The 57,671-nt window shown below is 42.5% G+C and carries 43 protein-coding genes and 2 tRNA genes (1 of these 45 running past the window's edge); 7 read left to right on the top strand and 38 right to left on the bottom strand.

Annotated elements, in window-relative coordinates; genetic code table 11:
- From DW862_RS15770 to DW862_RS15740, 7 genes are all read right to left on the bottom strand, one after another.
- A protein-coding gene (locus DW862_RS15770) for a hypothetical protein (RefSeq protein WP_004312597.1) crosses the window boundary here: on the bottom strand, positions 1-164 show its 5' portion. It extends 154 nt beyond the left edge of the window; the window shows 164 of its 318 coding nt (coding positions 1-164); it begins with the start codon at positions 162-164; its stop codon lies off the left edge, out of view.
- 80 nt (positions 165-244) lie between these two features.
- Complete coding sequence (locus tag DW862_RS15765; protein WP_120069207.1) at positions 245-3,154, bottom strand: xanthan lyase; 2,910 nt, start codon at positions 3,152-3,154, stop codon at positions 245-247.
- Between the two features lie 218 nt (positions 3,155-3,372).
- A complete protein-coding gene (locus DW862_RS15760) occupies positions 3,373-5,364 on the bottom strand; it encodes a glucosamine-6-phosphate deaminase (protein WP_008643310.1) in 1,992 nt (663 codons plus the stop codon).
- A gap of 148 nt (positions 5,365-5,512) precedes the next feature.
- Positions 5,513-6,289 carry an amidohydrolase gene (locus DW862_RS15755; RefSeq protein WP_120069203.1) on the bottom strand — a complete coding sequence of 259 codons (777 nt, stop codon included), beginning with the start codon at positions 6,287-6,289 and terminating at the stop codon, positions 5,513-5,515.
- 37 nt (positions 6,290-6,326) lie between these two features.
- Positions 6,327-6,881 (bottom strand): 1-acyl-sn-glycerol-3-phosphate acyltransferase, encoded by a 555-nt coding sequence (locus DW862_RS15750; RefSeq protein WP_004312588.1) that lies wholly within the window; start codon positions 6,879-6,881, stop codon positions 6,327-6,329.
- A gap of 7 nt (positions 6,882-6,888) precedes the next feature.
- Entirely contained in the window at positions 6,889-7,158 is a 270-nt protein-coding gene (locus tag DW862_RS15745; RefSeq protein ID WP_004306027.1) for a hypothetical protein, read from the bottom strand.
- Positions 7,159-7,282: 124 nt separating this feature from the next.
- Positions 7,283-8,470, bottom strand: coding sequence for an ATP-binding protein (locus DW862_RS15740; RefSeq protein ID WP_004312586.1), 1,188 nt, complete (start codon positions 8,468-8,470; stop codon positions 7,283-7,285).
- A 351-nt stretch (positions 8,471-8,821) separates the two neighbouring features.
- Between DW862_RS15740 and DW862_RS15735 the strand changes: the two genes are divergently transcribed.
- Complete coding sequence (locus DW862_RS15735; protein WP_087321590.1) at positions 8,822-10,489, top strand: ISL3 family transposase; 1,668 nt, start codon at positions 8,822-8,824, stop codon at positions 10,487-10,489.
- Between the two features lie 147 nt (positions 10,490-10,636).
- Here DW862_RS15735 and DW862_RS15730 read toward each other — a convergent pair whose 3' ends face one another.
- From DW862_RS15730 to carB, 11 genes are all read right to left on the bottom strand, one after another.
- Complete coding sequence (locus DW862_RS15730; RefSeq protein WP_120069198.1) at positions 10,637-14,734, bottom strand: hybrid sensor histidine kinase/response regulator transcription factor; 4,098 nt, start codon at positions 14,732-14,734, stop codon at positions 10,637-10,639.
- 195 nt (positions 14,735-14,929) lie between these two features.
- Entirely contained in the window at positions 14,930-16,138 is a 1,209-nt protein-coding gene (locus DW862_RS15725; RefSeq protein ID WP_120069194.1) for a glycoside hydrolase family 88 protein, read from the bottom strand.
- Positions 16,139-16,395: 257 nt separating this feature from the next.
- Positions 16,396-16,887: a DUF4488 domain-containing protein gene (locus DW862_RS15720; protein WP_004305582.1), complete on the bottom strand. Its 492-nt coding sequence runs from the start codon at positions 16,885-16,887 to the stop codon at positions 16,396-16,398.
- A 139-nt stretch (positions 16,888-17,026) separates the two neighbouring features.
- Positions 17,027-18,430: an asparagine--tRNA ligase gene (gene asnS / locus DW862_RS15715; RefSeq protein ID WP_120069191.1), complete on the bottom strand. Its 1,404-nt coding sequence runs from the start codon at positions 18,428-18,430 to the stop codon at positions 17,027-17,029.
- A 105-nt stretch (positions 18,431-18,535) separates the two neighbouring features.
- Positions 18,536-20,023: a pseudouridine synthase gene (locus DW862_RS15710; protein WP_008641865.1), complete on the bottom strand. Its 1,488-nt coding sequence runs from the start codon at positions 20,021-20,023 to the stop codon at positions 18,536-18,538.
- Positions 20,024-20,097: 74 nt separating this feature from the next.
- The gene (purB, locus tag DW862_RS15705; protein WP_008020410.1) at positions 20,098-21,444 is read right to left on the bottom strand and encodes an adenylosuccinate lyase; all 1,347 of its coding nucleotides are present in this window, start codon (positions 21,442-21,444) and stop codon (positions 20,098-20,100) included.
- A gap of 142 nt (positions 21,445-21,586) precedes the next feature.
- Positions 21,587-21,661: transfer RNA gene (locus DW862_RS15700), tRNA-Val, on the bottom strand.
- A 35-nt stretch (positions 21,662-21,696) separates the two neighbouring features.
- Positions 21,697-21,771: transfer RNA gene (locus DW862_RS15695), tRNA-Val, on the bottom strand.
- A 312-nt stretch (positions 21,772-22,083) separates the two neighbouring features.
- Positions 22,084-22,638, bottom strand: coding sequence for a sugar O-acetyltransferase (locus tag DW862_RS15690; RefSeq protein ID WP_120069188.1), 555 nt, complete (start codon positions 22,636-22,638; stop codon positions 22,084-22,086).
- 3 nt (positions 22,639-22,641) lie between these two features.
- Entirely contained in the window at positions 22,642-23,415 is a 774-nt protein-coding gene (gene yaaA / locus DW862_RS15685; protein WP_120069184.1) for a peroxide stress protein YaaA, read from the bottom strand.
- A 243-nt stretch (positions 23,416-23,658) separates the two neighbouring features.
- Entirely contained in the window at positions 23,659-26,880 is a 3,222-nt protein-coding gene (gene carB, locus DW862_RS15680) for a carbamoyl-phosphate synthase (glutamine-hydrolyzing) large subunit (RefSeq protein ID WP_120069181.1), read from the bottom strand.
- Positions 26,881-27,306: 426 nt separating this feature from the next.
- Here carB and trpS point away from each other — a divergent pair, with 426 nt between their 5' ends.
- Positions 27,307-28,401: a tryptophan--tRNA ligase gene (trpS, locus tag DW862_RS15670; protein WP_004314379.1), complete on the top strand. Its 1,095-nt coding sequence runs from the start codon at positions 27,307-27,309 to the stop codon at positions 28,399-28,401.
- 94 nt (positions 28,402-28,495) lie between these two features.
- Here trpS and DW862_RS15665 read toward each other — a convergent pair whose 3' ends face one another.
- Entirely contained in the window at positions 28,496-30,910 is a 2,415-nt protein-coding gene (locus DW862_RS15665; RefSeq protein ID WP_120069178.1) for a DUF2339 domain-containing protein, read from the bottom strand.
- A gap of 281 nt (positions 30,911-31,191) precedes the next feature.
- Between DW862_RS15665 and DW862_RS15660 the strand changes: the two genes are divergently transcribed.
- The 3 genes from DW862_RS15660 (at position 31,192) to DW862_RS15650 (ending at position 32,975) form a co-directional block, all read left to right on the top strand.
- Positions 31,192-31,650 carry a hypothetical protein gene (locus tag DW862_RS15660; protein ID WP_015533043.1) on the top strand — a complete coding sequence of 153 codons (459 nt, stop codon included), beginning with the start codon at positions 31,192-31,194 and terminating at the stop codon, positions 31,648-31,650.
- Between the two features lie 37 nt (positions 31,651-31,687).
- Positions 31,688-32,389: a hypothetical protein gene (locus tag DW862_RS15655; RefSeq protein ID WP_120069175.1), complete on the top strand. Its 702-nt coding sequence runs from the start codon at positions 31,688-31,690 to the stop codon at positions 32,387-32,389.
- 325 nt (positions 32,390-32,714) lie between these two features.
- Positions 32,715-32,975 (top strand): hypothetical protein, encoded by a 261-nt coding sequence (locus DW862_RS15650; protein WP_008020400.1) that lies wholly within the window; start codon positions 32,715-32,717, stop codon positions 32,973-32,975.
- A gap of 162 nt (positions 32,976-33,137) precedes the next feature.
- On the opposite strand, the gene DW862_RS15645 is transcribed toward DW862_RS15650, so the two are convergent.
- The 12 genes from DW862_RS15645 to tig form a co-directional block, all read right to left on the bottom strand.
- The gene (locus DW862_RS15645) at positions 33,138-34,325 is read right to left on the bottom strand and encodes an OmpA family protein (RefSeq protein ID WP_004314384.1); all 1,188 of its coding nucleotides are present in this window, start codon (positions 34,323-34,325) and stop codon (positions 33,138-33,140) included.
- Between the two features lie 103 nt (positions 34,326-34,428).
- Positions 34,429-36,330, bottom strand: coding sequence for a DNA mismatch repair endonuclease MutL (gene mutL / locus DW862_RS15640; protein ID WP_120069172.1), 1,902 nt, complete (start codon positions 36,328-36,330; stop codon positions 34,429-34,431).
- Positions 36,331-36,347: 17 nt separating this feature from the next.
- Positions 36,348-36,647, bottom strand: coding sequence for a hypothetical protein (locus DW862_RS15635; RefSeq protein ID WP_004314386.1), 300 nt, complete (start codon positions 36,645-36,647; stop codon positions 36,348-36,350).
- A gap of 1 nt (position 36,648) precedes the next feature.
- Complete coding sequence (locus DW862_RS15630; RefSeq protein WP_120069169.1) at positions 36,649-38,415, bottom strand: OstA-like protein; 1,767 nt, start codon at positions 38,413-38,415, stop codon at positions 36,649-36,651.
- 22 nt (positions 38,416-38,437) lie between these two features.
- Positions 38,438-39,820, bottom strand: a complete 1,383-nt coding sequence (locus DW862_RS15625; RefSeq protein ID WP_008641845.1) for a peptidylprolyl isomerase — start codon at positions 39,818-39,820, stop codon at positions 38,438-38,440.
- Positions 39,821-39,829: 9 nt separating this feature from the next.
- Positions 39,830-40,675, bottom strand: coding sequence for a hypothetical protein (locus tag DW862_RS15620; RefSeq protein ID WP_009038960.1), 846 nt, complete (start codon positions 40,673-40,675; stop codon positions 39,830-39,832).
- Between the two features lie 54 nt (positions 40,676-40,729).
- Positions 40,730-42,274, bottom strand: a complete 1,545-nt coding sequence (locus DW862_RS15615) for a peptidylprolyl isomerase (protein ID WP_120069267.1) — start codon at positions 42,272-42,274, stop codon at positions 40,730-40,732.
- A 142-nt stretch (positions 42,275-42,416) separates the two neighbouring features.
- On the bottom strand, positions 42,417-43,895 hold the full coding sequence (gene guaB, locus DW862_RS15610) for an IMP dehydrogenase (protein ID WP_009038958.1): 1,479 nt from the start codon (positions 43,893-43,895) through the stop codon (positions 42,417-42,419).
- An 86-nt stretch (positions 43,896-43,981) separates the two neighbouring features.
- Entirely contained in the window at positions 43,982-46,162 is a 2,181-nt protein-coding gene (gene recQ, locus DW862_RS15605) for a DNA helicase RecQ (RefSeq protein WP_008020386.1), read from the bottom strand.
- 167 nt (positions 46,163-46,329) lie between these two features.
- Positions 46,330-47,574, bottom strand: a complete 1,245-nt coding sequence (gene clpX / locus DW862_RS15600) for an ATP-dependent Clp protease ATP-binding subunit ClpX (RefSeq protein WP_008641838.1) — start codon at positions 47,572-47,574, stop codon at positions 46,330-46,332.
- A 2-nt stretch (positions 47,575-47,576) separates the two neighbouring features.
- Entirely contained in the window at positions 47,577-48,239 is a 663-nt protein-coding gene (gene clpP, locus DW862_RS15595; RefSeq protein WP_004297164.1) for an ATP-dependent Clp endopeptidase proteolytic subunit ClpP, read from the bottom strand.
- 143 nt (positions 48,240-48,382) lie between these two features.
- The gene (gene tig, locus DW862_RS15590) at positions 48,383-49,738 is read right to left on the bottom strand and encodes a trigger factor (RefSeq protein WP_074708781.1); all 1,356 of its coding nucleotides are present in this window, start codon (positions 49,736-49,738) and stop codon (positions 48,383-48,385) included.
- Between the two features lie 676 nt (positions 49,739-50,414).
- On the opposite strand from tig, the gene DW862_RS15585 reads away from it, so the two are divergent.
- Complete coding sequence (locus tag DW862_RS15585) at positions 50,415-50,660, top strand: RNA-binding protein (RefSeq protein WP_004297160.1); 246 nt, start codon at positions 50,415-50,417, stop codon at positions 50,658-50,660.
- Positions 50,661-50,726: 66 nt separating this feature from the next.
- Here DW862_RS15585 and DW862_RS15580 read toward each other — a convergent pair whose 3' ends face one another.
- The gene (locus DW862_RS15580; protein ID WP_004308628.1) at positions 50,727-51,497 is read right to left on the bottom strand and encodes an ABC transporter ATP-binding protein; all 771 of its coding nucleotides are present in this window, start codon (positions 51,495-51,497) and stop codon (positions 50,727-50,729) included.
- Entirely contained in the window at positions 51,494-52,237 is a 744-nt protein-coding gene (locus DW862_RS15575) for an ABC transporter permease (protein WP_004308627.1), read from the bottom strand. The genes DW862_RS15580 and DW862_RS15575 overlap by 4 nt, the downstream gene beginning before the upstream one ends.
- Before the next feature lie 75 nt (positions 52,238-52,312).
- Between DW862_RS15575 and lptB the strand changes: the two genes are divergently transcribed.
- The gene (gene lptB, locus DW862_RS15570; RefSeq protein ID WP_004308626.1) at positions 52,313-53,074 is read left to right on the top strand and encodes an LPS export ABC transporter ATP-binding protein; all 762 of its coding nucleotides are present in this window, start codon (positions 52,313-52,315) and stop codon (positions 53,072-53,074) included.
- Positions 53,075-53,212: 138 nt separating this feature from the next.
- Here the strand turns inward: lptB and der are convergent, their stop codons facing one another.
- The 5 genes from der to DW862_RS15545 form a co-directional block, all read right to left on the bottom strand.
- Positions 53,213-54,526, bottom strand: coding sequence for a ribosome biogenesis GTPase Der (gene der / locus DW862_RS15565; RefSeq protein WP_004308625.1), 1,314 nt, complete (start codon positions 54,524-54,526; stop codon positions 53,213-53,215).
- A gap of 48 nt (positions 54,527-54,574) precedes the next feature.
- Entirely contained in the window at positions 54,575-55,456 is an 882-nt protein-coding gene (gene era, locus DW862_RS15560) for a GTPase Era (protein ID WP_004308624.1), read from the bottom strand.
- 86 nt (positions 55,457-55,542) lie between these two features.
- On the bottom strand, positions 55,543-56,550 hold the full coding sequence (locus DW862_RS15555) for a beta-ketoacyl-ACP synthase III (RefSeq protein ID WP_004308623.1): 1,008 nt from the start codon (positions 56,548-56,550) through the stop codon (positions 55,543-55,545).
- 87 nt (positions 56,551-56,637) lie between these two features.
- A complete protein-coding gene (gene rpmF / locus DW862_RS15550; RefSeq protein ID WP_004296852.1) occupies positions 56,638-56,823 on the bottom strand; it encodes a 50S ribosomal protein L32 in 186 nt (61 codons plus the stop codon).
- Between the two features lie 12 nt (positions 56,824-56,835).
- Positions 56,836-57,414: a DUF177 domain-containing protein gene (locus DW862_RS15545; protein ID WP_004313594.1), complete on the bottom strand. Its 579-nt coding sequence runs from the start codon at positions 57,412-57,414 to the stop codon at positions 56,836-56,838.
- Positions 57,415-57,671: the final 257 nt, after the last annotated feature.

Genomic DNA, 57,671 nt, shown 5'->3' with positions numbered 1-57,671 from the left:
AGGGAGCGGATATTAAGTTTCAACTTATCCAGAACTGCTTCATCTACAATACCGGTACTGTCGATAAGATGACGGAACAGAGCATATTTCTCAATCGTTCTCAAGTTTTCATTAGATACTTCTATGCTGCGTGTACCGCTAGGATTTGCTTGTATAGTATACATTGTTTTTTAGTTTTAAAGGTTATTATAGTAGCAAAGATAGAATTTAAAATGAGAAACGGATTAAAAAAAAAGGATATTTTTTATTTTTGAGTAAAGAATCCCAAGATGCCTGCCATGATGGTTGCCCGATCCGCTTCCGACTGGATGCTTTCGAAAGGAAAGCCCAATACAAAAGTGCGGTAGTTTCCTTTGTAAGCGATACCTGCGCTCTGATTGCCGGGTACATACGTAAATACAGGGAAAGCAGTATCTACGGGAACGATGCAATCTGCTGCAGGAACCGCATAACTGTTCTCATTGGGCAGACGCGGGATCGTGATTGTGCGCCCCAATCCTTTAATCTGATTCGAACTCTTATCCGTCAGGCTACTTTGATAACCATATTTCAGTATTTTCTCTGTAAACTCCCGGTTTCCTTGTGTGCCGCTCATATCGCTTCCTATATAAGCACCGCTGACAAATAGATTACCTCCCGACTGACAATAACTGGTCATAATTCGTTGCATAGCCGAGGAGAATGTCTTGTAGTATGCTTTATTTGCGGGGTCTTCTTTTTCCAGTCCCAGGATATAATCTACCACCGGATAATCTTCTAACGTAACCAATCCGTTTTCTACCGCTTCGTCACTGCATGACACAAAACTATATTTGCCGGTTGCCTGAATCGCTTTTCCATGAATGAAAGGATAATCGAATGTGTTCCCCGCTATTTTCATTCCTTCTAACTCGTTTCCGCTATGTCCCAGACTGCCTTTTCCTTCTTTTCCGGCTTGTGTACGGTCGAAGCCTGTTTGTGCTCCGCAAAACGAAATGTTTGATATATACGGGACTCCGGGATCTTGTGATAAATCGAATCCTGCTCTATCAGAAGTATTAATGATCGCCGGACCGCTGATTCTGTCAAAGCCATTGATGATAATTACCTTTTCCTGTTCGCGTTTGGCTTTATAAGCGGAAAGGATTTCGGAGGGAAAGCTTTCCCCGCCGCGGTTTACGGCAGTCACTTTGAATGAATAAACGAGCCCCGGTTCTATTTTAACAGTGTGGGACGTTTTGCTGACTAAGGTTCCATTGTCAAAGCCTCCATAACCGATGCGTGTATATACGATGTATTCCCGTGGGCGTGCAGTCGGTTCTTGCGGATCATCTTCACCTTTCCATGAAAGTTCCAGCGTATTCTTTTTCTTTCCGAATTGAATGGCGAAATTGCTGACTGGCAGGGGCTGAACTATATATTCTTTATCATGCTGGCTGGTAATGAACTGCAAAATACCTTTGTAAATGGCTCGTCCCACTGTAAACTTGAAGTTCGGATCATGCCCTAACTGCATATCTGCGAAATTCTGATGGGAGAGCAGTTCGATAATCGTAGAAGGTGTAGCCGGGAGACGTGTTTCACTGTAATTCCGGTTCCACATACTGCGGCGTGTCCAGGGGATGCTGTAACTGGAATAAATATCTTTCTGAATCTGTGTGAGCAGAATATCGGCTAAGTCACGTGATGCATACCGGTCTGTTCCTGTATTCAGTTTTCCATTATTGAAATCGGTGGTATAGATACCGAGCGATCCGATAAGCTCATCAGTCTTGCTGCATCCGGCATCACTGTGCAACGCCATAGTCATTTCCAAAGGTACGCCTAAACCCGATTGTTGCGGGTTGTAGACAGAACTGCCCGACAAATAGTTGATAGCGTTGGAACGTGTGTTGATGTCGTCTGTATAGTCGTTTTCACCTTTACGTCCTGCATATACTTCGTATGGCATTCCCGCCCATTGCGCAGAGTAGCGTGCTCCTTCCAAATAACGGGGTAGCCCGCTGGTTCTTCCTCCACGGGCAATGTTTCCCATTCCACCTCCAAAACGTACTGCATCGGCGCATACAACTCCATGTTCGCTGCTCTCGTTGCTAAGTACCACCATGCCGTAGTCGTTGTTCCCTTTATCAAATTCAAACGTTCCGAGGTAAACCCATGTGCCTCCACCTATTTTCTGATTAACTTTAAATTCGGTTACTCCTCCGTTATGGAATACCAGATATTTGGCGTCGCTTACACTATTTGGGAGTGTCTGATAAGAAACATAAACGGCATACTTGCCTGTTGCCGGTAGAGTAGGTACCCATTCGGCAAATACCTGGTCTTTATTCTTCTTTTTCTTTCTTTCGGTTGGTATGAAACGGCAGGTTCCGTCAGTGAAAGGATTCTCTCCCTCTTTATAGATCGTCTTCTTTTGAGCAAATCCTCTTACCGGGGCATTTGTCCAATTAGCTTTTTTGCTACCCACTTCCAGATAAAGGGAAGCATTGGGAGTGTCATTATCTACAATGATCTCATTCTTCTGCGTATCCCGTTCACGGGGAGTATAAACAATCGCTCCAGCATTTTCCAACATGGGAATCACGTATGGAAGAACGAAAGATTGAGTGAACATATCTTCCGTGGTGCAGAATAATCGAGGGCGTTGCCATCCCCATTCGTTTTTATCATTTTTGAAGTAGTTGCCGTGGCTTTGCCAGATTGCGATATGACGGTTTTGCAGTCCGCGTGAAATTTCATTGGGACGTGAAATGTTTTTCACCCAGGGAGCTCCTTTATAATCTATATTCAAAGATAACCGCTCCTTATCCTTTTTCTTATTCCGGTAGAAATTAGGTACCAAATCCTCAATAGGTTTTCCATCCGCATAAATGGTGAGCTGGTAATAATGAACAGGCCCCGGAAGCAGTTCTTTAACTTGATTATAAATGTTTTCTACAGTTTCCGGACGGAAAGGCTGATAGGCGAAACTCTCCGATGCATAGATTGCAATTGTCTTGCGATCATAATTTATCTCGAAACTGTTCAGTTTAGGAGTGCTGATTTTGGCTGTTGCGGTATATTTGTTGAAGTAATCCGTCAGCCGTTCTTTTACATTTCTTTCAATATCTTGAGCGAAAAGAAAATTAGCACTTACAGTAAGGCATAGAAGAAACACTATTATCTTTTTCATTATTCAATGCTTTTGTTCTCATTTTCACCACAGAGGAAAGGAGGACACAGAGTTATTATGAATAACCATTTTATATCGCTTCATAGATTTAACCTCCGTGTCCTCCTTTCCTCTGTGGTGAATTATCCCCGCAAAAATAACAAAAAAAGAGCGAGAAGTATCGAAACTTCCCACTCTTCTTTCATTGTTTTATATTCTCTTAATTAAGAATATTATTCTTATAAAGGAACGTATTCTACAAATGCTTCCATTGCTTCGTAAGAAGCCAGTCCTAACTTATCATACAAAGTAGCTGTGCCACGGTTGCGGTCTTCGCTACGTTGCCAGAACAAACGTTCGTCATTACCCAGGAACGGAGCGCTTTCCATCTGCGACTGATGTTTCAGGATAGAGTTACGTTTTGCACGAAGTTCTTCCGGACTGATCGGCACTGCCATTTCAATATTTTCGATTTCCCATTCAGCCCACGCACCACGGTACATCCAGATACGGCAGTCTTTCAGCCATTTGGCACCTTCTTCTTTTTCAAGATCAACGGCTGCGAATACGGCGTCCGTACATACACGGTGTGTTCCGTGCGGGTCGGCCAAGTCACCTGCAACGAAAATCTGATGAGGTTTCACTTCACGAAGCAAGTTACGTACGATTTCCACGTCTGCTTCACTGATCGGGTTTTTCTGAATCTTACCTGTTTCATAGAACGGCAAGTCTAGGAAGTGGCATCGTTCCAATGGTATATTGTTATAAGTACAGGCCGTACGGGCTTCACCACGACGAATCAGACCTTTGATAGTCAGAATGTCACGACTGTCCATATCACCATCTTTCTTCTCTTTCAAGAAATTACGTATTTCTGCATATTTCTCATTGATAACCTGATCTGCACTGTTATTGAAGAGTTGGTTGAATCCGTTGATGAAATGCATGAAACGAACTACTTCTTCGTCGCCAACGGCGATATTACCGGAAGTTTCGTAAGCTACGTGTACTTCATGTTTTTGCTCTACCAAACGACGAAGCGTACCACCCATCGAAATAACGTCATCATCCGGATGCGGAGAGAAAATGATTACACGTTTCGGATACGGTTTTGCACGTTCCGGACGGTAGGTGTCATCAGCATTAGGTTTGCCACCCGGCCATCCGGTAATGGTGTGCTGTAAATCATTGAAGATTTTGATGTTTACATTGTACGCAGAACCGTAAAGTGCCAGAAGTTCACTCAAACCGTTTTCGTTATAGTCTTTATTTGTCAACTTCAGAATCGGTTTGCCAGTCAACTGACACAACCAAACGATGGCACTACGGATTAGTTTATCATTCCATTCGCAAGAAGTTACCAGCCACGGACGTTGGATACGTGTTAAGTTCATAGCAGCTGAAAGATCAAGAGCTACATGCGCGTTGTTGTGAGTTTGCAGATAAGAAGCCGGAATAGTGTCAGTGATCGCACCTTCCACACATTCTTTAATCATAGCTGCTTTGTTTTCCCCCCATGCAAGCAGATAAACCTTCTTTGCGCCAAGGATAGTAGATACACCCATTGTAATAGAACTGATCGGCGTATTATCCAGCGTTCCGAAAATCTTGGATGCTTCGTTGCGTGATGCATTATCCAACAAGATCAGACGAGTGGTAGAATTCAGCCGGGAACCCGGTTCGTTGAACGCGATGTTACCTACACGGCCAATGCCCAACAAGGCAATATCAATACCTCCGAAGCTTTCAATGCGTTGTTCGTACAGACGGCAATATTCGAAGATGGTATCTTTGGGAATGCTTCCGTCGGGAGTGAATATATTCTGTTTGTCAATATCGATGTGATCCAATAACATACTCTTCAAAGCGTTGAAGTTGCTGTTGATTGCATCGGGAGCCAACGGATAATATTCATACATGTTAAATACGATCACATTGCGGAAGCTAAGACCTTCTTCCTTATGCATGCGGATGAGTTCGGTATATACGTGGCTGGGCGAATCACCTCCGGGGAGTGCCAATACGCAGAAGCGTCCTGCTTTTTGTTTTTCGCGGATGGTTTGTGCTATTTCGCGAGCAATATAGTTAGCACCTTCTTCTACGGATTCGTAGATGTCCGTAGGGATTTTCTCGAGTCTTGTCAAGACTGATTTTTCAAATGCATTCTCCGGTCTGTAGTATCTGGGGGAGACCCGGTGGAGACTGATTTGAGAACTAAGATTTGTTTTCATAAAGTTGTTAATTAAGTTATGTAAGATTAGCGTCCTTACGACTGTATTTTCACGACAAAGATACAAAAGAAGTCTATATAATTAACTACCGAGTTCTAGGTATTGTTGCTACATGAATCTGTTTTTAACATTTGTTATTTGGCAAATGTTATAGATGGAATTCGTCTGCATCTTTCCATACCGGGAACTTCTCTCTGAATTGGTGGAGAGCAGTGAGATTTACACTGACCGTCGTTATGCCCTCCTTTTCATCTGGAATTGAGCCGATTTCTTCTCCGAAAGCGGAATAGACTTTACTTCCTCCATTATATGAAAGTTGGTATCCGTCTGTACCTACTCTGTTGACACCGCATACATAGCATTGATTTTCTAAAGCGCGTGCCCGGAGTAGAGTATCCCAAACCAGACGGCGGGGGATAGGCCAGTTGGCTACATATATTAAAAGGTCGTACTCGTTGCCTACGTTTCGGCTCCATACAGGGAAACGAAGGTCATAGCAAACCAGCAGGCAGATATTCCATCCATGATAGGGGATGATGAGTCGTTTATCACCGGCCGAAAAATGTTCGGCTTCCCGTCCCATACGAAACAGATGTCGTTTGTCATAATAGAACTCTTCTCCTTCCGGTGTCAGAAAGAACGCACGGTTATAAAACAGTTCGTTCTCTGTTGCTATATAGCTTCCGCAAATGGCTAGCTGGAATTTGGCGGCCCATTGTTTGAGTGTTGTAATGGTTTCCCCGGAATTTGGCTCTGCCAGTATTTTACTCTGCATACTGAATCCGGTAGAAAACATCTCCGGTAAAACAACAATCTCCGTTATTCCACGAAGACTTTGCAGCTTTTCGTAGAGCAAACGGAGATTTTCTTGTTTATTTTCCCAAACAATATCGGTTTGTATGATAGAAATACGGATAGACTCCATGATAACTAAGTATTATACTTAATACCTAATACTTAAATCATATTTCTCCAAGAGCGAAATTCTCCGGATGTTTTCCTTTGAAATCCTTGAAGTAAAGTTTGATTTCTCTCATGTCCTTATTAATATCTCCTGACGGCATGATAGCTTTCGTTGCCGAAATCGTTTTTTTGCTGTAATCAATACCAATCAGAACGATAGGAACCTGTGCTTTCAAGGCTATAAAATAAAAGCCTTTTTTCCAGTTTGGATTCGCTTTACGGGTTCCTTCGGGAGTGATAGCCAAATTAAACTTTTTATATTCGGCAAATTTATGAACCATCTGATCTACTAGCGAAGTTTTTCGACTGCGGTCGACGGGAATTCCGCCAACTGCTTTGAAAAAGATTCCAAGCGGAAAGAAAAACCATTCCTTTTTCATCATGAAACTTGTCTTACGGCCTATAGCACCATAAAATAGTTTTCCAATAAATAAATCAAGGTTTGTTGTGTGTGGAGCGGCACATATCACGCATTTGTCATAATTAGGCACCGTAACGTTTGTCTTCCACCCTAACAGGCGGTAATAGATAAAGCTATAAATTGCTTTTTTCATTCTGTTGTTAGTTCAATTTCCCTATAGCTTCAATAATCTCGTTTACCTTTGCATTAAAATCAGCACGGAATTTCTTATAAAAACCTTTCACGTTGCCCGGTTCTGTGTGGCTGATGCGAGTAACAAATTCATCCTGCATCTTCAGTACCTCTGCCATCAGTTCATCTGCTTTCACTTTGTCTGTGCCAGGGATGAACATGCTGTTGATTAAACACTCGGTGAATAATTCTCCTGCGATATAGTTTACGTTCTTTTTGAGTTCTCTTCTACTTGCCATAATCTTTACATTTAATGGTGAATAATAAAAAATACTTGCGGTAAAGATAGGCACTTTCTTTGATTCTAGCGAATAAATAGTGGAAAAAACATTATTCAGGTCTTCATCTTCTTGCTGTATTTCTTTATTCAAATAACTTCGCAGGATTGATACTTAAGAATTGTTCGGCTTTCATGCCCCCTTCTCCGACTACGAAACTAGCATACGGTTGATACATTTTGCGTATTTCTTCTAGTCCTGCATTATACATTTCACTGTTGCTTTTTACTTCTATGGCTACAATCCGGTTTTTCTTTTTCAATATATAATCTACTTCCTTATCTTTTTCTCTCCAGTAAAATACTTCATAGTTACCAGTAAATGCGTTGGAAACAATATGTGCACCAATTGCAGATTCAAAAATACGTCCCCATTCTTTTCTGTTGAGAATAGCCTCCTTAAAAGTCAAATCATTATATACGGTTTTTAAAGCATTGTTGAATACCTGAAATTTAGGAGCGCTTGCTCTTTGGCGCGACTTGTCCATTGCAAACTTTTGTAAACCGGTCAGTAAGCCGCTATCTCCCAGTAAGTTTAAATATCCTGCTAGCGTTGTTGTATTTCCAGCGTCTTGTAATGCTCCTACCATTTTGGTCAGCGATACGATTTCACCGGAATAAGAAGTTCCCAGTTCAAAAGTTTGCCGTAATAATGCCGGTTTGCTAATTGGGGAATCGTATAAAATATCTTTATTGATAGTGGCATCTATGATTGCTCCATTGATATATTGTCCCCAGCGTTCTTCATCTTCTATCAAAAAAGCTGCTCCCGGGTATCCACCGAAATAAAGATACTGTTCCAGACTCATATTAAATGCATCCCGCATTTCCGGATACGACCAGTGTGTCATTCTTATCTCTTCAAAGCGACCCATCATCGAGTCTGATAATCCCTTTTCTAACAATACACGTGAAGAGCCGAGAAGAACGACTTTCATATTAATATCATTGAATGTATCTGCATCCCATTCTTTTTTGACTACTTCACTCCAATTTTTTATTTTTTGAATTTCATCGATTATCAGAATAAATTCAGATAATTTTTCTACTCGCATCTGTACTCTTGCCGTATTCCAACAGTCTGAAATCCAAGATGTCTGTGTAGCAGGAATACTATCTGCCGAATAGATTTGATAAGGTAGATTCAGATCATTGACTACTTGTTTGATGACTGTAGTCTTTCCAACTTGGCGTGGTCCTAACACTACTTGCAGGAAATGTCGAGGCTCTTTTAGTCTTTTTGTAATCGTTTGATATTGAACTCTTTTATACATGTTTTCTGTTGTTTATTCAATAGAATGAGTACTTTTACTCAATATATTGATTAGTTTTACTCAATAAATAACGCAAATATACACAATAAGTTGCTTTGTATCATTTTAAATCTACAATTCTTTATCTTTTCTTTAATCATGGAATTAAAGAGTATAAAAAAGAATGAAACGGTGCAGAAATGAATGAAAGTTTGGTCTACTATAAAGTTGAAAAAGGTTCTTCGTCAAATTTGGTGGTAATCTCTTTTTTATTTCGATGGTTTTCCTCTTCTTCTTTCTTAATCCTATAAAAAGTTGTAGATATGTTTGCTTTTTAGTAACTTTAAAGACACCACATCATTAAGAGTTACAATGCAACAAGCCATATCTACAACGTACAAATATACATCAAAAAAAGAAAATCCTCCTACAAATAGGGGATTATTCCATGATTTCAGATTCAGTCCTGGCTACGATAATCTGCAACAAGATGGTATCTCTGAAGCTGTTGGTTCATTGACGGTCTTTTTACATACGGCTGGCAAGGGGGCTTCCTGTCCTTATTGCGGACATTTCAGTCACCGATTACACAGTTATTACTCCCGTCATATTCAGGATCTTGAAGTTTACGGTCATACTTTGGAGTTAGTCATAAAGGTTGGCAAATATTATTGCGAAAATGTTTCTTGTCCGCGAAAAATATTCTGCGAACCGTTGTCTTTTCTGGCTCGTCGGTATGGTAGACGGAGCTATCTTGTTGAGGAACGCATCAGATCGATAAGCTTGGAACTTACTTCCCGAAAGGCCTCTTCTCTTTTGCAGCTGTTCCATATAACGGCCAGTAGCTCTTCCTGCTTACGCATCCTACAACAGTGCGGGCAACATAATCCTATGCATAATAAAAGTATTTATGTAGGTATTGATGATTTTGCCTATAAAAAAGGTAAGGATTATATGAGTGTGGTCGTAGACCAGATGACACACATGCCTATTGCTTTGTTAGAGGATAGAAACGGAGAAGCGCTTGATAACTGGCTCACCCGGAATCCTCAAATACAATATATAACGAGAGACCGTGGAAGATGTTTCACAGAGGCTATAAACAGAATAATCCCTGGTGTTACACAAATCTGCGACCGGTTCCATCTAACCAAGAATATGACGGACACGATGATACCGGAAATAGAGAAAATGATTCGTCAGACCAAGCAAAAGCTCAAATACGAATATCCTGACAGAGACACGGCTTCTTCGTTAATTCTTCAGGACATATTTAACATGGGAGATGTCCGACACAGAGAAAAATTGAAGATATACAGGGAAAGCCTGAACTTAAAAATGCAGGGGATGACCATTGAGCAGACAGCCGCGCATTTGGGCAAGAAAAGTCGCTACATTTATAAGCTCATTCACAACAGGAGAATAGGGGCATACTTGAATGAGCAACAGAAGACAGCTCTTAAATATGTATCCGAACTGGCTACAATCATTAGTGCGGGCTGTATTACCCGAAAAATATTGGCACAAAAAATGGGGAGTAAAATCAGTGGCGCACTTATTGGAAGGATAACATCCAGCTTGCGAAAAATGTATCAACAAAAGAGGAAGGAAGTCAAGGAGCATAATGAGAGCATTGAAAACGGAAGTAAAACACAGAGAGTTTCACAGAATCAGATACGCAAATACATTCTAAAGGGAGAATCGGATAATCCTAAACTAGCGGAACTATATAAGTCCTCACCACAGATTAAAGAACTCTTAAGCGTGTGTCAGAATTTCAGAGATATGATTAATGGGAACACTTATGATAAGGATATTAGAAAGTGGATTGAAAAAGCGAAGGCAACACGGAATATGGCACTGACGAACTTTGCATATGGTATTGAAAAAGACTGGGAGGCAGTACAGGCAGCTATTGATATCCCCTTCAGTAATGGATTACTGGAGGGGACAGTGAATAAAATTAAAGCGGTAAAAAGGCAGATGTACAATAGGGCAGGAAGCAAACTACTGAGAGCCAAGATTCTTTATTCACAATAGAAGAAGTACCACCAAATTTGACGAAGAACCTTTTTCAACTTTATAGTAGACAAAAAACTCTCATTCATTTCTGTACCGGCATGAACAAGATTCACCTCTGTGTCCTCCGCGTCCTCTGTGGTGAACAAATGCATAACCGCAAAACAATTACTTAGTATGCTGCTTCACATACTCCGATGGCAGACAACCGACATACTTCTTGAAACTGGTAGAGAAATAAGAAGAAGATCCGAACCCTACCATTCCGCTAATCTCCGAAATGGAGTAACGCCCTTCAAGCAACAATTTACACGCTTTATTAAAACGGATGCGCCGGATAAAGTTGGCAGGCGGTTCACCGGATATGGAATTCATCTTGAGATACAGTGATGAACGGCTCATACAAAGCTGGCTTGCCAACTCATCAGAGGTGAAGTCTTCATTACTGATATTTTCTTCTACTACCTGAATAGCTTTGCTCATGAATTCCTCATCCAGATTATTCGAAGTCATTTTAGCAGTATCTATATCAATCGTATTCGAATAATAGTGTTTCAGCCGTTGGCGTGCTTTCAGTTGATTAGCTATTTTTCCTTTCAATAAATGAATCGAGAACGGTTTGGCAATGTAATCATCCGCCCCAGCCTGAATGCCTTCCGTCTGTGCATCGACACTTCCTTTGGCAGACAACAGCAGGACGGGAATATGGCAGGTTTGCAGATTTCGTTTAATAAGCTGGCAAAGTTTGATACCGTCAATACCCGGCATCATCACGTCGGAAAGGACAATGTCCACACGATGCTCTTTCATAATAGCCAATGCTTCTTCGCCGTTTCCGGCGGTCAGCGTCACATAGTTCTGCCGGAAATTATCTTTCAGGTAATCCACCATCTCTTTATTGTCATCTACCAACAAGATAGTAGGACGCTCTTCCTCACTGCCGGCTTCTATCTGATCACCGTCCGATAGTTCTTCTGCAACTATAACCGACGCATCACCAGAGAAATATTCATCAGCCACCGGAAGCTCCCGGAGAGAAGCAGATGTTTCGACTTCATGTGTCGGCAATTCACGTTCTTTCTCCGTGAAGGCAGCCATATCAGCAGGTAGCGTGACTTTAAATTCGGTATATTGAGCAGGTTCGCTTGCTACCATAATAGTGCCGTGATGCTTTTCTACAAGCATCTTCACCAATGACAGCCCGATACCCGTCCCCTTTCGCTGACCGTCTACCTGATAGAAACGTTCGAAAATGCGGGTTAGCTGTTCCGGAGACATACCGATTCCGCTATCTCTTACCGTGAAACCATAGGTATCTCCCTCTGTCCATAAGGAAAGCGAAATACTTCCGCCGTCCGGTGTAAACTTAAAGGCGTTAGACAACAGGTTCATCAAGATAGTCTCTACATACGTCCGGTCCGCCGGAAACAATCGTCCTTCCAGATCGGATTTTATATGAAAGCTGATAGCACGCTTCTGCGCATTTTCTTTAAACAGAGCAAAAGCATCTTGCAACAGTCCTTCTACATTCACCTGCGCAACATGAATGGGCATTGCACCTGCTTCGGCTTTACGGAAATCCAGCAACTGGTTGACAATGTGCAACAACTTACGACCGTTCTTATAAACGTAATCCAGTTTCTGCTGTACCGGAGTACCTTTCAGATTGCTCTGCCCCAAGAGTTCCTCCAACGGAGCCAGTATCAGACTCAACGGAGTACGCAACTCATGAGACATATTCATGTAAAAACGTACTTTCTCCTGACTGATTTCTTCTATCTTGTTTCGTTCTATCTGTTCGATCCGGACTTGCATCTTCATTTTGGCACGGGCAATAAAGAAATAGATCACAAAGACGAGAAGCCCTACAGAAAAGAAGATGAAAAGTGTCTTTGCCCACCAGGTCTGATACCACATCGGAATGATATGCACAAAAAATTCAGTGGTCGCCTCGCTCCACTTTCCATTGTTGTTACATGCCTTCACCTTAAACACATACTCACCGGGCGGGAGATTGGAATAACTTGCCCGTGCAAAGGAAACATGACGGGAGTAGTTCCACTCGGTTTCAAAGCCTTCCAATTTGTAAACGAACTGGTTCCGTTTGCCAGCCAAATAGTTGATAACGGCAAACCGGATATTAAAAAGTTTCTGATCGGAAGGGAACGACATACCCAGCATCCGCCCTTGCTCGTCCTGATAATAACGTACCCGTTCACTTTTCATATCCGTAATCACCTGATTTAAGACAACGGCTCCTGTTACCACCGCATCCGGGGAATATGGATTATCACCCAATTCGTATGGTTTGAAATAGGCAACACCCCCAAGAGATCCCAGGAAGAATGTACCATCGTGCGCTTTGCAAGCTCCGAAATAGTTAAACTGATCGTGAGGCAATCCGTCCTGCTTCGTATAGTTGAGGAAAGTACCCTCCTCCGTATTGAAGCAAGCCAGTCCCTTGTTAGTTGTCAACCATAAACGCCCCCGTTCATCTTCCAGTATATTATAAATAAAGTCGTTCGGCAAACCGTCTTTCATCGTATAGTGTTTCCAGGCAGTCGGTGCTCCTTCCTTATAGCAATATAATCCTGTGGAAGAACCGATCCAGATTTCATGACGGCTATCCTCCTGTACACAGAAAGCCTGTATCAACCCATGCAGATAAGCCGAAGAGGAAAGATGCAGTTCTTCCAGTTTCCCGCCGGCATACAAAAACAGGCTCTCTTCCGTACCAATCCAGATTCTTCCTTTTGAATCGCGAAACAAGGTATATATCAATACATTCTCCAACTTTTTATGCTTTTTAGCTAATGGATGCTGTGAAAGTTCGCCGGTCTGTTTATTGAAAAGGTAAAGCCCGCTCATGCCGCCTACCCAAAGCGTTCCATCCGTTCCGTCTAATAAGGAGTAACAACTATTAGTCAGGGAAGTAGAATGGGGAAAGGAATATGTTTCTACCCTGCCACTCCGGTGATGCAGACGACTCATTCCCCCTCCATGAGTGCCGATATAGACACTTCCATCCTTGTCCGTCCATATACATTTTATATTGTCCGACTTTAAAGCATTGGCGGAAGTACCCATCCGGTAATATGAAAAGACTCCGGTTTTCCGGTTATAATAATTTAATCCGCCGTCGTTCGTGCCAATCCAGAGATTGCCATTATCCGGGTCTTCGGCAATACAACTCACTGTGTTATCACTTAACGAATTCCTCCAGGCGGAATGTTGCAAGCGTCCGAATGCCGGAGCAAGGGGATGATAATAATTAAGCCCGCCATAAAATGTACCGATCCACATTCCCCCTTGATTATCTTTCAAGATAGAGCGGATGGAATTATGCCCCAAGGTAGTCGGATCTTCAGGAGAAAAACGGCAGATACGGAAAGTTCCCGTCTCCGGTTCAAGGATAAGCAAACCTTCCATGGTTCCTATCCAAACCCTTCCTTTATCATCTCCGGACAATGTCCTGACCGAGTTCGTAAAGAAATAAGCAGGAGTATTTTGCTTGTTATAATGATGTTTTATTTGAAAGTTGTTATCCACACAATACACCCCATTTGTCAATGAAGCCAGCCAACAGTTGCCGGTTTTGTCGTCATAGAGCATATCGGAGATGGTTTCTCCTTTCAATTGGAGAAGAAGCCGGGTCACGTTTTCGTTGCGTACATAATAGAAATAGACACCTTCCGAAGTTCCCAACAGGAAACCGTCATTCATCCGGCAAACAGAATAGATCGTTTTTCCGGCAAGTTCCGGCTGCACTTTCATCCGCCCGGTCTTTTTATCAAAAATCACCAGACCGATATTGGTAGCAAGCAAAAGCCGGTCGCCTTCCTCCGGTTCTCCGATAGCCAATACTTGCATCGGCTGATTGTCCGGTGAAGAATAATTGGTGAAATTATTCCCTACTATATTATAACGGGATAAACCGACCTGTGTGCCTACCCATACCGTACCTTTCGAATCGGTATGAAGTGAATAGACATGATTGTTTGCCAGACTGGTCGTATCATCCGGCGCTTTATAATACGAAACGAAGCGGGAACCTTCATACCAGTTCAGTCCGTCTATGGTGCCTACCCAAAGCTTATTATTATGATCTTGTGTCAGAGCGAGCACAGTATTTTGCGACAACCCGTCATCCACGGATAATCGCTTAAAATGAATGAAGCTGTCGGCGGCCGATACAGCCAAAGGAAAAAATAAAATGCAAACGGTTAATCCGAATAGGTACTTAAATAGCAAATGCCGGTCTTTCATGAGCTAATATTGAAGAATTTATCGTAAAGATAAGTATTTTCAATTCAATCTGATAAATGAATCCCGTTTTTTAACTCATATAAAGGACCGGTATCGGCTCAAAACAGGGCAACCGCGCCAAAGTCCAACAGTTATGAATTCATATTTTAGACACGGTTGCCCTGAACTTTAATTTTTTTACGGTTTCTCTTCAAGTTAGTAAGACGGATTTTCTGATTTTTCTTTCAGATCTTTATAACGCTTCAAGGCTTCCAGATAATAATAATCGGCATAATTGAGCGGAGTATCAATTTCACTGTCGTGCGGGAAACTGCCAACCGAATGTAACAGGATGAAGCCATGATTTTCTCCTTCCTTGGCCAAATAATCATCAGAGGATAACTGTTTCAGGATATGCTCCGCATAACGGAAATATTCTTCCCCTTGTTTCTTGTCGCCATAACCACTCAACTCCAGCAATGCAGAAGCTGTTACGGCAGCCGCAGAAGCATCCCGCGGTTCATTCGGAATATTGGGAGCATCATAATCCCAATAAGGTACATAGTCATTTTCGGACGGACGGTGATCGATAATGAACCGCGCTATTTTATGAGCGGCATCCAGATAGTTCTGCTGCTTAGTGAAGCGATAACACATGGTATAACCATACACTCCCCAAGCCTGTCCACGCGCCCAAGCAGAAGAATCGGCATATCCCTGAAAGGTTCCTTTCGACTCTACCTCACCGCTATCTGCCAGATAGCTCACCACATGGTAGGAGGTCATGTCCTCCCGAAAGTGATTCTTCAACGTTTTGTCGGCATGAGAGATGGCTATTTCACGATATTTCGGATTATTGGTTTGCTCCGAAGCCCAGAACAGCATTTCAAGGTTCATCATATTATCAATAATCACCGGATAACTCCAATCGCCGAAATCCCACGAACGAATCAGTCCGACTTCCGGACGAAAACGGGAGCACAAGCTTTCTGAAGAATGAATCAGAATCAAACTGTCCGTTGGCTCCGGTTTCAAACGGATGCCCTGCCCATAACTGCAAAACATCATAAAACCCAAATCGTGATTACCCGTATAATATTGCATATCCTGCAGACGGTCCGTATATTTACGCGCCTCTTTTGCGAGAGCCTCATCACCGGTCAACTCGTATGCCAGCCACATGGAACCGGGATAGAAACCACTCGTCCAATCTGTGGGGTGCTCCAGTCTGTACTTTCCTTCTTTAATAGAACGGGGAAAACAGGCGGTATCCGGTTCATTCTTCAATTGTTCTGCCATATAGAGCAACTGATGTCCCGATGTTTTCACTGCATGATCAAACCATGCCATCTCATTTCCTTTTGAAGCATCGCAAGCAGTCAGGAGCGCCATACTCCCTACCGCCAGTAAAAGTTTGTTTTTCATTGTTCCACTTTATTTTGTTACTGTATTCTATTACTGGCAACAAAGTTAGAGCAAGTCGCAGACAAACCCTTTGCAAATCTATTTTTTCATTTTTGTTTCTATTTCTACGGACTTTGATTTTGTCCAAAAGTGCTTTGTTTTTATCTTTTATAGAAAAACAGGCACGGATTTTACCAAATAAGCTGTTGTCAGGCATAACCAAACAACTATGCAGCCTTTTGCAAAATCCGTGCCTCCACCCAAAAGTACGCGCTCTTCTATCTCACAATATCTTCCGGAAATTTAGCCGGCATTTCCACCCTCTTCCAGGTTTCATAATACCAGGTGTTCAACTCATTTCCATTCAAATCATTCTTGATAAAATATTTCAGATGGAGATAATCATTGTCTTTAATCTCAAATTCCAAAATATTGTCCTGATTGTCCAGCATCGGGAGATGAATGTTCTTCTCGATGCTTTCCTTATAAGAATCGTCCGTGAGTTGTTTATAAGTACCATATCCAGTAATAATTGCATCCGCACCGGGAATAATGGTAAAGTTAACGATTTGTCCGTCATCACTCAATACTTTAAATGTATTACTGGGTTTCAACGCTCCCGGAACATCGGGAGACTCGGATACATAATGGCAGAGCTGCCAAATACCTTTCAAATCGGCCGCTTTGAATTTGGTTTTCTTCTGGGCCGTCGCACCTGTTACCGCTAACAACATTATTGAAAGCATGGTAAAGAAATAGAGCTTTTTCATTGTTGTATTATTTTAGTTAACACTCTCGAATGCGTATTTCCAAATATAAAGATTTATTTTGAGAATACAGCAATTCAGAGCATAAAAAAACTCGCATAACCTGAAGATTATGCGAGTTTTACATAAATATACCGAAATATTAGAAATCAGCATTTCTTGGTGTACGCGGGAATGGTATCACGTCACGGATATTCGCCATACCTGTTACAAACAATAACAGACGTTCGAACCCTAATCCGAAACCGGAGTGAGGACAAGTACCGAACTTACGGGTATCCAGATACCACCACATATCCTTCATCGGGATATGCATTTCTTCAATACGGGTCATCAGCTTGTTATAGTCGGCTTCACGTTCGGAACCACCGATTATTTCACCAATTTTCGGGAAAAGAACGTCCATGGCACGTACAGTCTTACCGTCTTCGTTCTGCTTCATATAGAAGGCCTTGATTTCCTTCGGATAGTCAATCAGAATCACCGGACGTTTGAAGTGTTCTTCCACTAAGAAACGTTCGTGTTCGGAAGCCAGGTCCACGCCCCAGTAAACCGGGAATTCGAACTTATGTCCTTTCGCAACAGCTTCTTCAAGAATCTTGATACCATCTGTATAAGGCAAACGTACGAAATCATCTTTCAATACACCTTGCAGACGTTCAATCAAGCCTTTGTCGAACATATCGTTCAGGAACTTCACATCATCCGCACAGTTATCCAACGCCCATTTCACACAATATTTGATGAACTCTTCTGCCAAGTCCATGTTGTCTGTAATGTCGTTGAAAGCCACTTCCGGCTCAATCATCCAGAACTCTGCCAAGTGGCGGGGAGTGTTGGAGTTTTCGGCACGGAACGTAGGACCGAATGTGTAGATAGCGCCCAAAGCAGTAGCTGCCAACTCACCTTCCAGCTGACCGGAAACAGTCAGACTTGCCTGCTTACCGAAGAAATCATCTTCGTATGAGATAGAACCTCTCTCGTCTTTCTTCAAGTCATACAGGTTCATGGTAGTCACCTGGAACATCTGTCCGGCACCTTCACAATCGGAAGCCGTAATGATCGGCGTATGGAAATAGAAGAAGCCCTTTTCATGGAAGAACTTGTGAATAGCAATCGCCATGTTGTGACGGATGCGGAACACTGCACCGAATGTATTGGTACGCGGACGCAAGTGAGCAATCTCGCGCAAGAATTCCATAGAGTGGCCTTTCTTCTGTAATGGATATGTATTATCGCAAGTACCCAGCACTTCGATTTCACGAGCCTGCACTTCCACTTTCTGTCCGGAACCCACTGATTCTACCATTTCTCCGTTCACGCTGATACAAGCGCCGGTAGTAATCTGTTTCAGCATCTCTTCATCGAAACCAGCCAAATCTACTACGATCTGCAAATTATTTATTGTAGAACCGTCATTCAGTGCGATAAAGTTTACTTGTTTGCTACCTCTACGGGTGCGAACCCATCCTTTCACATTGACCATAGCGCCAATATCTGTGCGCTTCAACAGGTCAACAATTTTTGTTCTACCAATCTTTTCCATTTAACTTTTTCTTTTTAGATACAAGAAGACGAGGTTTCAAATGCAGGATGAATTCTTTCCTGCTTTCTTTCCCCGTCCTCTGTCAAGTTGTTATTTATTGACTTATTACTCAAACGAACCCATGCGGAGGTAGTTTACTTCTGCTTCCGACAGGTAACGCCAGTCTCCGCGACGCAGACCTTTTTTGGTCAATCCGGCGAAGAACACACGGTCGAGTTTTACTACTTTATAACCCAGTGATTCGAAAATACGGCGAACGATACGGTTCTTACCGGAGTGAATTTCGATACCTACCTGGTCTTTCTTGAAATCATCTGTATAGCTGATCGCATCTGCATGGATTTCGCCATCTTCCAACTGGATACCAGCTGCAATCTGCTCCATATCTGCTTTAGTCAGGTTCTTGTCCAGATGAACATGATAAATTTTCTTCTTCAGGAATTTCGGGTGTGTCAGCTTGGAAGCCAGATCACCGTCATTCGTCAGTAACAGTACACCAGTCGTGTTACGGTCCAGACGTCCTACCGGATAAATACGTTCGTTGCAAGCGCCTTTCACCAAATCCATTACTGTACGGCGTTCCTGCGGATCATCCGATGTAGTAACGGTATCTTTCGGTTTATTCAGCAATACGTATACCTTGCGTTCGATGCTTACCGGTTCGTCGTGGAACTTAACCACATCCGAACGTTTGATCTTCGTACCCAATTCCGTTACCACTTCACCATTTACAGAAACCACACCTGCTGTGATAAATTCATCAGCCTCACGACGGGAGCAAACACCTGCGTTAGCCAGGAACTTATTCAGACGAATCGGTTCATTCGGATCAACGAACTGTTCCTTGTACTCGATCTGTTTCTTTACGCTATACTTAGCGTTCGGATCATAATCGCCGGTACGCGGACGAGGACGATATCCTCCTTGACGGTCGTTATTATATCTCGGACGATAACCTCCACCGCCGTTATTGCTGCGATAGCCGCCACCTTCGCCGTTATTGAAACGGGGACGATACGGACGGTCACCACCTTCACGGTTGTAAGAAGGACGTTGAGGACGGTCGCCACCTTCGCCGTTATTAAAGCGGGGACGGTAAGGACGGTCACCACCTTCACGGTTGTAGGAAGGACGTTGAGGACGGTCGCCATAAGACGGACGCTCACCACCTTCGCCGCTATTGAAGCGGGGACGATAAGGACGGTCACCACCTTCACGGTTGTAAGAAGGACGTTGAGGACGGTCATAAGAACCACCTTCGCGGTTGTAAGGACGTTGCGGACGTTCACCTCCTTCATTATTGTTATTGAAGCGAGGACGATACGGACGATCTCCACCTTCACGATTGTAAGAAGGACGTTGGGGACGGTCGCCATAAGAGCGGTCACCGTACGAACGCTGCGGGCGTTCGCCTCCTTCATTGTTGGCATTAAATCGCGGGCGATACGGACGATCCCCGCCTTCACGGTTGTAAGAAGGGCGATACGGACGTTCTCCACCTTCTCTGTTGTAAGACCTGTTACCATCACGGCCGGCACCTGTATTCTCTTCATTGAAAGAATTTTCGCGCCATTCTTCGTTTTCTGTGCTCATTTTTTTATTCGAATAAAATTAGACTTTGGCCTCACGGCCTATTTAAAAAACACGTTTATTATATAAGTAAACAATTAAAGCCCCGTATATGTATGGGGAGTGATTGCTCTTAACTCTTTTTTAATATCTTCGCTTACATTCAATTCTTCAATAAACTCTTTAATAGAACTTTCTGTAATAGCTTGGTTGGTGCGGGTTAACGCTTTCAAAGCTTCATACGGATGCGGATAAGCCTCACGGCGCAGGATGGTCTGAATAGCTTCTGCCACTACACTCCAACAATTATCCAAATCACGATAAATAGCCGGTTCGTTCAATAACAGTTTGCGCAATCCCTTCAAAGAACTCTGGATGGCAATCACGATATGACCGAAAGGTACACCGACATTACGCAACACTGTTGAGTCTGTCAAGTCACGCTGCAAACGGGAAACAGGAAGCTTCACAGCCAAATGTTCCAGAATAGACGTTGCTATGCCCAAGTTACCTTCTGCATTTTCAAAGTCAATCGGATTCACTTTATGCGGCATAGCGCTCGAACCTACTTCTCCGGCTTTGATCTTCTGCTTGAAGTACTCCATAGAGATGTACTGCCAGAAGTCACGATTCATATCCACCATGATGGTATTGATACGCTTCATAGCATCAAAAACAGCAGAGAGGTTATCATAGTTCGAAATCTGCGTTGTATATTCTTCGCGTTCCAGTCCCAGCTTTTCTGCAACAAACCGATTGCCGAATTGTTTCCAGTCATATTGAGGATAAGCCACGTGATGCGCATTGTAGTTTCCGGTAGCACCGCCAAACTTAGCGGTAAGCGGACATGCTTTCAACATAGCCAACTGACGTTCGAGACGGTAAACAAATACCATCACTTCTTTACCCAGACGGGTAGGAGAAGCCGGCTGACCGTGAGTTTTGGCAAGCATCGGAATGTTAGCCCATTCTGTCGCATAGGTTTTCAACTGTGCAATCAGCTCTTCAATCAACGGGTAATAAACCTGATCCAATGCCTCTTTGATAGAAAGAGGAACAGACGTATTGTTAATATCCTGAGAAGTCAGTCCGAAGTGGATAAACTCTTTATAATCATCCATTCCGCCCATCTTGTCAAATTCTTCTTTCAGGAAGTATTCTACGGCTTTCACATCGTGGTTAGTTACACTTTCGATATCTTTAATGCGTTGTGCGTCTGCTTCGGAGAAGTTACGGTAGATATTCCGTAAAGTTTCAAACACGCTACTATCGATTCCTTTCAATTGCGGCAAAGGAAGTTCGCACAAGGTGATAAAATACTCCACCTCTACCTGTACACGGTATTTAATCAGTGCAAATTCAGAGAAATAAGCTGCCAAAGCTTTAGTTTTGCCTCTATATCGACCATCAATCGGGGATATGGCCGTTAATACATCAAGTTCCATACGTTTTCTTAGATAATTATCAGACTGCAAAATTAACTCTTTTTCCTGAGTTATAAGATAAAAGGAGAAAGAAAGTTTGTATAAAAGAGGTAAGAAATAAAAAAAGTCTCACGAATTTCTTCGTAAGACTTCCTTTTTGGTGTGGGCGTTGACGGATTCGAACCGCCGACCCTCTGCTTGTAAGGCAGATGCTCTGAACCAGCTGAGCTAAACGCCCTTGTTAATGAGCCGGAAGTGTTTCGTTTTTTTGTGTGGGCGTTGACGGATTCGAACCGCCGACCCTCTGCTTGTAAGGCAGATGCTCTGAACCAGCTGAGCTAAACGCCCGTACACTTCCGTTTCAAAAGCGATGCAAAGGTACGGCATTTTTTGAATTCTGCAAACATTTCATGTATTATTTTTCAAGAAAGTTTTTATCAAATAAAGAAACACTCTGATTATCAGCAAATAATAATAAAAACTTTTTTCTTGCCACTTTCACTTCTTCCGGTTCATCTAATAAACAGAACAAAATAAAGATAGTCGCGCCTCTTTTTCTATCATTAATAATTAAAATAGAATCTGCAGGAAAACGAATTCCCAACAAAGATAGTAACGCAGGAACGCTTAAATCCGGGAAATAACTTTTCCGGTCAAACGTTAAACAACCTGTTTGCGAACAACACGTGCCGGATTCCCGACTGCCACACTGTCGTCGGGAATATCTTTCGTCACAACGCTCCCCGCCCCTATCACACAGCGATTGCCAATCGTCACGCCGGGACAGATAATAGCACCACCACCAATCCAGCAGTCTTCGCCAATCGCCACCGGATAAGCATATTCCTTAGAGCCTCTTCTTTCCAGGTAATCCATCGGATGATGCGGCGTATAAATCTGCACACAAGGTCCAACCAGCGTATGGGCGCCTATCGTGATATATCCTCCATCCAGGAAAGTGCAATTGGCATTCACAAATACATGTTCACCCAATTTGATTCCGTCTCCATGATCGCAATGGAAAGGCGGGCAGATTATTGAAGTTTCAGGAATCTCCGGTACCAGTTCTTCCAATAATTCCCGATACCCCGCATCATAAGTGCTCATTCCCCGCATACGCGCCAGCAGCTTCTTGGCATGTTCAAAACGCACCTGCAATTCCGGCGCAGCCATATCAGCCAACTGGCTACTACGCATCTTTTCTACTTCCGTCATACTTTATATTTCTTTACCGTTAGTAAATACAAACTTCTTTTCATCCGAAAGAGATTCGTTAAATTCAAATCCTTCCCAGGAGAAGCTTTTCAAATCCTCCGGATTTTCGATTCTGTTCTTCAGAATGAACCGCGTCATTTCACCACGGGACATCTTGATATAGATCACTATCGAAGCTAATTTCCCGTTCTTCCACACCTGAAATTCAGGAGTAACGACACGTACTTCTCTCTCCACACGCTTCCAATCGAACAAACTTTTCATCTCGTCGCTAGCCAGATTGCAGAGTATGCCTCCCGCTTTCTTTATATCTTCAATGAAAACATCCGTCAGACGGGATTTCCAATAAGAGAACAGAGTCTGATTACCCGGTTCCGGCAACACTACATCTCCTTCCAAGCGGTAGGAACGAATGACATCTAAAGGCCTCAACAACCCATAACAGAAAGAAGTCAACCGCAGATGTTCCTGCGCATATTCAAATTCTTCTTTCGAGAAATCCTTTGCATTCAGTCGCTTGAATACAATTCCGGTATAAGCCAGCAAAGCGGGCAGTTCCGAGGTGTCTTCTGCATGAAAAGCCTGATAACGCTTATAATTCTCCACCGCCATCCTGGCATTTATACGCAACAGGCGTTCCAGTTCATCCACCGAAAACTGTGACATCTGCAAAGCAATCCCGGAAGCTTCTTTTTGAAATCGTGGAACTGTCTTCAAAGGTACTTTCACCTTTGAAGTCTCACTCATAGTCTTGGCACAAGATAGAAATACTAACATTGTTTTATCTGATTTTATCTTTTCAAGAAACAAAAATAAAAAATAAATCGCTTCTCTTACTGATGGATAGACAGATTCTACTTAGTTTCAACCAATAATTAACTTTAATCATTTATTAATAACAAAACACTCCCTATATAGAACACACTCTGATGTGCTATATTTACTAATAAAAAAGAAACTCCCCCTTTGGACAAGCCAAAGAGAGAGTTCTCCTTATCTAATAGACAGCTAAAGCTGTTTTTATTTATATTCCTGCCAGCTCTTAATCTGAATATTATTCAGTTTCAATTCGCAGAATGCTTCGATAAAGGCGCTTGCCAAACGAGCATTGGTAATCAACGGAATGTTATGATCGATTGCACCGCGACGGATACGATAACCGTTCGTCAACTCACGCTTGCTGTGATTCTTCGGAATGTTAACGATCAAATCAAACTTATGGTCAGCAATCATCTTCATGACGTTGTTCTCTGCACCCGGCTTTTCATCCGGCCAGTAAACTGGAGTCGTTTCTACACCGTGAGCGTTCAAGAAAGCTGCTGTTCCGGCAGTTGCGTAAATCTGATAGCCCTTAGCGAACAGCATACGGCTGGCATCCAGCAAATCTACTTTCGACTTCATTGCACCGGAAGAGAACATCACTGCTTTTTCAGGAATTTTGAATCCGGTAGCAATCATTGAATTCAGCAATGCTTCAGAGAAATCGTCACCGATACATCCCACTTCACCAGTAGAAGACATGTCTACGCCCAATACCGGGTCAGCCTTGTGCAGACGAGAGAAAGAGAATTGAGAAGCTTTTACACCAATCCAGTCGATATCGAATGCTGACTTATCCGGACGTGAGTATGGAGCATCCAGCATGATGCGGGTAGCAGTTTCGATAAAGTTACGTTTCAGAACTTTAGAAACAAACGGGAAGCTACGAGAAGCACGCAAGTTACATTCGATTACTTTCACTTCGTTGTTACGAGCCAGGAACTGGATATTGAACGGACCGGAAATATTGAGTTCTTTAGCAATCTGACGGCTGATCTTCTTGATGCGACGAGCTGTTGCAAAGTAAATCTTCTGTGCCGGGAATACCAACGTAGCATCACCGGAGTGAACGCCCGCAAACTCTACGTGTTCGGAGATTGCGTATTCTACCACTTCACCATTCTGTGCAACGGCATCAAATTCAATCTCTTTCGTATTTTCAAGGAACTGGGAAACAACAACCGGATATTCTTTAGAAACTTCGGCAGCCATCTTCAGGAAGTTCTCCAATTCTTCATCGTCATAGCAAACATTCATTGCTGCTCCTGAAAGGACGTAAGAAGGACGAACCAATACCGGGTAGCCTACTTTTTCTACAAATCCCTTCACTTCTTCAAGACTGGTCAGTTCCATCCAAGCCGGTTGGTCGATACCCAGTTGGTCGAGCATAGCAGAGAACTTGTTACGGTTTTCAGCACGGTCGATAGAAATTGGAGAAGTACCCAATACAGGAACCGACTGACGGTAAAGTTTCATAGCCAGGTTGTTCGGGATTTGTCCGCCTACCGAGACGATCACACCACGAGGTTGTTCGAGGTCGATTACATCGAGTACACGTTCGAACGAAAGCTCGTCGAAGTAGAGACGGTCGCACATATCATAGTCAGTAGAAACCGTTTCAGGGTTGTAGTTAATCATGATAGACTTGTAACCCAGTTTGCGGGCAGTCTGAACTGCATTCACCGAGCACCAGTCAAATTCTACAGAGCTACCGATACGGTAAGCACCCGAGCCCAGTACGACTACTGATTTTTCATTCTTATAATAGTTTACATCGTAGCCTTCCACTGCATAAGTCATATACAGATAGTTAGTCAGTTCCGGATGTTCGGAAGCAACTGTATTAATACGTTTTACAGCCGGGAGGATACCCATAGATTTACGATGAGCACGCACTGCCAGATTTTCTTTCTCCATGTTTCCGGTTGGATTCAGTACGAAACGGGCAATCTGGAAGTCAGAGAAACCTAACACTTTAGCTTCACGCATTACATCGGCAGGTATATCTTCCACCTTATTATAGGTAGACAGTTTCGCTTTGTAGTCTACGATATTTTTCAGTTTGCCAAGGAACCATGGGTCGATCTTTGTCAGGTCGTGGATACGTTCGATGGTATACCCTTCTTCCATTGCTTGCGCGATAGCGAAAACACGCAAGTCAGTCGGGCGAGAAAGTTCTTTATCAAGATCATCAAAGTGCAGTTCGTCATTACCTACGAAACCGTGCATTCCCTGACCGATCATACGAAGGCCTTTCTGGATGATTTCTTCGAAAGAGCGACCGATAGACATGATTTCACCTACTGATTTCATGCTTGAACCGATTTCACGGGATACACCGGCAAACTTCGTCAAGTCCCAACGAGGGATTTTACAGATATAGTAGTCAAGTTGCGGAGCTACGTATGCAGAGTTCGGAGTTCCCATCTCACCAATCTGGTCAAGTGTGTAACCAAGTGCCACTTTAGCAGCTACGAATGCCAACGGATAACCGGTAGCCTTAGAAGCCAATGCAGAAGAACGGCTCAAACGGGCATTTACTTCAATCACACGGTAGTCATCCGTTTCAGAGTTGAAAGCATACTGAATGTTACATTCACCCACAATACCGAGGTGACGGATACATTTGGTAGAAAGTTCTTTCAACAAAGCCAGTTCTTTATCATCCAGCGAGCAGGTGGGAGCTACTACAATTGATTCGCCGGTATGAATACCCAGCGGATCGAAGTTTTCCATGCTGGCTACTGTGAAGCAATGGTCGTTAGCGTCACGGATCACTTCAAATTCGATTTCTTTCCAGCCTTTCAAAGACTCTTCTACCAGAATTTGTTTGGAGAAAGCAAATGAGCTCTCTGCCAATTTCAGGAATTCTTCTTCATTGGCACAGATACCGCTACCAAGACCACCCAGTGCATAAGCAGAACGCACCATGACAGGATAACCAATTCTGCGTGCAGCAGCAATGGCATCTTCCATGTTTTCTACTGCCTGGCTGACCGGAGTTTTCATTTCTATCTCGTCCAGCTTCTTCACAAACAGGTCACGGTCTTCTGTATACATGATAGCTTCTACCGAAGTTCCAAGTACCTTTACTCCATACTTATCAAGAACACCTTGTGTGTAAAGTTCAGCACCACAGTTCAATGCAGTCTGTCCGCCGAATGCCAAAAGGATACCATCGGGACGTTCTTTTTTGATAATTTCTTCTACGAAATAAGTATTCACGGGAAGGAAATACACTTTATCGGCAATACCTTCAGAAGTCTGAATGGTTGCGATGTTCGGGTTTACCAATACTGAGCTGATACCTTCTTCTTTCAACGCTTTCAGTGCTTGTGAGCCTGAGTAGTCGAACTCTCCGGCTTGTCCGATTTTGAGTGCTCCAGAACCCAAAACGAGAACTTTCTTGATTTCCTTTTCCATTTCTTTTGTTGTTATAATAAGTTGTTATTTCTAAGTTCGTTCATAAAAAAAATGCGTTACCCTCAAAAAAGGATTAACGCATTACCAAAGAACTAAAATATCGTTTTTGGAAATAAAAGAAGAAGCCTGCCGTTTCCGGGTGCAAAACATCCGAATGTAAATAATACTTGCTTCTAATTTCCTGTTGATTCATTGTTGACTTCAAAATTTGTGCAAAGTAACGACATATTTTGCACATGACAAAAAGATATGTTCACTTTTTTACTGAAATAATTTACCGCGTTAATGAAACAGTCGTTTTTCCATTGGCTTTTAATGATTACATTCTTATCTTAAGCAGGCACAAATCATGAAGTAACTGCATTTTGATGTTTCTTTCAGTTTTTATCCTTATCTTTGTCGCCATTATATAATAAGGTAATAAATATGGGAAAAGAAAAAATCATATTGACGGGCGACCGTCCTACCGGAAGACTTCATATCGGTCACTATGTAGGTTCGTTGAAACGCAGAGTTGACCTGCAAAACGCAGGTGATTATAGTAAGATGTTTATCTTCATTGCCGATTCACAGGCATTGACAGACAATATAGACAATCCGGAAAAGGTGCGTCAGAATGTAATCGAAGTTGCTCTTGATTATCTGGCTTGTGGTATTGATCCGACTAAAGCTACGATTTTCATCCAGTCGCAAATACCGGAACTATGCGAACTTAGTTTCTATTATATGGATCTTGTCAGCGTATCCCGCCTGCAACGTAACCCGACCGTGAAATCGGAAATCCAGATGCGTAACTTTGAAGCAAGTATTCCCGTAGGTTTCTTCACTTATCCCATCAGCCAGGCAGCAGACATTACAGCATTCCGCGCAACGACTGTCCCTGTGGGTGAAGACCAGGAACCGATGCTCGAACAGGCTCGCGAAATCGTTCGCCGTTTCAACTATATATATGGTGAGACATTGGTAGAACCGGAAATCCTGTTGCCGGACAATGCAGCTTGTCTGCGTCTTCCGGGAACTGACGGTAAAGCTAAAATGAGTAAATCGCTCGGAAACTGCATCTACCTTTCGGAAGAACCGGAAGAAATCCAAAAGAAAATCATGAGTATGTATACCGACCCGGGGCATCTCCGCGTACAAGATCCGGGAAAAATTGAAGGTAATACGGTATTTACTTACCTAGATGCTTTCTGCCTCCCCGAACATTTCGAACGTTATTTACCGGATTATCCGAATCTGGCAGAACTGAAAGCGCATTATCAACGCGGCGGATTGGGTGACGTGAAAGTAAAACGTTTCCTAAATTCCATCATGCAGGAGACTTTGGAACCGATTCGCAATCGTCGCAAGGAGTTCAGCAAGGATATCCCTGCTATCTACGAGATGCTTCAGCAAGGCTGCGAAGTGGCAAGGGCTGCGGCTGCCGAGACTTTGGCTGACGTGAAGAAGGCGATGAAGATTAATTATTTTGATGATAAGGAATTAATCGAAGAGCAGGTGAAACGTTTCTCGCAAGAGTAAAAGATTTCGTCTGGGAATAAACATAATTATAAGGTAAAGGCTGCCCTTCTTTTGTAGAACAGGCAGCCTTTCTTATCGGATATTTTTCAAAGATTCAGTTTGTTTCTTCCTCGTCATTCTTGAACAACACATCCTTTAATTTCTGATAAAGGAATGAAAGTATCAGCAATATCAATCCCAGAATGATAAATACAATAATCTTGCCAATGGTCGGCATAGCCCATAAATCATCAAAGACGAGTTTGAGCAGGACTAATCCGAAAGTCGCAAGGCTCACCATACGGAGTAGTTTCTGATGCAGGCGCATGCCCAACCCCATTTGGACGAACCCGGCAATGCTTAATGAGAGTGACAGCCCGGCACTGAAATCGTCCACTCCTACTTGCCAAAGGAAAGAGCGTACCATTGTCAGCCAAAGGAGCGTGGCAAGAATATTCAGATATACGGTGAAACGGGATTTTATGCCGATTGATGTATAGTACATACGTGCTACATAATACAAATTCGCTATTACGAACACAGCTGTCAGCCATGGTAGTACAACAGGAGGGGAAGTCCATATTCTCTGGTCGCCCCATATATTTATAATATATACAAGTACGTTTGCCCCGATAGTCAAGATATAAGAAGTGAGATGTTTCGTTATCGGGAATCGTTTTCTGAAAGCATAGCAAACACTCGAAATGGATATGGCTGTAAACAAGAACATAGCTCCGCTTCTCGTCGCCCCTTCAAAATACAAATTGAATTCCATCATAAATGTATAATAAAGTATGATTACGGAGACGATAAGCATAAAAGGATTCCAGAAGCTGTATTTCAACCGGCGTGCCGTAGAGAAGAAGGAATGATAATATTCCATTAATAAAGCAAATGCTCCTGTCGCTAATCCCACAAACAAAGAGGTGGCAAATGAACTATTCAGAAAAATTGTATCTAAGGAATGATGTTCAAACATCACACTATACACATCCATCAAGTAAGAAACGAAAGTGAGTCCTACCAGAACTTTAGCCGCATACTCATATACTCTAATTTTCGACTTAACATAGAGCCACAACAGCAATACCATTTCCGATGCCCAAAGCAAGGTTATATAGTTTCCGTCCAGTTGAATCGGAACTGTAATGGAGACAAATGTCAGCACAAGCCCCAACGTGGTATGCACGAGGAATTTATATTCCTTCCTATTCTTCCACAACCAAAGAACCAGTCCTAAATTAACAAGAGCGATAAACAGGCTCAACAAGCCGCTTGCTTTGAAAGACAATCCCATATTCTGCAAGAATAAGGCTCCTGAAAGCAAATAGATAAAATTATTCGTTATAATGACGAATACTAATCCCCGGCTCATCGTCCGCATATTCTCTCCACGAAGGATAGAGAACACCGGAAGTAGAAAGATAAAATAGAACAGAGTAGCAAACCAAAACAGATGGTTCGAAATAACCATAGAACTAGAGGTATAGTTAAACAAAAGAAAGATTCCCATTATCAGGCAAGTAAAAACAAATGAAATCATTGGAAGTTCACTCCACTTTTTATAAATGGAAAGTCCGAACATACCCAGGTTTAATATGCTCACGTAAGTGAACAGTACCAAATAACTTCCTTCCCCGCTACTCACTATGAATGGCGCAAGGAATCCTCCTACAAGAGAAATGATAGCCAACTCACGCCGATTATATACCACAGACAGAATAGACATAAACACTGTGACACCAATCAGAATGATAAAGGCCATAGTCTGCGAGAAAATATGATAATAATGGAAAGCAATGGCAACTGTAAGATAGAACACAGCGAAAGCACCACCCGCAAGCAGCGAACTGAAGGTTCGGTATTTCTTTTGCAACCGTTCGGCAACAGCCAGCAATACAGTTCCCGTCAAGAAACCAAGCACGGTACGGAAGGTTTCATTAATCCAGTTTTTATCAATGGCATACTTTACAAAGAAGCCTACACCGATTACAAATATAAGGATACCAATCTTCCCGAAAAGGTTCTCACCGATGAATTTTTCATAGTTCACCTGCTTCTTTTGTTTCGGAACAGTCGGGGCAACCGGAACAACCGGAGTAACCGGTACAACTGGCACAGTCGAAGATTCAGCGGATTCCTTCCGAACAGCCTCTACGCAAACTTCCTCCATTCTTGTTTCAAGCGTCTTTTCAGGCGTCTTTTCCAATGTCTCACGGACAACTGCTTCAACAACCGGTTCGTGTTTTTCCTGAACAGCCTCTTCTCGTTGTCCGGTCTTTACTGCCTTAACATGCTCTGCCGCTTGAGGCATCACAGGAATATCTTTTGTTTCTTTTTCTGATATTTCCTCTTTCGGCTTGGAGGCTTCAGCAACAGAATTTTGCTGAACCTTGAGATAATCTTCCATCCGTTTCTTGATCTCATTCAACTCTTTCTCTATCTTTCCGAAGCGATTGTCCAACCTACTCAATAAAATAAATAACATAACCAAAACGAGTAGTGCATATACAGTATTAAAGTCGTCCATAATATTCCAGATTTGAGTTCTATATCACAAATATAGATAATTATTAATAGCTCCAATCAATTGTTATTAAATTATTTGGATTATCCCAATAATGCAATTTTACATCAATTGCATAAATCAGGATACAAATCCTCTAAATCAGGAAAAAAATCTCCTCATTTTATAAAAAAGAATAGAGCTTACAAATTCCAAACAATTATACGGCTTTTATTCTTCTTTTTCCTATCTTTGCCACAATATCAATAAAAATCACACAAATTATTCACTTAAACACAAGAAGCATGAAGCACCTTAAATTTCTATTTGCACTTGGCGGCATTCTTTTCTTATCTTGCCAAACAGTATCCGCACGTGGTTTAAAAATCCCTTTCGGCGACCGCGAAGTATTAACCAAAGTAGCAGATTTGCCTGATACCGAAGAGTACCAAACAGACGATGGAAACTACATTGATCTGGCAACTTTCCATCAGGAGTTCAACATCGCTTACCTTCTCCCTCTATACATAGAGAAAGAGCCTCGCCTGGTCGGCTATTGCGAAAAGGAAGACACTTACTATGAACTGACGGAAGAACAACTGGCTACCATCCTAAAAGAAAATAATTTGGATGGAGAGAAGTTGAACAAGATCGGTTTCTATTCCCGTTATGGCGGTAAAGCTGTCGGACTTCTTATAATTGCCCTTATCATTTGGGGATGTATTCCTGGAAAAAAGAAAGAAGTGAAACCCGTGGAAGTATAAAACAAACCATTATTAATAACATTAAAAAGTACAAACTATGTCTATTTACACCTTTATTCCGGTCATTTTCATTGTTCTATATCTAGGATACTGGTTTTACATGAAAAACAAAAACTCGAAACAGGCACAAGTAGTGAACAACACCGATTTCAAAGCTGAATTTGCAAATGCAGAACAGTATAAAAAACTCTGCTTAAACTCTGATTTATCTTTCCTGAAAGAAGCTATGGGAGAAGAAAAAATTGACGCTTTCAACTATGCCAGCAATGAGTATGGTGTAGCATCCGCACTCAAAGACGGAATGAAAGATAAGCTGAAAGGAATGGCCACCTTAGGAACTGTACGTTTCAATACCGTACAAACTCCCAAATATCTGGTATTAAGCGGAGACAATCTGCACCTATTCGATACAGACACAGATGGAGAAATCGACAATCATTTTGTATTCAATCAGGCGCGTCTTGAAAACTCCCGTCTCATCGCAATTCCTATGGAGGGACAAGTACAAGCACAGGCACAAGCCAGAGGAAACAACGTGAAAGCATACAAACTTTCATTGCAAACCGACGAGAAACCTGTTGAACTCATTATCTACTCCTGTCTGATATTTACAAATATCCCGGAGATTCCGACAGATTCACAAGAAACAATACAGGATATTATCATTGGCAATGACTTCTTGAAACAATTGGGTGACAAATATCCTAATTTGAAAGTCTCATTGCCGATATTTAGCTAAAGAAGGACATATACTTAGAAAAAATAACAGCGGAAGGTTAGCTAGTTACCAAACATTATGCGTCCCGGCGGATTTGCAATCCGCCGTTCTCCGAGTATCAGGATTTATAATCCGCAATACACCTATACTTTAATATATAGTTCGGATTGAAAATCCTGATGCTCAAAGCAATCGGATTACAAATCCGATTAAACAGGTTAAAAATCCGATTGAACAGATCTCTGCAGATACTCCCCGCAGAAATTCAAAAGTAAAATTAAAAGCGATACAGTTTCGTTCGGACAAGAAGCTGAAACAATCTGTCGGATATATAAAAATAAAGCAAATGAAGCGGGTCAAGCACTCTGCCAAATTATCGGAAATAGAGATAGACATGCGGCTAAAAGAGTATTTCAGCGATCATCAGATTATGCAACGTTCCGACTTTCAAGGCATCACGGGGATGGTACGTTCCACAGCCATGATTCATATTCGCCGACTCCGTCAGGAAGGCAAGCCGCAGAATATCGGCATTCCCAGTCAACCTATTTATGTGCCGGCCCCAGGATTTTATGGAAAGTCCAGAGATTATCAGCCTGTCAAATAAACTAAAACAAAATATCAGAGGAGATACCCCCAAAGAACAGATATAAAAAAGGCGGCTGAAAGCATGAACCCCTCTTTTCAGGGTTCGCTTTCAGCCGCTATCTCTTTCCAGCAAGCGATTACAGAGAATCGCTGAATGCTGAAATCGCTTTTTTACTTTTTATTACTGTGCAGATTCTACCAATACTACACGGTTCAGAATCGGTTGACCGAATTTGTCAACACCACCACCGGCTGCAACTTTCAGTCTATCGGCAGAGATGCCATACTTCTTAACTAACAAGTCTTTAACAACCTGTGCACGTTCCAAACTTAACTTCTGATTGAAAGCAGGAGTACCGGTTGCAGAGTCAGCATATCCGTTGATTGTGTATGTAGCATTCGGAGATTCTTTTATCTTGCTGGCAAGATATGACAAGTTCATTTCTTCTTGCGGAGATAATTTATCAGAACCGATCTTGAAGAATACGGTACGCGGAGCAATGTTAGTATCTGTGATAACAACTTCTTCAGTATCTTCTACTTCTACTGGTTGTTGTGCATTTGCCAACTGTTGTTGCAATTGCATATTAGCTGCTGCCATTGCATTCATCTGATTACGCATCTGATTCAATTCAAGTTCAGAGATAATCTGTGGAGTAGGACGTTGGAATCCGCGGGTAGGGAAGTAATAAGTCACACCGAGGGTAGCACCTAAGATACCATCATAATCGGGTCTACCTCCATGTTCTCCGTCAAACTTGCCTTCCAGACCTGTTGCGCTCAACTCCAGATTCAAGTCAACAGCATTCGACAAACGGAAGCGGTTGATAATACCTGCATTGAAAGTAGCGGAGTTAGTGTGAGGACGAGAATAAGCATGAGCCCAACCGGCACCTATATAAGGGATAATTTCATATACGCGATTCGGATTGTATCCACCGAAAAGTGCGTTCAGGTTAATCATCAAATCACCATGCAAGTTCATGTAGTCCCATCTTTGTTTGTAAGAACCGTCTTCTCTCGGACCACCCACTACATAATTAGCAGTTTCGCTGGTAGTGAATCCTTTTGCCTGCAATCCGCTGTATTGCAAACGCAATCCGAATCCCGGAGTTACCCATTTGCCGACAGACACGTTAAATGTAGGAGCAACACGGTCTCTGAATTTGCCGATATGGTCATTGTTTCCATATAGCACCTGGGCGCCGCCTCCTACAGAGAAGAACCAGTTACTCCAGAAAGGATTAGTTATTACTTGATATTTATCTTGTACCTGAATCACTTCGTATTCAGTTACAGTCATTGTCTGCTGCGCAGAAGCGACAGACGCAACGCCGGCAAATGCCAGCAACATCAGAATCTTTTTCATATACCTAATAGTTAAGTGGTTATTTAAATCTTTTTCTTTGTTGAACTATTTAAATAACACGAACCGAACTAAAAGGTTTTAGAAAAAGATGAAATTATTTGTTTTATTTGAATAATCTTTCGATGTCTTCCTCCTTGATTGTTGTCAAAACAGTTTTCCCATCAGGGGTGTAATTCGGTGAGGGACAGGCAAAAAGGTTGTCTACAAGGCTTACCATTTCTTCATTACTCAACACCTGTCCGTAAACAATAGCCGCCGCGCGAGCCAATGTTAATGCCAGAATACTTTGGATTTCTTCCTTGACGTCACTTCCTTTTTCCATCGCCGTATGCAGCATATTACGCACCAGTTCCACCGGATTCAGACCTTCAATCCCCGAAGGAATACCATTAATGGCATAGCTACCGCCTCCCAGATTACTCAAATCGAAACCGACTGCAGACAAATCATCCATAATACTTTGCAGTACAGCAGCTTCCGAAGCCGGCAACTGTAAGATTTCCGGGAACAGGACGCCTTGTGATACCCCCTGTTTCTGTTGGATCTGTACCATATAACGATCAAAAAGCACCCGTATGTGTGCCCGGTGCTGATCGATTAGCATCAAACCGGATTTAACTGAAGTCAGGATAAACCGCCCTTTAAACTGCAAATGCTGATTTCCTTTCTCTATCACCGGTTCACTGGCATACAAAGTAGAAGAAGCGGCAGAGGTGACCGTCTCCATCTTTTCTTCAACGAAAGTGGGTTGGCCGCCAATAGAAGAGTCTTCCCAATCCATTTCTGGTTCCGGTTGCGGGTTATTCATCTTACTGGCTTTCGTCAGCCCTCCGTACAAATCTTCCCATTCCACTTTCGAACGGCTGTACGATCCGCCACCACCGCCACCGGCAGAAACTTTAAACGGATTATAATCTGTATTATAATGTATCTTCGGAGGCTCGGAAGATATTTTCTCCTCAAATGCCGGAATGTCAGGCATATCTTCCGTATCAAAATCAATGGAAGGGATCGCACTGAATTTGCCCAACGACTCCTTCACGGATGCCGAAAGTATCTGCCAGATGGCCTGTTCATTTTCAAACTTGATTTCGGTCTTTGTCGGATGGATATTCACGTCAATATTGGCCGGATCTACATCAAAATAGATAAAGTAGGAAATCTGTTCACCGGTGGGAATCAACTGTTCATAAGCCTCCATAACCGCCTTATGAAAATAAGGATGACGCATATAACGCCCGTTGACAAAGAAATACTGATGTGCCCCTTTCTTACGGGCAGTCTCCGGCTTGGCTACGTATCCGGAGATTTTCACCATGGTAGTATTGACCTCTATATTCAGTAACTGCTGATTGAGCTTCTTACCGAAAATAGCAAGGATACGTTGACGTAATTGTGATACCGGAAGATTGAATAACTCCGAATCATTACTATAAAGCGAAAAGGCAACCTCCGGATGCACCAAAGCGATCCGTTCAAATTCGGCAAGGATGTTACTCAATTCCGTTGAATTAGCCTTTAGAAATTTACGACGGGCAGGTACATTAAAGAATAGGTTCTTTACAGAGAAGTTACTTCCTTTAGAACAGGATACAGCCTCCTGACTTTCCACTTGAGAGCCTGCAATCACCAACTTCGTACCCAATTCTTCCGATTCCGGACGTGTCTTTAACTCTACCTGTGCCACTGCAGCGATGGAAGCCAATGCCTCTCCGCGAAATCCCATTGTACGCAAAGCAAACAGATCTGCCGCTTGACGTATCTTGGAGGTGGCATGCCGTTCAAAAGAAAGACGGGCATCCGTTTCGGACATTCCTTTTCCATCATCAATCACCTGAATGCTGGTTTTACCTGCATCAGTCACCAATACATGTATATTTTGTGCATCTGCATCAATCGCATTCTCCACTAGCTCCTTGATGACAGACGCGGGACGTTGTATCACTTCACCGGCAGCAATCTGGTTAGCTACCGAATCAGGTAACAAATGAATTATATCGCTCATTCTTCGTAAATTAATAATTAAAAGTTCCAGCTTCCTGTCGCCAAATAATGCCACAGATAAAGAAGGAAAGCAATGATTATCAGTATGATTCCGAAAGAGACCGGTTTGCGGCCACTCGCTTTTCTTCTTTTCAAATGCGTAGTACCTTCGATGAACTTACCGCGAATATCCTCCGGATTAAATTCCTTTTCCGGAAGCATCCCCAAGTCACGTTTGGCGTTCTCCTCCATCTTTGCGAGCTTTTCTTTCCGCTCGTCTACATAAATGTATTGATGATTAAAGCCACGGGGCTTTCTCATTGAGTTAAACATTCCCATACTACTTCATATTTATTAAGTTTCGCTTTTCTGTTTTGGGGCGCCGATCGGTGGTCGGTTTCAGTGTATCACCCGCACGCTTACCCCGCCAGTTAAAGATATCATCCTTATTCAGCGGACGGACATAGTCGAACCAGGCAAAAGTGGGAAGACGCAATTTATCAGGCGGTATCTGGTCCATCGGATACATCGTTCCGTTGGATTTACCGATAAACAGTCCTTTTTCCATCTTCTTATCCTTCATATAAAGATGAAGCACACTACCTTCCAGACAATTAAAGCCGGTCATCGTACTGTCTTTTTCTTCCGGATAGAAAGCGGTCAACACATTACCAATCACTTCAATATGACGCATATCTCCATTAATGAAATAGGCTTTCATCTCTTTGCCGGACACTTGGTTATAATGAATAGAATCTTTCATTTCCACCGTCAACGCCTGGTTGATGATATGCGCCCAGTCAATCGTGCTGTCATTCATATAAATCTTGATCTGCTCGCCAAGTAGTTGCTGCCCTTCATTCCAAAGAATAGGGTCGGTATACATGGTCATACAGGAATCCTTCGAATTATAGACCAGTGAGTCACATACTCCCTGAACATCCGTACGATACATACGTACCTTGTGATAAGCTTTCATCAACCGGAAAACGGAATCGGTATTCAGGTTGTAAGACACCAACTGCAATGTATCGCCATGCATAAAAAGACTGTCAGGCCCTTGCGAGTAGTCGATTGCCACAGCACGTTTCGTCGCAAACGCGGAGTCTGTCAATTCATTATAGAAACAATAATCACCCGTCAGCATATTCTTATTAATGGAATCTGTCATCTTCACATTATCGAACGCCTCGCCATAACCGATGATACGGTCATAGAACAGACTGTCGCCTACCAGTTTCTTTCCCTGATTGGTCAGTACCGAACGGTCCAACAATTCGGCTTGTTCGGTCATTGTGTTATAAAATCCCCGTTCCGAATAGATATGATTATTATCACTGACGATATTGGAAGGTCCGAGAATAACTGCGATTTTGCTTTCCGTATTATACCTTAACGTATCGGAAGTCAACACAAACTTTGGGTTTACCAACTTCACATCATGGTTGAATACCGACTGTTTCGTTGCAGGACTGTATTCTCCCCAATCGGAAGTCAATACATTCTCTTCATCCATCAAGGTTCCTCCCTCGAAATAATATCCGAGGTCGTAGAGACGGTCGTAGTTCAAGCTATCTGTTAACAGGGTGGTGTTCCGATTAATCATCTTCACATTTTCACGAAGCTGCGCTATTTGCGTCATGCCGTCATAATAAAGATAATCACCGTAGATGAACAAAGTGTCTCCCTGTTCCATACGTACATTACTGAAGGCCTCCACAGAGTTGGTTTTCTCAAAAATCAGTGCACTGTCACAGTACATATACATACTGTCATGGCGCAATTTCACGTTACCAATCAACACCTGCACATCCGGACGCACCAACTTATCCGCCTGACCTTCATCAGCATGAAGCAGATAAACTTTGGTCTTTTTATTCTCCGGTTGTTTCTTGTTGTCCGATTGTTTCTTATTGCCTGCCGGTGTTTTGGCTTTTGAAGCCGACTTAGACGTATCCGCAGCCGATTTAATTGAATCCCCTGTCACAGGTTTCTGTCCCGTTGGCCTCACTTGTGCTACAAGACATACACCAAACAGGCATAGAAAGCCTATAAGGAGCCATCTATGCCTGTCTTGTTGTTTATTTTTTTTATTTGTTTTCAGCATATAAAATCAAAGCAAGGTTACATCAGTCCTTCTTGACCCAACCCGGATACTTGAAGTCACACTTCTGCCAGTTTTCGTTGATGCGTACATAAGTATGTTTCTGCTTGTCCAGAATCCATTTCTGCAACATCTCTTCACGGCGTTTCTCCATCACAATTTCTTTCAGGTCCTGATAGTCTTCTGCAATGGTTGCTTTATGACCGTTGATTTTTGCTTTCAACTTCACGATAGCACATACTTCTTTTCCATCCTTCTCATTAATCATTGTAAAGGCTTTGGAAATTTCACCTACATTCATCTTATCCACTACCTTAGCAACGTCTTGAGGAAGATCCTGCATCTGGAACTTAGAAGTAGTCACACCTGAATTTTCATTGATGTTCACCATAATACCATGGTTGTTACGGGTGTCTTTATCCTGTGAGATAACGGCAGCCGCATCATCAAATGTAAATTTGTTGGCACGAATATCATCGGCAATAGAATCCAGACGGGCACAAGCCTCGGTCAGTTCTTTTTCCGATACTTTCGGACGCAACAAGATATGGCGAGTGTTGACACGGTCACCACGTTTTTCAATCAACTGGATAATGTGGAAACCAAATTCCGACTCCACAATCTTGGAAACTTTCTTCGGATCTTGCAAACTGAACGCTACATTCGCATAAGCAGGGTCCATCATACCACGTCCCATGAATCCACATTCACCACCTTTAATGGCAGATGCCTTGTCTTCCGAATACAAACGCGCCAATGTAGAGAAGTCAATTTCTCCTTTTGTCACACGATCCGTATAATCACGCAACGTCTTTTTTACATCCTCAATCTCCGAGATAGGAATTTTCGGTTGTAAAGTAATGATCTGCACTTCTACCTGTGTCGGAATGTAAGGAATACTATCTTGTGGAAGGTCTTTAAAATAACGGCGTACTTCTGCCGGAGTCACTTTGATTTCTCCTACCAGTTTCTGCTGCATCTTCTGAACGGTCAATCCGTCACGTGCATTATCACGTAGCGTCTCACGAATCTGGGTGGAAGTTTTATTGAAATACTCCTCCATCTTCTCTCTGGAACCGATCTGCTGAATGTACATGTTGGTCATCATATCCACACGCTGGATGATTTCCGCTTCGGAAACCTCGATACTGTCCAACTTTGCCTGATGCAGGAACAACTTCTGCACGGCAATCTCTTCAGGAATTACACAATAAGGATCGCCGTCAAATCTGCGTCCATTATACAAGGCATCCATACGGGCCTCTTCTACATCTGATTTCAAAATAGCTTCGTCACCTACTACCCAAACTACTTCATCAACCACATTATCTTGTGCATAGGTTGCCACATTAGCAAATATTGCCAGGACAAGGGTAACAACAAATCTAAAGTTCACAAACTTCTTCATTCTTTGTATTTAATAATTATATATAATCTTCTTCTTACTTACTGCTTGCTGATACAAGTCGTTCTTTACCTGTTCCATAAAGCTCACCCGTTTCTGATTAACCAGTAAGTCTTTCACTTCCGAACGGGCAAATTCATACGGTTTCTCTTCACCAATTCCGCGATAATCGCTCACATTCAGGAAATAATAATAGGCCGTATCTTTCAATTCTACCTGACGGTGTTTGTCTACGTACTCTTCCGGTGCCTCTACTTTCAGTGGAATCATATCCAGTACATCAGTCACGGACACCCATTTGTCATAAAAGTATTCGTATTTCACTGCATTCTGCAAACTATATTTTTCCAGGCTCTCGACAGCATCCTGTTTTTCCGACTTATACCACCTGCGCACATTGTTCAGCTGGGGAGCCGTCAACGGCACTTTGATAAACAATCCCTTAATCAACGGGGTTTCCAGTTTAAACAGTTCTTTGTTTTTCCCGTAATATTCTGCGATCTCTTGTTCGGAAATATCATTCGACAGCTTCTGGTTTATCAACTCCTGCTGATAAGTATGCATAATCAACGCTTTCCGATAATTCTCCACCAGTTTGTCAACATCCACATTATCGGGAATATTGTTCGCAGCTTTCTCATATAATAAAATCTCTTCCGCCCAACTACGAATATAATGTTCGGTGAAGAGAATACTATCATCTTTTGACAATCCGACCGGAAGCACGGACATCAAATCTTCTTTATATAAAAAGTTACCGTCCACCTCTACCAAAGGAGTCTTTCCTTTGTGGTCGCGCTGTTCCTTGCACGCTCCACAACCAAGAAGGGTAATCAGTAAGAGGACTAATATTCGCATTGGCAACTAAAATCTACTTATTTAAGGTACGAAGATAGTGAATAATCGGTTACATCAGTTATTATTAACTGTTTTTAAAACCTCTTGGTTTATTTCAACCTTACCAAACTCCCTCAATTCCCGCGCCCAGCACGTGTCAAGATAGCTTCGATAATCCTTTCGCACCTGTTCAATTACTTCCCGATAATCATCCGGTCCTTTCATTTTTTCGCCTACCACAATGGTAAAAGGATAAGACATCACGGGTTCGAAACCACCCTTCTTAAAGACCAGTTTATCTATATATTTATTGTCTCCGTCGGCAAAAATACCTTGTTCAACCTGTATCTTTTCCGTCCCGGATGTATTAAAAGTTTGCCGAAGCTGGTCCGCCCACTCTTTTTCCGGCACTTTCTTCAGCATTTTTTTAGCTTGCTTTGCCGTCTTTTTATCAACGCAATGAAGCACGACTCCTCTATACCGGGGACTCTCCCACCGATAATCCGACGAATGAAATTTGAAATAGGTAGCCAATCCGGCCCGGTCATTAATGGCAGGCAACTCTATTTTCTGCCGTGTGATCTCTTTTACCAAATAGTTTTCGTCAGATTCCCGCAAGGCAATACGAATTTCCGGATGCTTTTTATCTATATTCCGACTTTCATAATCCAATAATGATTTAGCTATAAACCCTTCCAACTGGCGTTTGGCAGCTTGAGGATGAGAAGAGGCAAACTGCGTGAACATAGCTCCGGTATATGCCTGTCCATCAATCGTAAAGAGATTTTGTTCTGTCCGGCCTTTCGTCAACAGCTCTTCCATTGCTGCCTGATTCGGGGTATACTGCCATGACTTTTTTAATCGGTCGAGCATCGCTGCCGTGCCTTTGTCTAAAATTTCCTTACGCCGTAACCGCTCTATCAACCTGCCACTGACATTTTCATAAGCAAATGCTTCCTCCCGGTCAATCACTTTCAAGATATGAATCCCTTCAGGAGTGAAGAATGGCTGTGATACCGCACCTTTCGCCAAAGAGAAAGCGACATCCTCAAATTCACTCGTTGTCTCCAAACTTTCTATCCATCTACTCTGCTTATCATCCGAATAGATTTCCACCAAACGGTTAAAATTCAAATCCGGCTGATTCTGTATCACCCGGTATATAGAATCCATCCGGGCTTTTTCTTCTTCCAAATGACGGGAAGTAACCGTCTGCGGTAAACGTTTAAAAATTTGCATGACTTGCACCCGGCCGCTACGTGCTTTCAATCCCATCTTCTGATACAAGACACGGGCACAACTATCCATCACTTGTTTGTCAATCAGATAAGATTCTACCAATTCTGTCCGACGCTTCTCGTGTTGTTTACGGAAAACTGTAGTCGTATCAAGTCCGGCAGCCCTGGCCGCTTCCACCTTCAACTTTGATTGAGCGAAAAGTGCCGCATACTCTTTTGGTGAAAGCTGGGCATTTGAGCGTTCCGCATAACGGCGGTATGCATTTTCAAATTCCGAACGGAGTATCTCTCTTCCGTTAACACGCATCAATACCGGATCTTCTTGCGCAAAGACCGCGACAACAAAGAGAGAAATACATCCCAACAACAGGCTTCTTTTCATCATCATTTTTTATTTTCCAAACAATAAACAACAAACATCACAGAGGCAATAACAGATAAACAACAAACGGTGAGCAGTGAACACCTTGCTGACAACACAGCCTGTTCACCGTTCACCGTTAATAGTTCACCGTATCTATCTATTATTCCGGACGGCTATAGTTAGGCGATTCACTAGTAATCGTCACGTCGTGCGGATGGCTTTCCATTACACCTGCATTGGTAATGCGGGTAAACTTAGCATCGTGAAGTTTATCAATATTGGCAGCACCGCAGTATCCCATACCTGCACGCAAACCACCTGACAACTGATAGATAACTTCGAAAAGTGTACCTTTATAAGGAACACGGGCAGCAATTCCTTCCGGAACAAGCTTCTTCACATCAGCAGTTCCACTCTGGAAGTAACGGTCTTTCGAACCGTTCTCCATCGCTTCCAACGATCCCATACCACGATAGGATTTGAATTTACGTCCATTGAAAATGATTGTGTCGCCCGGAGACTCTTCTGTTCCGGCAACCAACGATCCGATCATTACACAATATCCACCGGCAGCCAACGCTTTCACTACATCGCCCGAATAGCGCAAACCACCATCGGCAATCAAAGGAATACCTGTACCCTTCAAGGCTTTTGCTACATCATAGACAGCAGACAACTGTGGAACACCTACACCGGCAACCACACGAGTGGTACAGATAGAACCCGGACCGATACCGACTTTCACTGCATCCGCTCCTGCTTCTACCAACGCTTTTGCAGCTTCTCCGGTAGCAATATTACCCACTACAATATCAATGTTCGGGAAGCGTTTCTTAGCTTCTTTCAGTTTTTCAATCACAAACATAGAGTGTCCGTGAGCCGTATCAATTACAATTGCATCCGCACCGGCATCTACCAATGCCTGCATACGATCCAGCGTATCGGCAGTCACACCTACACCGGCAGCTACACGCAAACGACCTTTGGCATCTTTACAAGCCATCGGTTTATCTTTTGCTTTTGTTATATCTTTATAAGTGACAAGGCCGATCAACTTTCCGTCCATTCCGACAATCGGAAGTTTCTCGATCTTATGTTTCTGAAGAATCTGTGCAGCAGATTCCAGATCAGTAGACTGGTTTGTAGTTACCAATCTTTCTTTCGGAGTCATGACAAGATCAATATGTTTAGCCATGTCTCTTTCGAAACGCAAATCTCTGTTGGTAACAATACCCACCAAATAACCTTCATCATCTACCACAGGGATACCACCGATTTTGTATTCCGCCATGATGTCCAGTGCATCCTGCACAGTAGAACCTCTTTTAATAGTTACGGGATCATAAATCATACCATTTTCGGCACGTTTTACAATAGCAACTTGTCTTGCCTGTTCTTCGATAGACATATTTTTGTGAATCACGCCGATACCACCCTCACGAGCAATGGCAATAGCCATTTTCGCTTCGGTAACCGTATCCATGGCAGCCGTCACAAAAGGAATTTTTAACTCAATGTTTTTTGAAAACTTAGTCGAGAGATCGACAGTGCGCGGTAAAACTTCAGAATAAGCGGGGATCAACAATACGTCGTCGTAAGTTAACCCATCCATTACAATCTTATCAGCAATAAATGACATAGGGCTATGCGTTTAAAAATTATTGCGTGCAAATATACGGTTTTTATTCAAAACTGCATACCTGCACGCTTATTTTTTTCGCTTTTTTAATTGGCCATTTCAGAGATGAACTTAATACGCACCAAGCGAACTTCCTCTTCAGTGAAGTCATCGCCTAATTCATCAAGCGCATCATCAATCTTATCAGTAGTAGATTCCTTGAAATAATCGTAGATATCAAGCATGTGATCTTCATCCATGATTTCTTCCAGGAAATAATCTATATTCAGTTTGGTTCCCGAATAGACGATAGCTTCCACCTCGTCTAGGAGTTCACCAAATTCGATACCTTTGGAAAGAGCGATATCATCTAACGCCACTTTACGGTCAATTGCCTGAATGATAGCCACTTTCATCTTTGATTTATTGGCAACCGTACGTACCCGCAAATCTTCAGGACGTTCTATTTCATTCTCTTCACAGTGGCGTTTGATTAATTTACAGAACTCTTCACCGTAACGTTTTGCTTTTCCGGCTCCTACACCCGGTATATTCTGCAATTCATCCAATGTCACCGGATAAATGGTAGCCATCGCTTCCAAAGACGGATCCTGGAAGATCACATAAGGCGGCACTTCCAGCTTCTTCGAGAGTTTCTTCCGCAAGTCCTTCAACATAGAATAAAGAGCAGGGTCTACCGCACAGGAACCACCGCCACGTGCCGGAACTTCTTCTTCCGTCTCTTCAAAGTCGTTGTCTTCGGTAATCTTGAATGACTTCGGCTTCTTCAAGAACTTGTGTCCTTCCTCCGTCACTTTCAGGAGTCCGTAATGTTCCACATCCTTGCTCAAGTAACCTGCGATCAGTGCTTGACGAATCACTGCGTTCCATGTTTTATCCTCTTCCCCCATACCGGAGCCGAAGACTTCGAGGTCTTCATGCAAATGCGCCTGTACTTCGGAAGTTTCTTTACCTTGTAGTATGTCTATAATATAATCTGCCTTAAAATTTTCTTTCACCGCGATAATCGCTTCAATCACGGCACACAATAACTCTTGAGCCTCCACTTGTTTTTTAGGGTTTAAACAGTTGTCACAATTTCCACAATTTTCTTCCGTATATTCTTCACCGAAATAATGCAGCAACGTCTTGCGCCGGCATACGGAAGATTCGGCATAAGCAGCGGTTTCCAACAGAAGCTGCTTGCCAATTTCCTGCTCTGCCACAGGTTTTCCTTGCATGAACTTCTCCAGTTTTTGCAAGTCTTTGTTTGTATAAAAGGTTATGCACTGACCTTCACCGCCATCTCTACCGGCACGTCCGGTCTCCTGGTAATACCCTTCCAGACTCTTTGGAATATCGTAGTGAATCACAAACCTTACATCCGGCTTGTCGATTCCCATACCGAAAGCGATAGTTGCTACAATAACATCCACTTTTTCCATCAGGAAATCATCCTGATTCTTAGTCCGCGCCAACGAATCCATCCCGGCATGATAAGGACGCGCATTGATACCGTTTGCCTGAAGGATTTCAGCAAGTTCCTCTACTTTTTTCCGGCTAAGGCAATAGATAATGCCCGATTTTTCCGGATTGTTTTTGATAAACTTGATAATATCCCTGTCAATATTAGCGGTCTTCGCGCGTACCTCATAATAAAGGTTCGGACGGTTGAACGACGATTTGAAAACTTGAGCATCTACCATTCCCAGATTTTTCTGGATATCATGCTGCACCTTTGGTGTCGCTGTTGCGGTCAACGCAATCAACGGAGCCTTTCCTATTTCGTTGATAATAGGGCGAATCCGCCGGTATTCCGGTCGGAAGTCATGTCCCCATTCAGAAATACAATGAGCTTCGTCCACTGCATAGAACGAAATTTTCACCGAACGCAAAAATTCTACATTTTCTTCTTTCGTCAGCGATTCCGGCGCCACATATAGCAATTTTGTCTTTCCGGCAAGGATGTCCGACCTCACTTGGTCTATCGCGCCTTTGTTTAATGAAGAATTGATAAAATGGGCGACGCCATCTTCTTCACTGAAATTGCGCATTGCATCCACTTGATTCTTCATCAACGCAATAAGCGGAGAAATTACAATTGCCGTACCTTCCATCAAGAGCGAAGGTAGCTGATAGCATAAAGATTTCCCGCCACCGGTAGGCATCAGTACAAAGGTATCTTTACCATCGAGCAAGTTGTTAATGATCGCTTCCTGGTTTCCCTTGAACTTATTAAATCCGAAACACTTCTTCAGTTCATCTGTTAAATTAATCTTCCTTGCCATCTTAACTTAGGTTGTTTTATTCAGTTCATGGTTTAACTTTAGTAGGCTCCCTCCTTCAAGAGAGCCAAACAAAGTTATAAACAACTTCGTAATTACCAAGCAAAATGCGACTAATATTTTTAAGAAAATACAGTTACGATCATCTTTTATAGTCTTACTCTTTGATTTTAAGCAGTTTGCAGTCGTGCCATATTCGCTTTTTCCAGTTGCATCTTTGCATAATCCAGCGTCACCTTATACTCTTTTTTGTCCTCTGAAGGGATTTCAAACATGACATCCATCATGATTGTTTCCACAATAGAGCGCAATCCACGGGCACCCAGCTTATATTCCACCGCCTTATCGACGATATATTCGAAGACAGCATCTTCAAATGTGAGCTTGATACCATCCATTTCAAACAGTTTGATGTACTGCTTGATGATAGAGTTTTTCGGTTCGGTGAGGATAGCACGAAGCGCATTCCGATCCAGCGGATTCAAATAAGTCAGTACCGGAAGACGTCCGATAATTTCGGGAATCAGTCCGAATGACTTCAAATCCTGCGGAGCGATATACTGCATCATGTTATTCTTGTCCACCGTCGCTGTTTTCTGCGACGCCGTATAACCTACGACATGTGTATTCAACCGTTGGGCGATCTTCTTTTCGATACCATCGAAAGCGCCGCCACAGATAAAGAGAATATTTTTGGTATTTACCGGAATCATCTTCTGGTCCGGATGTTTACGACCACCCTGGGGAGGTACGTTCACAACAGAGCCTTCGAGTAATTTCAGCAATCCCTGCTGTACACCTTCACCGCTCACATCGCGAGTGATGGAAGGGTTATCTCCTTTGCGGGCAATCTTGTCGATCTCGTCGATAAACACAATACCCTGTTCCGCTTCAGGTACATTATAATCTGCCACCTGAAGCAAACGGGTTAAAATACTTTCGATATCTTCGCCTACATAACCGGCCTCTGTCAGCACCGTAGCGTCTACAATGGTAAACGGCACGTGCAGCAACTTGGCAATCGTACGTGCAAGCAACGTTTTTCCGGTTCCGGTACTACCTACCATAATAATGTTCGACTTTTCAATCTCCACATCATCCCCGCTGTCTTTTTGCAACAGACGTTTATAATGGTTATAGACCGATACGGAAAGGAAGCGTTTTGCGTCATCCTGTCCGATCACATACTGGTCGAGGAATTTCTTGATTTCTACCGGTTTGGGCAGTTCTTTTAAATTGAGTTTGGTAGCTCCCGCGCTTTTCTTGCCTTCGCCCAATGCTTCCTGAGTAATCTCATAAGCCTGGGTAGCACAACTGTCGCAGATATAGCCGTTCATTCCCGTAATCAGGAATCCGACTTCGTTCTCCGACCGTCCACAGAAGCTACACCTTTTCTTTGTCTTTGAATCAGCCATTTTTATTTCTTAATCAATACCTCATCAATCATACCGTATTCTTTCGCTTCCTGAGCTGTCATCCAGTAGTCGCGGTCAGAGTCCGCCCATACCTTATCGAAATCAGTATGCGAATGATCGGCGATGATCGTATAAAGTTCTTTCTTCAATTTCTGAATCTCACGAGCTGTGATTTCAATGTCCGACGCTTGTCCTTGCGCACCACCCATCGGCTGGTGAATCATCACACGTGAATGAGGCAACGCAGAACGTTTGCCTTCAGCACCGGCAACAAGCAATACAGCCGCCATTGAAGCTGCCATACCTGTACAGATGGTAGCAACATCACTTGAAATAAACTGCATCGTATCATAAATGCCCAGTCCGGCATATACACTTCCGCCCGGAGAGTTGATATAGATAGAGATATCCTTACCCGGATCAACAGAATCCAGATACAGCAACTGTGCCTGAAGCGTATTCGCTGTATAGTCATCTACTTGTGTACCGAGGAAAATGATGCGGTCCATCATCAAACGGGAGAAAACGTCGAGTTGAGTAACGTTCAACTGTCTTTCTTCCAGAATATAGGGATTCAAATACCCGGCCTGCGATTTAATCACATCATCCAATACCATGCCATTCATTCCTAAATGCTTGGTTGCGTATTTTCTAAAATCATCCATGTTAATTGTTCCTTTCTTATAAATTAAAAATAAACGTAAGTACAAAGAAACGAAAAAGAATACAGAGACACAAAAAAACACAGAGTTATAATTTTATAAAAACTCTGTGTTTCTGTGACTTTATATTCTATTCAACCGAATGATTATTCAAACATCTTATTGAATTCTTCGATTGAAACGTTCTTGTTTTCCAAAGTAACCTGCGCTTTCAGAGCAGCAGCCAGCTTCACTTCTACAACACGACTTACCAAATTATTGATAGTTTCTTTCTTCTTCAACATCTCCTGTGCATAGTTGTCAAGCACATCATCAGGGATAGACAACATACCGTATTGAGCAAACTGTGCCTTCGTTGTTTCTCTAGCCATCTTCAGAACATCTTCCTGTTCTACTTTGATATCGTTTGCTTCAACCAACTGTTCCTTAATCAGGTGCCAAGTCAGTTCCTCGATGCTCTTATCATAGTTTTCAGCAACATATTCTTCGCCCTTTTCTTCGTTGTTCAGCAACATGATACGTTTCAGCAGAGCGTCAGAGAATTCCAACTTACCTACTTTTTCCATCATCACCTTGCGAATATCGATCAGGAACTTATAATCGCTGTCAGCAACAAATCTTGCTGCAATTTCTTCTTTAATCTTAGCGCGGAATTCCTCTTCAGTCTTCACAACACCTTCGCCGAATGCCTGGTCGAACACTTCCTGTGTCAATTCACCCGGAACAAAACGAGTGATTTCTTCTACCTGGAAGCTGAAGTCAGACTTAACGTCTTTCGCGATTTCCTTGTCGATCTTCAACAAAGAACCCAGTTCAGCAGCATGTCCGTCATAAGCAACATTCGGATTGAACACCAATACATCATTTACTTTTGCGTTAGCAAAAATAGCTTTCTGATCGTCATTCTTCATGTAAGCAGGCATCAACACAGCAGCTTCTACCTGAATACCACCTTCTTTTGTATTGCCTTCTTCGTCCAACTGTGCCAGCAGACCTTTCAACATATCATTATCTTCGTAAGCATCTACCTTATCATACTTACCAGTGCGTTGAGTGTACATCTTCACCTGGTTGTCGATCATTTCTTCAGAAACTTCGATAGAATAATAATCTACTTTATCTTTAGCGCTTACTTCTGCTTTAAATTCAGGTGCCAAAGCGATATCGAACACGAATTCGAACTCTTCCATTGTATCGAAATCAATATTCTGCTGCTTTTCTTCATTAGGCAACGGCTCGCCCAACATATTCACCTTATTATCTTTAATATAATTGTAAACAGCTTCTTGCAATGCCTTATTCACAACCTCTGCAATCACCGATTTACCATACATCTTTTTAATAAGACTTGTCGGCACCATACCTTTACGGAATCCCGGAATCTGTGCCTTCTGACGGAGTGATTTCAACTCTTTGTCTACTTTCTCCTGATAATCTGCTTTCTCAAGCTTTACAGTAAGCTCTGCGCTTACTTTGTCAATGTTTTGTAATGAAACGTTCATTCTGACAATTATTTATTTGATTTATACTTTGTTCTATACTCAAAGAGGGTGCAAAATTAGTGCTAATCTTTCAAATTTCAAAAGACATTGCAGATTTATTTCAGCAACGCCACCCATCTTTCACACATCTTTTAATAATATCCCACTGATATTCCATCCATAAACAATATAAAATCCCCATCAACACCTACCCCGCCAGGTTCCCCCGGCCTACTTTTTTCTCCGTCAAGCGAGCGCCCATAACGAAGCGTTAAGAAGGGCAGACTGTTTGAGCGTAGCGAGTTTCTGCCCTTTAGCGTAGTGAAGGAAGCGAGTAGGAGAAAAAAGTCAGCCTTGAAAAGCCCGATTTAGTGAGTGTAGCCACAAGCTCGCTTGAGGATACCGAGCGTGAGGGCTTTCTCCAACTTTTCTTTGGTTCTTTCTTTTCTTTCAAGAGAAAAGGAAAGAACTTTTTTTTCTGATAATCCGCAAATTAACCTTCCCAAAAGATGGTTAATTCAAAAATTATTCTTTTCTTTGCTGCGGATTGATGGACCATTAGTTTCTCGATTTGATTACAAGGTTTTTACTTCCGTTACGAAACGCATTTGTAAACTCTCTGTCGTTTTAATCTTTTTATTAGTAACCATCTGTCCAGAGAGTTTTATTCATTTATTTATTTTTTATCATTTTCATTATGAACATTTATGTTGGAAACCTTAACTACCGTGTTAAGGAAGGAGATCTGCAACAAGTGATGGAAGATTACGGAGCAGTATCATCAGTTAAAGTTGTTATGGACCGTGAAACCGGTAAATCCAAAGGATTCGCTTTCATCGAAATGGAAGACGACGCTGCAGCTGCAAAAGCTATTGCTGAATTGAACGGAGCTGAATACATGGGCCGTACAATGGTAGTTAAAGAAGCTAGACCTAGAGCTTAATTGCCGACGCTAATATAGCTAAGAAAAAAAGAAACTTCTGTCACCCCGATGACAGAAGTTTTTTTATTACCCTTCCATTCCTTGCACTTCCACGTCCTTCACTTTACGGAGCAAGTCTGAAGCAAAGATAAAGTTATTCAGTCGTTCGTTGGTAGAGGTAAAGATATCATCTTTTGTCCCTTCCCACTCTTTATGTCCTTCATAAATATAAATCACCTTCTCGCCAATTCCCAATACAGAGTTCATATCATGCGTATTGATAATGGTCGTCATGTTATATTCCTGCGTAATATCATGGATCAGATCATCAATCACCAATGACGTTTTCGGATCGAGTCCCGAGTTCGGTTCATCGCAAAACAAATATTGCGGATTCAGGGCAATCGCACGTGCAATAGCCACACGCTTCTGCATCCCCCCACTGATTTCTCCCGGAAACTTATCTTTCGCCTCCCCCAGATTCACACGATCCAAGCAGAACATCGCCCGTTTGGTACGCTCACGCAAAGTATCATTGCTAAACATATTCAACGGAAACATCACATTGTCCAACACCGTCATTGAGTCAAACAGAGCTGCACTCTGGAAAATCATCCCCATCTCCTTGCGAAGCATCTTTTTCTCCTTCTTCCCCATCAAGACAAGGTTACGTCCGTCATATAAGACTTCCCCCTTCTCCGGAGTAAGCAATCCTACAATACACTTCATCAATACCGTCTTACCGGAGCCACTCTGACCGATAATCAAGTTCGTCTTTCCATTTTCAAAACTAGCATTGATATCGCTCAATACCGTTTTGTCATCAAATGATTTATAAAGTCCTTTAATCTCAATCATCCCATCAAAAGTTTAGTTAATATCAAGTCCGCAAACAGAATCAATACACTGCTGGATACTACGGCATCCGTAGAAGCCTTTCCCACAGCAATCGATCCACCATCCACCGTATATCCGAAGAAAGCAGACACACTTGCAATAATAAACGCGAAAAAGAGGGATTTGATGATACCGGCCCAAATAAACCACTCCACAAACATATATTGCAATCCATATTCCAGATCGACCGCATTCATCACCCCGGCAAACCAACAGGTGCAAAAGGCACCGATAATTCCGGCAAAGATACTGAACGTCACTAAAATAGGAATCACAGTTACCATCGCCGTAATCTTAGGCAGAATCAGGTAGTTTGCCGAATTGATACCCATAATTTCGAGCGCGTCAATCTGCTGCGTCACCCGCATCGTTCCTAATTCCGAAGCGATATTCGATCCTACTTTTCCCGCAAGAATCAAACACATGATAGAGGAAGAAAATTCCAGCAACATAATTTCACGTGTCACATACCCCACTGTCCAGCGAGGCATCCACGGACTTTCGATATTCAACTTGATCTGGATGGTAATAACCGCGCCGATGAAAAACGAAATCAACAGCACGATACCGATGGAGTTCACACCTAGTTGCTCCAACTCGTTAAGGTATTGCCGGAAGAACATACGCATACGTTCAGGACGGGAAAAAGTCCGTCCCATCAGCATGAAATATCTCCCGACGGTTCTCAATGCTTTTATCATAACTCACACTATTTGTCTGCAAATGTACATTATTTCAGCTTATTTTTACTACATTTGCCGCAAAATAACTAGAATATGGAAGAAAGCAAGATGGTGCTCCGCACGGAAGACCTGGTTAAGAAGTACGGTAAACGAACCGTTGTGAGCCACGTTTCCATCAATGTGAAGCAAGGTGAGATTGTAGGTTTGCTGGGACCGAACGGTGCCGGTAAGACGACTTCATTCTATATGACCGTAGGGCTGATTACTCCGAATGAAGGACGTATTTTCCTCGACGACCTGGAGATTACCAAATATCCGGTTTACAAACGAGCGCAAACGGGAATCGGCTACCTTGCACAGGAAGCTTCCGTTTTCCGCCAGATGAGTGTGGAAGATAATATCGCCGCCGTACTGGAAATGACTAACAAGCCCAAAGAATATCAAAAGGAGAAACTCGAAAGCCTGATAGCAGAATTCCGTCTGCAAAAGGTACGCAAAAACAAAGGTAACCAGTTGTCCGGAGGTGAACGCCGCCGTACGGAGATTGCCCGTTGTCTTGCCATCGACCCCAAATTCATCATGCTTGACGAACCTTTTGCCGGTGTAGACCCGATTGCCGTAGAAGATATCCAGCAAATTGTTTGGAAGCTGAAAGACAAGAATATCGGAATCCTGATTACCGACCACAACGTACAGGAGACACTTAGTATCACCGACCGCGCCTATCTGCTGTTCGAAGGAAAGATTCTTTTCCAGGGAACACCGGAAGAATTATCGGAGAATCAGATTGTGCGTGAAAAATACTTGAGTAACAGCTTCGTTTTACGCAGAAAAGATTTCCAGTTGGAGAAATAGGTTCACCACAGATTAACACAGATTTCCACAGATATTTCATAAAGAATACGGGCTAATCAAATGATACAAAACTTGTAAATTGATTAGCCCGTTTTTTATTTTTAATCTGTGGAAATCTGTGTTAATCTGTGGTGAACTTTACTTCTGTCGAATATAAATATTAACCGGAGTACCTGTCAGATTCCATTTCTCACGCATCTTATTTTCGAGGAAACGTTTGTACGGATCCTTCACATACTGCGGCAAGTTGGCAAAATAGACAAATGAAGGCACTTGCGTATTCGGCAACTGTGTGATGTATTTAATCTTGATATACTTACCTTTATTTGAGGGAGGCGGATAAGCCTCGATCAGCGGAAGCATTTCTTCATTCAAACGAGCTGTCGGAATCTTTGTCGTCCGGTTCTCATATACATTACGTGCTTCTTCCAGCACTTTCAGAATACGTTGTTTGGTCAACGCAGAAGCAAAGATGATCGGGAAATCGACAAACGGAGCAAAACGTGAACGGACAGCTTCCTCAAATGTCTTCTGCACTTTCACTGATTTATCTTCCACCAAGTCCCATTTATTAATCACGACTACCAATCCTTTCTGGTTCTTCTGAATCAGAGAAAAGATATTCAAGTCCTGGCTCTCAACACCCCTCGTTGCATCCAACATCAGAATACAAACATCCGACCCTTCGATGGCACGAATCGAACGAATCACCGAATAATATTCCAAGTCTTCATTTACCTTGTTTTTCTTACGGATACCTGCCGTATCTACCAGGTAAAAATCAAATCCGAATTTATTGTAACGAGTGTAGATCGAGTCACGGGTAGTTCCTGCAATCTCTGTCACGATATTACGTTCTTCCCCAATAAACGCGTTTACAATGGAAGACTTTCCTGCATTCGGGCGTCCTACCACAGCAAAACGAGGAATATCATCATCCAGGATTTCAGAAGACTCCTTCTTGAAATTGCTGACAATCAAATCCATCAAATCACCCGTACCACTTCCTGTCATGGCAGAAACACAATACGGATCGCCCAATCCCAGTTTATAAAACTCGGGAGCGTTATACTGTAAATCATGATTGTCCGTTTTATTGGCAACCATAATCACCGGACTATTAGCACGGCGCAGAATAGCCGCCACCTGCATATCCAGGTCGGTCACTCCATTCATCACATCTACAACGAACAAAATAACGTCCGCTTCATCCACTGCCAATAATACCTGCTTGCGGATTTCCTCTTCAAAAACATCATCCGAATTAACCACCCATCCGCCGGTATCCACCACGGAGAACTCACGGCCCAGCCACTCGGACTTGCCATATTGTCTGTCGCGGGTTGTACCCGCTTCTTCATTCACAATAGCCTGACGAGTCTTCGTCAGACGGTTAAATAAGGTAGACTTGCCCACATTCGGGCGTCCTACAATTGCAACTAAATTACCCATAGTTCAATACCTTGTTTTTTCACGACTATCACAGTCGCATGAATACTCTTAATCTAACTGATAACCAAAATTACGCAGCTCCTTATCCGAACTACGCCAATCCTTATCCACTTTCACATACGTTTCGAGGAAAATAGTCTTTCCAAAGAAACGTTCCAGTTCGCGGCGAGCCTCGGTAGCTACCTTCTTCAACGCCTTGCCCTGTTTGCCGATAATAATTCCTTTCTGCGAATCACGTTCCACGTTAATCACCGCACGAATATGAATCTTCTTCGGCTCTTCCTTAAACTCCTCTACGACCACTTCCACCGAATAAGGAATCTCCTTGTCGTAGTAGAGCAAAATCTTTTCCCGGATAATCTCATTCACGAAGAAACGGGCAGGCTTGTCCGTCCACTGATCCTTTCCAAAATAAGGAGGAGAATCGGGCAACAGTTCTTTGATTCGCTTCATCACATAGTCCACATTGAACTTCGATGTAGCAGAAATCGGAATAATTTCGGCTTGGGGAAGCAGTTCTTTCCAATCTTCCACCAGCTTTACCAGTTTTTCCTGATCTGTAAGATCTATCTTATTGATGAGCAAGAGCACAGGCACCGTCATCTGGCGTACCTTCTCCATAAACTCATTATTCTTATCCGGCGTCTCCACCACGTCAGTCACATAAAGCAAGATATCCGCATCCGTCAATGCCGAAGTAGAAAAATTCAGCATCGACTCCTGTAGTTTATAATTGGGCTTCAATACTCCCGGAGTATCAGAAAAAACAATCTGCATTTCATCCGTATTATAGATTCCCATAATCCGGTGACGAGTTGTCTGCGCCTTGAAAGTAGCGATCGAAATACGTTCGCCCACCAAGACATTCATCAATGTCGATTTTCCGACATTCGGATTTCCTACAATGTTTACAAAACCTGCTTTATGCATTTCTCTTCATTTTATTGGTTGAGACAAAAAAACGCATCGAATCGAAATAGGATGCGTTTTTGAGTGTTATAGTTCAGTAACTTACGTTACGATTCCTTTTTTCCGTCATAACCCCATTTCACGTAAACTGCGCCCCATGTAAATCCGGCACCGAATGCAGTGAAAATGATATTATCACCTTTCTTGAGTTTATCTTCATAATCCCAGATACACAAAGGAAGAGTAGCAGCACTGGTGTTACCGTAATGCTCAATATTTACCAACACTTTATCCATTGGCACCTCCATACGGTGAGCCACGGCTTCGATAATGCGGACATTCGCCTGATGCGGAACAATCCAGTTGATATTATCTTTCGTCAGACCATTCTTTTCTGCAATAGCAGCAGATACATCCGACATATTGGATACAGCATATTTAAACACTGTTCTTCCTTCCTGGTGCAAATAGTGCATTTTATTGTCTACTGTGAAATAAGACGGAGGACAAACCGAACCACCAGCTTTCATGTGGAGGAAAGGCAATCCTTTGCCATCAGTTCTCAGTATCGAATCCATGATTCCGTAATCTTCCGTAGTCGGTTCCACCATAAAGGCAGCAGCACCGTCACCAAAGATAGGGCATGTAGCACGATCTGTATAGTTAACCATTGACGACATCTTATCGGCACCGACAATGATAATTTTCTTATATCTTCCCGAACGGATGAAATTAGCAGCTGTCTCCATTAAATACAGGAAACCGCTACAAGCAGCTTGCAAGTCGAAAGCAAATGCATTCTTCAGTCCGAGTTTATCACAAAGAATAGAAGCTGTAGAAGGGAAGTGATAGTCAGGAGTAGTGGTAGCGACAACAACCAAATCAATGTCATCAGGATTAGCACCAGTTTTCTTCATCAACTGTTTGGCAGCTTTGCGTGCCATGTATGAACTACCTAATCCTTCCTCATTCAGAATATGTCTCTCCTTTACTCCGATACGAGTCATAATCCATTCGTCGTTGGTATCCACCATTTTTGATATCTCATCGTTAGTTAAGATATAATCGGGAACGTACCCACCGACTCCTGTGATTACTGCATTTATTTTTTCCATCAAACCTATTTTAAATTAGCAATACTATAATACTTAAAGCAGCCGGAGAGCTTTACCCTCAGGCTGTTTTCAGTATAACTGTACTAATTATACAGCTGCTTCTTTCTCAATAGCGAGCTTACCTCTGTAATAGCCACAAGCACCACATACAGTGTGGTAAACGTGCCATTCGCCGCAATTCGGACAAATAGCCAATGTAGGAGCTACTGCCTTATCATGAGTTCTTCTCTTCGCTTGTCTCGTACTTGATTGTCTTCTCTTAGGATGTGCCATTTTCTTAAAACTTTAATTATTATCTAATATTTTTTTTAATTCATTCCAGCGAGGATCAATTTGTTCCTCCACTTCTTCCTCAATTACGATGTCATCTCCACCTGTGTCGAAAGTATCATCGCTATCCTCATTCGCATTTGTTTTCAAATGCTTGTTCAATTTACTAGTTACCGCTTTATTACACTTACCGGGAGCATGTACATGCTTCATCGGAATAGACAGCGCAACAAATTCATACATGAACCATGCAACGTTGATTTCCCCTTCTTCCTCGGGAATCACAATCAGGTTGTCACCTTCTTCTGCATATTCATGACCAAACTTTACCATCAGTTTATCAGAAGAACTGATAGGTAGCTCCATATCATCCAGACAACGGTCGCATGGTACCCATACCATTCCGTCAGTTTGGAAACTCAGCTCGAAAGCACGAGAGGTTCTTTTCACAGTCAATGTAACATTGACCTTTCCTTTCTGAACTTCAGGACCATCAATGTGAGCGAAGTAAAGGTTATCCAATACAAACTCATACTTAGCAGAGTCTGCTTGCATACCTTTCAAGTCAATTTTGTATTTATCAAATTTTCCCAAAGCTTCTCTCTTTTTTAAATCGTTAGCTTACAATTCGGGCGACAAAGATACAAATAAATATCCTCATAACATACAAATTATCAGTAAATATTCACTTTTTTAATAGGTATTATGAGGTTTGTATCTGCTAAAAAGGGTGGTATAAATACCAAAGTAATAAAAAACAGAAAGCCTCGCCCGTCAATAGACAAGCGAGGCTTCTTTAAAACGGCGGCTACCTACTCTCCCACTGTTACGCAGTACCATCGGCGTGACGA

The sequence above is a fragment of the Bacteroides sp. AM37-9 genome, assembly GCF_003603455.1.
GTDB lineage: Bacteria > Bacteroidota > Bacteroidia > Bacteroidales > Bacteroidaceae > Bacteroides > Bacteroides xylanisolvens.
The sequence above is the reverse complement of the archived record's forward strand: the minus strand, read 5'-3'. Positions and strand labels throughout refer to the sequence as shown.

Coding starts and splice junctions, on each gene's coding strand:
- DW862_RS15765 (WP_120069207.1), bottom strand. CDS start 3,154: ATGAAAAAGATAATAGTGTTTCTTCTATGCCTTACTGTAAGTGCTAAT.
- DW862_RS15760 (WP_008643310.1), bottom strand. CDS start 5,364: ATGAAAACAAATCTTAGTTCTCAAATCAGTCTCCACCGGGTCTCCCCC.
- DW862_RS15755 (WP_120069203.1), bottom strand. CDS start 6,289: ATGGAGTCTATCCGTATTTCTATCATACAAACCGATATTGTTTGGGAA.
- DW862_RS15750 (WP_004312588.1), bottom strand. CDS start 6,881: ATGAAAAAAGCAATTTATAGCTTTATCTATTACCGCCTGTTAGGGTGG.
- DW862_RS15745 (WP_004306027.1), bottom strand. CDS start 7,158: ATGGCAAGTAGAAGAGAACTCAAAAAGAACGTAAACTATATCGCAGGA.
- DW862_RS15740 (WP_004312586.1), bottom strand. CDS start 8,470: ATGTATAAAAGAGTTCAATATCAAACGATTACAAAAAGACTAAAAGAG.
- DW862_RS15735 (WP_087321590.1), top strand. CDS start 8,822: ATGCAACAAGCCATATCTACAACGTACAAATATACATCAAAAAAAGAA.
- DW862_RS15730 (WP_120069198.1), bottom strand. CDS start 14,734: ATGAAAGACCGGCATTTGCTATTTAAGTACCTATTCGGATTAACCGTT.
- DW862_RS15725 (WP_120069194.1), bottom strand. CDS start 16,138: ATGAAAAACAAACTTTTACTGGCGGTAGGGAGTATGGCGCTCCTGACT.
- DW862_RS15720 (WP_004305582.1), bottom strand. CDS start 16,887: ATGAAAAAGCTCTATTTCTTTACCATGCTTTCAATAATGTTGTTAGCG.
- asnS (WP_120069191.1), bottom strand. CDS start 18,430: ATGGAAAAGATTGGTAGAACAAAAATTGTTGACCTGTTGAAGCGCACA.
- DW862_RS15710 (WP_008641865.1), bottom strand. CDS start 20,023: ATGAGCACAGAAAACGAAGAATGGCGCGAAAATTCTTTCAATGAAGAG.
- purB (WP_008020410.1), bottom strand. CDS start 21,444: ATGGAACTTGATGTATTAACGGCCATATCCCCGATTGATGGTCGATAT.
- DW862_RS15690 (WP_120069188.1), bottom strand. CDS start 22,638: ATGACGGAAGTAGAAAAGATGCGTAGTAGCCAGTTGGCTGATATGGCT.
- yaaA (WP_120069184.1), bottom strand. CDS start 23,415: ATGTTAGTATTTCTATCTTGTGCCAAGACTATGAGTGAGACTTCAAAG.
- carB (WP_120069181.1), bottom strand. CDS start 26,880: ATGGAAAAGGAAATCAAGAAAGTTCTCGTTTTGGGTTCTGGAGCACTC.
- trpS (WP_004314379.1), top strand. CDS start 27,307: ATGGGAAAAGAAAAAATCATATTGACGGGCGACCGTCCTACCGGAAGA.
- DW862_RS15665 (WP_120069178.1), bottom strand. CDS start 30,910: ATGGACGACTTTAATACTGTATATGCACTACTCGTTTTGGTTATGTTA.
- DW862_RS15660 (WP_015533043.1), top strand. CDS start 31,192: ATGAAGCACCTTAAATTTCTATTTGCACTTGGCGGCATTCTTTTCTTA.
- DW862_RS15655 (WP_120069175.1), top strand. CDS start 31,688: ATGTCTATTTACACCTTTATTCCGGTCATTTTCATTGTTCTATATCTA.
- DW862_RS15650 (WP_008020400.1), top strand. CDS start 32,715: ATGAAGCGGGTCAAGCACTCTGCCAAATTATCGGAAATAGAGATAGAC.
- DW862_RS15645 (WP_004314384.1), bottom strand. CDS start 34,325: ATGAAAAAGATTCTGATGTTGCTGGCATTTGCCGGCGTTGCGTCTGTC.
- mutL (WP_120069172.1), bottom strand. CDS start 36,330: ATGAGCGATATAATTCATTTGTTACCTGATTCGGTAGCTAACCAGATT.
- DW862_RS15635 (WP_004314386.1), bottom strand. CDS start 36,647: ATGGGAATGTTTAACTCAATGAGAAAGCCCCGTGGCTTTAATCATCAA.
- DW862_RS15630 (WP_120069169.1), bottom strand. CDS start 38,415: ATGCTGAAAACAAATAAAAAAAATAAACAACAAGACAGGCATAGATGG.
- DW862_RS15625 (WP_008641845.1), bottom strand. CDS start 39,820: ATGAAGAAGTTTGTGAACTTTAGATTTGTTGTTACCCTTGTCCTGGCA.
- DW862_RS15620 (WP_009038960.1), bottom strand. CDS start 40,675: ATGCGAATATTAGTCCTCTTACTGATTACCCTTCTTGGTTGTGGAGCG.
- DW862_RS15615 (WP_120069267.1), bottom strand. CDS start 42,274: ATGAAAAGAAGCCTGTTGTTGGGATGTATTTCTCTCTTTGTTGTCGCG.
- guaB (WP_009038958.1), bottom strand. CDS start 43,895: ATGTCATTTATTGCTGATAAGATTGTAATGGATGGGTTAACTTACGAC.
- recQ (WP_008020386.1), bottom strand. CDS start 46,162: ATGGCAAGGAAGATTAATTTAACAGATGAACTGAAGAAGTGTTTCGGA.
- clpX (WP_008641838.1), bottom strand. CDS start 47,574: ATGGCTGATTCAAAGACAAAGAAAAGGTGTAGCTTCTGTGGACGGTCG.
- clpP (WP_004297164.1), bottom strand. CDS start 48,239: ATGGATGATTTTAGAAAATACGCAACCAAGCATTTAGGAATGAATGGC.
- tig (WP_074708781.1), bottom strand. CDS start 49,738: ATGAACGTTTCATTACAAAACATTGACAAAGTAAGCGCAGAGCTTACT.
- DW862_RS15585 (WP_004297160.1), top strand. CDS start 50,415: ATGAACATTTATGTTGGAAACCTTAACTACCGTGTTAAGGAAGGAGAT.
- DW862_RS15580 (WP_004308628.1), bottom strand. CDS start 51,497: ATGATTGAGATTAAAGGACTTTATAAATCATTTGATGACAAAACGGTA.
- DW862_RS15575 (WP_004308627.1), bottom strand. CDS start 52,237: ATGATAAAAGCATTGAGAACCGTCGGGAGATATTTCATGCTGATGGGA.
- lptB (WP_004308626.1), top strand. CDS start 52,313: ATGGAAGAAAGCAAGATGGTGCTCCGCACGGAAGACCTGGTTAAGAAG.
- der (WP_004308625.1), bottom strand. CDS start 54,526: ATGGGTAATTTAGTTGCAATTGTAGGACGCCCGAATGTGGGCAAGTCT.
- era (WP_004308624.1), bottom strand. CDS start 55,456: ATGCATAAAGCAGGTTTTGTAAACATTGTAGGAAATCCGAATGTCGGA.
- DW862_RS15555 (WP_004308623.1), bottom strand. CDS start 56,550: ATGGAAAAAATAAATGCAGTAATCACAGGAGTCGGTGGGTACGTTCCC.
- rpmF (WP_004296852.1), bottom strand. CDS start 56,823: ATGGCACATCCTAAGAGAAGACAATCAAGTACGAGACAAGCGAAGAGA.